Raw genomic sequence first — 57,671 nt, 5'->3', positions numbered from 1 at the left:
GAATGTAATGGTCAGATATTAGTTACTTCAGATGTTTTAGGGCTTTCTGAGAAACAACCACCATTTGCCAAAGTTTATACAGATTTACGGCAAGAGATTACCAAGGCTGTAGAAAAATATGCCTTAGAGGTTCGTAACCAGGATTTTTAGATTGGGCCCAACTCCCAATTTAGGTATTTAAATAGATTTAATAGATTTAAACCTAGGCCTAAAATCCTCCGAGAGTGGCAAAATGAGAGAAGCAAAAACATCAAGTCCAAAAAGTACAACTGCAATCCTGCTGTCCTGACAAACTAAAATTGGGCAGATGCGGTCAATAGCATCTGATTAGCAGCGGTTCAATACAAACTGTTAAAAATGGGAGAAAATCCATGAGTAGAATAGAAACCCGCACGGAACCGATGGTGCTAAATATGGGTCCTCATCACCCCTCAATGCACGGGGTGTTGAGATTAATAGTCACCCTAGATGGAGAGGATGTAGTTGACTGCGAACCCGTCATTGGTTATTTACACCGGGGGATGGAGAAAATTGCCGAGAACCGCTCAACTATTATGTATGTTCCCTATGTTAGTCGTTGGGACTATGCTGCGGGGATGTTCAACGAAGCGGTAACAGTCAATGCACCGGAAAAACTAGCAGGTATTAAAGTTCCCAAACGAGCTAGTTACATTCGTGTAATTATGCTAGAGTTAAATCGTATTGCCAACCACCTATTATGGTTTGGACCTTTCTTGGCGGACGTAGGTGCCCAAACGCCCTTCTTTTATCAATTCCGGGAAAGGGAAATGATTTATGACCTATGGGAAGCAGCGACAGGTTATCGCATGGTCAACAACAACTATTTCCGGGTTGGTGGGGTAGCAGTGGATTTACCTTATGGTTGGGTAGATAAATGTGAAGAATTTTGTGACTATTTCCTTCCTAAAGTAGATGAATACGAAAGGTTAGTTACCAACAATCCTATCTTCCGTCGTCGGATTGAGGGAATTGGGACAATTACCCGGGAAGAAGCCATTAACTGGAGTCTTTCAGGTCCAATGTTAAGGGGTTCGGGAGTGAAGTGGGATCTGCGGAAAGTGGATCATTATGAGTGTTATGACCATTTCGACTGGGAAGTACAGTGGGAAACCGCAGGTGACTGTCTTGCTCGATATATGGTAAGAATGCGAGAAATGCGCGAATCCGTAAAAATCATCAAGCAAGCTCTAAAAGGATTGCCAGGTGGTCCTTATGAGAATTTAGAAGCGAAACGCATGATGGCTGGACCTAAATCCGAATGGGATAGCTTTGATTATCAATATGTGGCCAAAAAAGTTGCTCCTACCTTTAAAATTCCTGCTGGGGAGATTTACTCCCGTGTGGAAAGTGGTAAGGGAGAACTAGGCATTTATTTAGTGGGTGATAATAATGTCTTCCCCTGGCGTTGGAAAATTCGTCCTGCTGACTTCAACAATCTGCAAATTCTGCCCGGTTTATTACGCGGTGTTAAGGTAGCGGATATTGTGGTTATTCTCGGTAGTATTGACGTGATTATGGGTTCGGTTGACAGATAGTTTTTGGATTGGGGAAATGGGGAAATTAACGCCATGACAAGCCTGTTTTTGATTGTCGAGGAACACATTGCTAAGGAATGGTCAAACCGACCAAATTAAACAAGCCTATTCATCGCAAAAACGGTTACAGTTATGCCTGAAAAAGTACCCAGACAGAAAGGAATGTCTAGCTATGTCCAGAAATTGTCGAACAGCAGCCAACCCCTTATATCAAATTATTGCCGATTATATTGACACTAGCGACCAGAGACGTATTACTTTTGCAGAGTATATGGATTTGGTTTTATATCATAGTGAATATGGGTATTATTCTAGCCATTCAGGGCAAATTGGTTTTGCAGGTGGTGATTTTTTCACCTCCCCCAGTTTAGGTGATGATTTTGGTGAATTACTTGCCAAACAGTTTTTGCAAATGTGGGAGAATTTAGATCAACCTAGACCTTTTCACCTAGTAGAAATGGGTGGAGGAACAGGTGTTTTGGCATTCCAGATTCTCAAGTTTTTAAAAAATCACCATCCAGACTTTTGGGAAATTATAGAATATATTATTATTGAAAAATCCCCCAAATTAAAATGGGAACAACAACAAAGATTGGAGGGATTTTCCGTCCAATGGTTAGATCTACCAGAAATTCTACCTGGTTCGATGGTAGGTTGTTTTTTTTCCAATGAACTAGTGGATGCTTTCCCCGTTCATGAGTTCATTTTAGAAAAAGGCAAATTACAAGAAATTTATGTGACCTATAGAGCAAGCAACCCCATAGAATTTATGGAGGTAGTAGGGGAACCATCCACACCCAAATTAGCAGAATATCTACAGTTGGTGGAAATTGACATCAGTCAAAATGCTTATCCAGAAAATTATCGCAGTGAAATCAACCTAGCTGCTTTAGACTGGTTAAGTATAGTGGCTAACTGCTTACAGCGCGGCTATGTGCTAACAATAGATTATGGCTACCCTGCAACTCGATATTATCATCCTCGAAGATCTCAAGGGACATTACAGTGCTACTACCAACACCGTTACCACCATAACCCCTATATCAAAGTGGGAGAACAAGACATTACCACCTATATAGATTTCACAGCTTTAGAAAACTGGGGTAAACGGTGTGGGTTAAATCCCGTGGGTTGGACACAACAAGGATTATTTTTGATGGCTTTGGGTTTAGGTGATAGAATATCCGCCCTCTCCTATCAACAACACCCCCTATCACAACTGCTAAAACGTCGGGAAGCTCTACATCAACTAATTTCCCCAGAAGGATTAGGCAATTTTGGGGTTTTAGTACAGAGCAAAGGACTCACAACCACCCAAAGTCAGTTACCCCTCCAGGGATTTATCACACCAGTGGTTTTTTGACAGGTTAATGGTTAACATAGCAGTGTTAATTGCTGTAGCTATAATCTACCTATAATCTAAACCTTGGTAAATAACTATGAGTACCCATGATTTGATTGTTTTAGTCACCCTACTTACCCCCGGACTTTTGCTTTCAGTTGTAATTATGGCAACTTTTGCAGCTGGAGGCTAATTTCTTGGAGTTTGATATCTAAAAATCAACAGTCAACAAACATTAACTACGCCTTAGAATTTAGCAAAGGAACACAAAACATGAAGGTGGCATTTCTGGGAACCGGATTGATGGGACTACCAATGGCTCAACGGTTATTAGCAGCTAATATTGAACTAATTGCTTATAATCGCACCCCAGAAAAATTAACACCTCTTCAAGCAGCAGGTGCAGAAATTGCCGTCAAACCCCGTCAAGCCATTCGTGCTGCTGACTGTATTATTCTTATGCTCTCTAATGCCGCTGCTATTTATCATCTACTGCTTACGGATACCTCTTGGCACGCCTTATCAGGACGCAGTGTAATCCAAATGGGCACCATTGCTCCCATAGAAAGTCAAGAAATCCGTAATGCTGTAGTTGCAGCAGGTGGTGAGTACATAGAAGCACCCGTGCTGGGTAGCATTCCCGAAGCTGAAACAGGTCAGCTGATTGTTATGGTGGGTGGTGAAAGGGAACAATATGAACGCCACGTTAATTTATTGTCTCATTTTGGACCTAATCCTGTTTATGTGGGGGAGGTGGGATCCGCATCTTCCCTCACCCTCGCACTCAATCAGCTCATTGCTTCCCTGACCACTAGTTTCGCTCTCAGTTTAGCATTTGTTCAGTTACAGAATATAGACACGGAATTATTTATGCGTGTCCTGCGGGAGAGTAAACTCTATGCACCCACTTTCGATCAAAATCTGAGTCGCATGTTACATGGTAATTATACTCAGGCTAATTTACCTACTAAACAGTTAATCAAAGAAATAGATCTGTTTATTAGCGAGGCTAAATCCCTAGGTTTGAATCTCAGCAGCATTGAGGGCGTAAAATATATCTTGCAGTCAGCTATGAAAATGTCTTATCCAGAAGATGATTATTCTTCTGTTTTTCCCGCTATTCGTGAGTGGGGAGAAGCTGGTGGAGATTAAATATATATTTATATACCTATGTCCTCAAATTTAGTTCTGGTCAAAATTAAGCTATTTGCCGCCTACCAAGAAGCCTACGGAGTGACAGAACTGGAGTGGGAATTTCCTCCACATACACCCGTTAAATCTATTTGCGATCGCATGATCTGGGAACATCCCCAACTGAGTCAATGGCGTGATCTTACCAGATTTGGCATTAACCTAATGTTTGTAGATCCGGACACCATCCTCAACCATGGAGATGAAGTCGTGCTCATCCCCCCAGTCAGTGGTGGTTAGCATATCCGACTCTTTTAGTCGGGTATGTTTGACGAGTAATTTGAGTCATGTTAGTATTTTTTTCATAGTCAACGGATATACGGGGAAAAGTAGTTATGACTCAGGCGATCGCAAATCTAAACACAGCCAATCCTAGCATATTAAAAGCTCTGAAATGTAAGGAATGTGGAGCGGAATATGAACTAAACGCTACACATGTTTGTGAGCTTTGTTTTGGTCCGCTAGAAGTGAAATACGACTATAATGTTTTGCGTCAGTCTGTAAGTCGAGCGACTATTGAAGCTGGTCCCAACTCCATTTGGAGGTATCGTCAGTTTTTACCCGTAGCCACAGAGAACTATATAGATGTGGGGACAGGGATGACCCCCCTGGTACGTTCTCACCGTTTAGCGCGACGCCTGGGTTTAAATAAACTTTATATTAAAAATGATGCAGTGAATATGCCCACCCTGAGCTTTAAAGATCGGGTGGTATCCGTGGCTTTGAGCAGAGCTAGGGAGCTAGGTTTTACAACCGTTTCCTGTGCTAGTACAGGCAACCTAGCCAATTCCACAGCAGCGATCGCGGCTCATGCTGGTTTAGACTGTTGTGTATTTATTCCTGCTGATTTAGAAGCTGGTAAAGTATTAGGGAGTTTAATTTATAGTCCCACATTAATGGCTGTGAAAGGGAACTACGATCAAGTGAACCGCCTGTGTTCAGAAGTAGCTAATACCCATGGTTGGGGGTTTGTGAATATTAACTTGCGTCCTTATTATTCCGAAGGGTCTAAAACCCTTGGGTTTGAGGTTGCGGAGCAACTGGGTTGGCAATTACCGGATCATATAGTAGCGCCCCTAGCTTCTGGATCCCTATTCACCAAGATTTATAAAGGCTTCCAAGAATTTACAGAAGTTGGCTTAGTAGAAGGTAAAAAAGTTCGCTTTAGTGGTGCGCAAGCGGAAGGTTGCTCACCAATTGCCACAGCATTTAAAGCAGGTAGGGACTTTATCCAGCCAGTAAAACCGAATACAATTGCCAAATCCATTGCCATTGGCAATCCTGCGGATGGGGTTTATGCAGTAGAAATAGCTCAAAAAACAGGTGGTAATATAGAGTCAGTCAATGATAACGAAATTATCGAAGGAATTAAACTACTAGCAGAAACCGAAGGTATCTTCACAGAAACAGCGGGTGGTACCACCATTGCGGTGTTGAAAAAATTAGTGGAAGCTGGTAAAATAGATCCAGATGAAACCACAGTGGTATATATCACTGGTAATGGTTTGAAAACCCAGGAAGCATTACAGGGTTACGTAGGTGAACCGCTGACGATTGAAGCTAAACTAGACAGTTTCGAGCGGGCATTAGAGAGGTCTCGCACTCTAGATCGTCTGGAATGGCAACAAGTACTTGTTTAATTGGATTTTCTATCAAATCGGAATGACGTGTTGGTTTTTGGATTAATGCCTAATTAATGCAACTAACCAACTAAAAACTAATTAAATTTATTAACGAACCAACTAAGCAACCAAAAATTAACTATGGCCATAAGAGTTTTAGTTCCCACAATGCTACAAAAAGAGACCAATAACCAAGCGGTGGTAGAATGTAGCGGTAGCAGTGTAAACGAATTATTAGACACCCTAGAAAAAACCTTTCCCGGGATTAAGGGTAGATTGCGTGATGAGACAGGAACTCCTCGCAGGTTTTTAAACTTGTATGTAAACAGCGAGGACATTCGTTTTTTAGACGGTACAGAAACAGTTCTTCAAGATGGAGACGAGATAAGTATTGTTACTGCAGTTGCTGGTGGTTAAACAGCAGTGGAGAAACCTTGGAGCAATTGCAGCAGTTGAGGAGTTTGCAATCTAGGACCGTAGACCGTGACGATTTGAGAAGCTGCGGTGGATGCCAACTTTCCTGCTAGGGGATAACTCATTCCGTGGGTAATACCATAAAGAAAAGCCCCCGCATACATATCTCCTGCACCAACAGTGTCCACAGCATGAACTGGGGGTGCAGGGATTTCAATTAACTGTTCGCCATCAAATACTATAGAACCCTGAGATCCGCGAGTAATAGCAAACCCCCGACTAAGGAGCTTCATTTTATCTATAGCCACCTGAAAATCCGTAGTTTGTGCCAAACCCAGAGCTTCAGTTTCATTAGCAAAAATAAAATCCAGACCAGGTCCAATCATATCTACTAGACCATCCCCAAAGAACCGTACCATATTATAGTCCGATAAAGACATGGTAGTTTTCACACCAGCAGCTATAGCAATATCTCTAGCTTGAATAGCTGCTGCTTTAGCGGTGGGGGAAGTAACTAAATAACCCTCGATATATAAATATTCAGCAGCTGTAATTGCTTCTGGAACCAATTCCTGGGTAGAAAACTCCGCACTGATTCCCAGAAACGTGTTGAGAGTGCGGTCAGCATCGGGGGTAACCAGGACTAAACATTTACCTGTAACTCCTGACTGTAAATCAGCATTTTGGAGATTAGTTTGCACGTGGGAATCAAGTAGATCTTGAATGTAGAACTTACCAAACTCATCCTTAGCCACCTTACAGGAATAAAAAGGATTACCTCCCAGTTGTCCAATAGCCACCATCGTATTTGCTGCTGAACCCCCACAACTTTTATGATGATCCAGGTGTTGGAGATTTTCCAAAATATGATGTTGAGTTTCTTCATCTAAGAGTGTCATTACACCCTTATCAATGTGTAACTTTTCCAATAAATCGGTAGATACCTCATATTCTATATCTACCAGAGCGTTACCCACACCATAAACATCATATTTCTTGCCCATTTTCAGCTCCCGCAAAAATTAGTAAAGCCAGGTCAATCATAGCAGATAGTTGACCGTTACTAATTTAGCGCTCAGGTTCGTTCTAGATCGGCAATTTCCTTAGGAACTCCCGCAGTTAAGACCTCATTTCCCTGGGGGGTAACCAACACATCATCTTCTATCCTAATACCAATTCCTACCCAACGGTCATCAATAGGGGGTTGGCCTTCAGCGGGTGGGGTATGTGGTACAATATAAAGACCTGGTTCTATGGTTAACACCTGTCCTGGTTGTAAAACTTGTGGAACTTCCCCATGTTGATAAACACCAACATCATGCACATCTAATCCTAACCAGTGGCTAGTACGGTGCATATAGAATTGTTTATATTTTCCTTCCTGTATGAGCTGATTAACCTCTCCTTTAAGTAAACCCACCTCTATTAAACCTTCTGTAAGAACCTGCACTGCTTTGTTATGAGGTGCATCAAATCCATTGCCTGGTTTGACTTCTTGAATTGCCTGTTTTTGTGCTTCCAATACTATTTCATATAAAGCCTTTTGTTCTGGTGTAAACTTACCATTTACAGGAAAGGTTCTAGTAATATCCGAATTGTAATATCTATAGGCACAACCAGCATCAATTAGTAACAATTCCTGTTCTTGCATTTGGTAATTGTTTTCTATATAGTGTAGAACACAAGCATTTTTACCAGCTGCGACAATAGAAGGATAAGCAGGACCCATACCACCCTGCAAGCGGAAAATGTGCTCTATTTCCGCTTGGATTTCATATTCATAACTGCCAGGTCTAGCAATACTCATCGCGTGGTTATGTGCTAATACAGCAATATCCGCCGCCTGGCGCATTAGATCTACTTCAAAATTGCTTTTATGTAATCTTAAACCATGTAGAATAGGACCCGTATCTTCAATAGCGATTGGTCCAGTACCCCTTCTAGGACGAGTAACAAGTAAATTTTGGTAATGTCTGATTATCCTATCATTAAAATGGCTATCCCTACCCAGGTGATAATATATCCGTTCAGCTTTTTGTAAATATTGTGGTAGCTTGTCATCCAATTCAGTAATAGGGTAGGCCATATCCGCGCCATAAATTTCCTTAGCACCCTCCACCCCACAACGATAACCACTCCACACCTCCTTTTCCCTGTCCTTAGGTTGTACAAATAAGATAAAGCGGTGTTCCCCATGGTGAGGTGCCAAAACTGCTACTGCTTCCGGTTCATTGAAACCAGTTAAATAATAGAAATCACTATCTTGTCTATAAACATATTCCACATCATTGTGCATGACAGCTGTGGGAGCGCTGCGGAATATTGCGGTCCCCCCACTGATTTTTGCCATTACCTGTTCACGACGTTGTCGGTATTCTGATTCCATAGTTAATTAACCTCATATAAGAGACCCAAACTCATGCTATCATATCCCTAAATCCATAACCGGACATTTTTCTCCGCACTTATACTTGAAATGTAAGGGTAAATATTATGGCATTAACTACTTATGAATGGACAACAGAAACTTACCATCAGGCGATCGATAGTGGAGTATTTGACGGTGAAGCAGTAGAACTACTAAGAGGGGAAATTATTGTCATGACTCCGGAAAGAGAAGCTCATGCTTACTACAATACTGAAGTAGGGGAATATTTGAGAAACCTATTAGGAAACCAGGTGAAAATAAGAGATGGCAAACCTATTACTCTTCCTAACAATTCGGAACCCCAACCAGATCTTGCCATTGTCAAACCATTAGGTAAAGAATATTTAATACATCATCCTTACCCAGAAGATATATTTTGGATTATTGAATTTGCCCAAACAACCCTTAGTAAAGATTTAGGAGAAAAAAAAGATATATATGCAGAATCTGGTATTAAAGAATATTGGGTGGTCGACTTGAACAACTTACAATTAAAGGTATTCAGAGATTTGGTTAATAATAATTACACGTCGGAATTAACCATAGAAACAGGTACAATTTTTCCCCTTTCCTTTCCTACAATCAACATAGAAATTGCAGAAATATTTAAAGGGAATTACCCGTAAACCGACTAGTTTTACCGTGGGTAATCGTAGGTTGGGTTGAGACACGAAACCCAACAAACCAACGGGATATATATAAATGCGGTTGCGAAGCAATACCTGTGGGAGCTCGCCAATTACCCCTTATTGTTAAATACTTAAAGGGAATTACCCGTAAACCGACTAGTTTTACCGTGGGTAATCGTAGGTTGGGTTGAGGCACGAAACCCAACAAACCAACGGGATATATATAAATGCGGTTGCGAAGCAATACCTGTGGGAGCTCGCCAATTACCCCTTATTGTTAAATACTTAAAGGGAATTACCCGTAAACCGACTAGTTTTACCGTGGGTAATCGTAGGTTGGGTTGAGGCACGAAACCCAACAAACCAACGGGACATATATAAATGCGATTGCGAAGCAATACCTGTGGGAGCTCGCCAATTACCCCTTATTGTTAAATACTTAAAGGGAATTACCCGTAAACCGACTAGTTTTACCGTGGGTAATCGTAGGTTGGGTTGAGACACGAAACCCAACAAACCAACGGGACATATATAAATGCGATTGCGAAGCAATACCTGTGGGAGCTCGCCAATTACCCCTTATTGTTAAATACTTAAAGGGAATTACCCGTAAACCGACTAGTTTTACCGTGGGTAATCGTAGGTTGGGTTGAGGCACGAAACCCAACAAACCAACGGGACATATATAAATGCGATTGCGAAGCAATACCTGTGGGAGCTCGCCAATTACCCCTTATTGTTAAATACTTAAAGGGAATTACCCGTAAACCGACTAGTTTTACCGTGGGTAATCGTAGGTTGGGTTGAGGCACGAAACCCAACAAACCAACGGGACATATATAAATGCGATTGTGAAGCACTCCTTACAGGAGATCGCAAAGCACTTACTATGGGATCTCACTACAGAACTAACCGTGATTAATAATCAAATTCGTAATGATTATATTCATGCTTTGTCCTATGGACAACGAAACCAAGATGATTTAAATCAGTTATTTGATTTGGTTTGTGATGCTACTATCAGTTCATTGGTGGAAAGTTTAAGGTTACTAGTAACTGCGAGTAGTAGTAGGGAAAAAGGGCGGGTTTTTTATCAGGAAATTACTGATTTTATTGATAATTTTTTGATAAATATCTCTTTTAGATAGGTATTGAGGCTGGGACTCGCTTTATAATATTGGTGACTGCTCTTGAGACAGAAAACCCCTGACACTCGACCCTGGTAGCTGTGGGTGTCGGGTTGGTACGAACTGAGATAATGTAGACCGTCAAAGCTCTGCACCTTATGGTTCGGCTTATATTTTATTTAGATTTGGGCAGCTATCTATTAATTATCTTACCAACATTCACTATATCAAATTTTTTTTATTAAGTCAAGGAAATATGGGGATTAATTTACACTTCTTTACAAAGTTGGCCGTAGGGGAGTGAATTCTCCAACATTTCCAAATAAATGTGTAAACTTAAAGAGTTCACCTATTACCAAAATCATCATGACTCGCTGGTTTAATATTGCAGGTCCATGTTCAAACGATATCCACTATGTCCTATCTCCCACAGTCAGATTACCAGACTTAGAGGCGTTAATTCAACAACGTAGTTATTTTGTCCTACACGCACCACGACAAACAGGGAAAACCACCGCCATGTTATCCCTGGCACAGCAACTTACTGATACCGGAAATTATGCCGCAGTCATGGTATCCGTAGAAGTAGGCAGTGCATTTAATCATGATCCTACCACCGCAGAATTAGCAATTTTAGGGGCATGGTATAATACAATAAATATCCGCTTACCCAAAGAATTACAACCACCTATTAAACAATGGCAACAGGAAGAACCAGGAAGCAGAATTAAGGCTTTTTTATCAGCTTGGGCAAAAGCTATAAATCGTCCCATAGTATTATTTATAGATGAAATTGATTCTTTACAAGACCAAACATTAATTTCAGTTTTACGACAATTAAGAGATGGTTTTCCTAACCGTCCAGAAAATTTTCCCTCATCAGTAGGATTAATTGGTTTACGAGATGTGCGAGATTATAAAGTAGCATCGGGAGGTAGTGACAGATTAAATACTTCTAGTCCTTTTAATATAAAAGTTGCTTCTTTGACTATGAGAAATTTTAATCTTGCAGAAGTAGGAGAATTATATCAACAACATACAGCAGCAACTGGGCAAATTTTCACACCTGAAGCTATAGAAACAGCCTATGATTTAACCCAAGGACAACCTTGGTTAGTGAATGCTTTAGCTAAGGAAATTGTAGAAAAAATGGTAAAAGATAGAAGTATTGCTATTACCAAAGAACATATTTTAACAGCTAAGGAAATATTAATAATTCGTCAAGATACTCATTTAGATAGTTTAGCAGAAAGGTTAAGAGAACCAAGAATAAAGGCAATTATTGAACCAATGTTAGCAGGTTTAGAATTAGGGGATATACCTAATGATGATATTCAATTTGTGATAGATTTAGGATTATGTAAAATGCACCCCTATGGAGGATTAACTATTGCTAATCCCATTTATCGGGAAGTGTTACCCAGAGTTTTAACAGTCACACCAATGGCTTCTTTACCGATGATTGCACCAACTTGGTTAACATCAGCAGGTGAATTAAATATTGATGCTTTATTAACTGCATTTCTCAAGTTTTGGCGACAACATGGAGAACCATTATTAGGTAGCACAGGATATCATGAAATTGCACCCCATATTGTATTAATGGCTTTTTTACATCGTGTAGTTAATGGTGGAGGGGTTTTAGAAAGGGAATATGCCATTGGTAGTGATAGAATGGATTTATGTTTGCAGTATAAAGATGTTATTTTAGGGATTGAATTAAAAGTGTGGCGGGATAAAAAACGCGATCCTCAAGGTGATGGAATTGAACAATTAGAATCGTATTTAGGGCGTTTGGGTTTAGATTTTGGTTGGTTATTTATCTTTGATAGGCGGAAAAATGCCTCACCAATGGAAGAAAGGTTATCAACTGATGTGGTGGTGACAGAAAATCAATATAGAATTACTGTGATTAGGGCATAAATGTTGATCTATTCCAACACCTTAACCCAAAAATGATCTAAACTTAAAGAGTTCACCTATTACCAAAATCATGATCAATCGCTGGTTTAATATTGCAGGTCCTTGTAACCCTAAAAAAAACTATACCATCTCAACCACCAGTCGTTTACCCGACTTATCAACGTTAATTGAACAAGAAAGTTATTTTGTCCTACACGCACCACGACAAACAGGGAAAACCACCGCTATGTTATCCCTGGCACAGCAACTTACTAATACCGGAAATTATGCCGCAGTCATGGTATCCGTAGAAGTAGGCAGTGCATTTAATCATGATCCTACCACCGCAGAATTAGCAATTTTAGGGGCATGGTATAATACAATAAATATCCGCTTACCCAAAGAATTACAACCACCTATTAAACAATGGCAACAGGAAGAACCAGGAAGCAGAATTAAGGCTTTTTTATCAGCTTGGGCAAAAGCTATAAATCGTCCCATAGTATTATTTATAGATGAAATTGATTCTTTACAAGACCAAACATTAATTTCAGTTTTACGACAATTAAGAGATGGTTTTCCTAACCGTCCAGAAAATTTTCCCTCATCAGTAGGATTAATTGGTTTACGAGATGTGCGAGATTATAAAGTAGCATCGGGAGGTAGTGACAGATTAAATACTTCTAGTCCTTTTAATATAAAAGTTGCTTCTTTGACTATGAGAAATTTTAATCTTGCAGAAGTAGGAGAATTATATCAACAACATACAGCAGCAACTGGGCAAATTTTCACACCTGAAGCTATAGAAACAGCCTATGATTTAACCCAAGGACAACCTTGGTTAGTGAATGCTTTAGCTAAGGAAATTGTAGAAAAAATGGTAAAAGATAGAAGTATTGCTATTACCAAAGAACATATTTTAACAGCTAAGGAAACATTGATTACTCGTCAAGATACTCATTTAGATAGTTTAGCCGAAAGACTTAGAGAAAACCGAGTTAAAAATATTATTGAACCCATTTTAGCAGGACAAACATTACCTGATACTTTAGCAGACGATCGCCAATATTTAATAGATTTAGGATTATTAAGACGTGATCCAATGGGGGGATTAGTTATTTCTAACCCCATATATAGGGAAGTAATTCCCCGTGTTTTAGTCCAAGGAACTCAGGATAGTTTACCCTTAATTAGTCCTAGTTGGTTGACTGCAAATGGTGAATTAAATATAGATAGTTTATTAACTGCATTTCTCAAATTTTGGCGACAACATGGAGAACCATTATTAAGTAGTGCTGCTTATCATGAAATTGCACCACATATAGTATTAATGGCTTTTTTACATCGTGTGGTTAATGGTGGAGGAATTTTAGAAAGGGAATATGCCATTGGTAGTGATAGAATGGATTTATGTTTGCAGTATAAAGATGTTATTTTAGGGATTGAATTAAAAGTGTGGCGGGATAAAAAACGCGATCCTCAAGGTGATGGAATTGAACAATTAGAATCGTATTTAGGGCGTTTGGGTTTAGATTTTGGTTGGTTATTTATCTTTGATAGGCGGAAAAATGCCTCACCAATGGAAGAAAGGTTATCAACTGATGTGGTGGTGACAGAAAATCAATATAGAATTACTGTGATTAGGGCATAAATGTTGATCTATTCCAACACCTTAACCCAAAAATGATCTAAACTTAAAGAGTTCACCTATTACCAAAATCATGATCAATCGCTGGTTTAATATTGCAGGTCCTTGTAACCCTAAAAAAAACTATACCATCTCAACCACCAGTCGTTTACCCGACTTATCAACGTTAATTGAACAAGAAAGTTATTTTGTCCTACACGCACCACGACAAACAGGGAAAACCACCGCTATGTTATCCCTGGCACAGCAACTTACTGATACCGGAAATTATGCCGCAGTCATGGTATCCGTAGAAGTAGGCAGTGCATTTAATCATGATCCTACCACCGCAGAATTAGCAATTTTAGGGGCATGGTATAATACAATAAATATCCGCTTACCCAAAGAATTACAACCACCTATTAAACAATGGCAACAGGAAGAACCAGGAAGCAGAATTAAGGCTTTTTTATCAGCTTGGGCAAAAGCTATAAATCGTCCCATAGTATTATTTATAGATGAAATTGATTCTTTACAAGACCAAACATTAATTTCAGTTTTACGACAATTAAGAGATGGTTTTCCTAACCGTCCAGAAAATTTTCCCTCATCAGTAGGATTAATTGGTTTACGAGATGTGCGAGATTATAAAGTAGCATCGGGAGGTAGTGACAGATTAAATACTTCTAGTCCTTTTAATATAAAAGTTGCTTCTTTGACTATGAGAAATTTTAATCTTGCAGAAGTAGGAGAATTATATCAACAACATACAGCAGCAACTGGGCAAATTTTCACACCTGAAGCTATAGAAACAGCCTATGATTTAACCCAAGGACAACCTTGGTTAGTGAATGCTTTAGCTAAGGAAATTGTAGAAAAAATGGTAAAAGATAGAAGTATTGCTATTACCAAAGAACATATTTTAACAGCTAAGGAAATATTAATAATTCGTCAAGATACTCATTTAGATAGTTTAGCAGAAAGGTTAAGAGAACCAAGAATAAAGGCAATTATTGAACCAATGTTAGCAGGTTTAGAATTAGGGGATATACCTAATGATGATATTCAATTTGTGATAGATTTAGGATTATGTAAAATGCACCCCTATGGAGGATTAACTATTGCTAATCCCATTTATCGGGAAGTGTTACCCAGAGTTTTAACAGTCACACCAATGGCTTCTTTACCGATGATTGCACCAACTTGGTTAACATCAGCAGGTGAATTAAATATTGATGCTTTATTAACTGCATTTCTCAAGTTTTGGCGACAACATGGAGAACCATTATTAGGTAGCACAGGATATCATGAAATTGCACCCCATATTGTATTAATGGCTTTTTTACATCGTGTAGTTAATGGTGGAGGGGTTTTAGAAAGGGAATATGCCATTGGTAGTGATAGAATGGATTTATGTTTGCAGTATAAAGATGTTATTTTAGGGATTGAATTAAAAGTGTGGCGGGATAAAAAACGCGATCCTCAAGGTGATGGAATTGAACAACTAGAATCGTATTTAGGGCGTTTGAGTTTAGATTTTGGTTGGTTATTTATCTTTGATAGGCGGAAAAATGCCTTACCAATGGAAGAAAGGTTATCAACTGAGGTGGTGGTGACGGAAAATCAATATAGAATTACTGTGATTAGGGCTTGAGTGTTTGCAAAATTCACTGTTTTTAGCAGGAATAAATGGTATGATAAAATTAATAAAAATGCCCTCATCACATCATGAATTACAGAGATTATATCACAATTGAACCCAATAAACGTGGTGGTAAGCCTCCATTGCTTTTTCAAAATCAGGATTACCAGCAGTTATAATAATACCTGTTGGTGTTTCAGTGACAAATACACTGTCTCCTTACTAGTGAACCTTTTTATAATGCCAGATCATAATTTTCTCAAATAAATGTGTAAACTTAAAGAGTTCACCTATTACCAAAATTCTATGACTCGCTGGTTTAATATTGCAGGTCCATGTTCAAACGATATCCACTATCTCTTATCTCCCACAGTTAGATTACCAGATTTAGAGGCGTTAATTCAACAACGTAGTTATTTTGTTCTTCACGCACCACGACAAACAGGGAAAACCACCGCCATGTTATCCCTGGCACAGCAACTTACTAATACCGGAAATTATGCCGCAGTCATGGTATCCGTAGAAGTAGGCAGTGCATTTAATCATGATCCTACCACCGCAGAATTAGCAATTTTAGGGGCATGGTATAATACAATAAATATCCGCTTACCCAAAGAATTACAACCACCTATTAAACAATGGCAACAGGAAGAACCAGGAAGCAGAATTAAGGCTTTTTTATCAGCTTGGGCAAAAGCTATAAATCGTCCCATAGTATTATTTATAGATGAAATTGATTCTTTACAAGACCAAACATTAATTTCAGTTTTACGACAATTAAGAGATGGTTTTCCTAACCGTCCAGAAAATTTTCCCTCATCAGTAGGATTAATTGGTTTACGAGATGTGCGAGATTATAAAGTAGCATCGGGAGGTAGTGACAGATTAAATACTTCTAGTCCTTTTAATATAAAAGTTGCTTCTTTGACTATGAGAAATTTTAATCTTGCAGAAGTAGGAGAATTATATCAACAACATACAGCAGCAACTGGGCAAATTTTCACACCTGAAGCTATAGAAACAGCCTATGATTTAACCCAAGGACAACCTTGGTTAGTGAATGCTTTAGCTAAGGAAATTGTAGAAAAAATGGTAAAAGATAGAAGTATTGCTATTACCAAAGAACATATTTTAACAGCTAAGGAAACATTGATTACTCGTCAAGATACTCATTTAGATAGTTTAGCCGAAAGACTTAGAGAAAACCGAGTTAAAAATATTATTGAACCCATTTTAGCAGGACAAACATTACCTGATACTTTAGCAGACGATCGCCAATATTTAATAGATTTAGGATTATTAAGACGTGATCCAATGGGGGGATTAGTTATTTCTAACCCCATATATAGGGAAGTAATTCCCCGTGTTTTAGTCCAAGGAACTCAGGATAGTTTACCCTTAATTAGTCCTAGTTGGTTGACTGCAAATGGTGAATTAAATATAGATAGTTTATTAACTGCATTTCTCAAATTTTGGCGACAACATGGAGAACCATTATTAAGTAGTGCTGCTTATCATGAAATTGCACCACATATAGTATTAATGGCTTTTTTACATCGTGTGGTTAATGGTGGAGGAATTTTAGAAAGGGAATATGCCATTGGTAGTGATAGAATGGATTTATGTTTGCAGTATAAAGATGTTATTTTAGGGATTGAATTAAAAGTATGGCGGGATAAAAAGCGCGATCCTCAAGGTGATGGAATTGAACAATTAGAATCGTATTTGGGGCGTTTGGGTTTAGATTTTGGTTGGTTATTTATCTTTGATAGGCGGAAAAATGCCTCACCAATGGAAGAAAGGTTATCAACTGATGTGGTGGTGACAGAAAATCAATATAGAATTACTGTGATTAGGGCATAAATGTTGATCTATTCCAACACCTTAACCCAAAAATGATCTAAACTTAAAGAGTTCACCTATTACCAAAATCATGATCAATCGCTGGTTTAATATTGCAGGTCCTTGTAACCCTAAAAAAAACTATACCATCTCAACCACCAGTCGTTTACCCGACTTATCAACGTTAATTGAACAAGAAAGTTATTTTGTCCTACACGCACCACGACAAACAGGGAAAACCACCGCCATGTTATCCCTGGCACAGCAACTTACGGACAGCGGAAATTATGCCGCAGTCATGGTATCCGTAGAAGTAGGCAGTGCATTTAATCATGATCCTACCACCGCAGAATTAGCAATTTTAGGGGCATGGTATAATACAATCCAAGATAGTTTACCACAAGAATTACACCCTCCTGCTAAACAATGGCAACAGGAAGAAGCAGGAAGCAGAATTAAAGCTTTTTTAAGAGGTTGGGCAAAAGCTATAAATCGTCCCATAGTATTATTTATAGATGAAATTGATTCTTTACAAGACCAAACATTAATTTCAGTTTTACGACAATTAAGAGATGGTTTTCCTAAACGTCCGGAAAATTTTCCTTCATCAGTAGGATTAATTGGTTTACGAGATGTGCGAGATTATAAAGTAGCATCGGGAGGTAGTGACAGATTAAATACTTCTAGTCCTTTTAATATAAAAGTTGCTTCTTTGACTATGAGAAATTTTAATCTTGCAGAAGTAGGAGAATTATATCAACAACATACAGCAGCAACTGGGCAAATTTTCACACCTGAAGCTATAGAAACAGCCTATGATTTAACCCAAGGACAACCTTGGTTAGTGAATGCTTTAGCTAAGGAAATTGTAGAAAAAATGGTAAAAGATAGAAGTATTGCTATTACCAAAGAACATATTTTAACAGCTAAGGAAATATTAATAATTCGTCAAGATACTCATTTAGATAGTTTAGCAGAAAGGTTAAGAGAACCAAGAATAAAGGCAATTATTGAACCAATGTTAGCAGGTTTAGAATTAGGGGATATACCTAATGATGATATTCAATTTGTGATAGATTTAGGATTATGTAAAATGCACCCCTATGGAGGATTAACTATTGCTAATCCCATTTATCGGGAAGTGTTACCCAGAGTTTTAACAGTCACACCAATGGCTTCTTTACCGATGATTGCACCAACTTGGTTAACATCAGCAGGTGAATTAAATATTGATGCTTTATTAACTGCATTTCTCAAGTTTTGGCGACAACATGGAGAACCATTATTAGGTAGCACAGGATATCATGAAATTGCACCCCATATTGTATTAATGGCTTTTTTACATCGTGTAGTTAATGGTGGAGGGGTTTTAGAAAGGGAATATGCCATTGGTAGTGATAGAATGGATTTATGTTTGCAGTATAAAGATGTTATTTTAGGGATTGAATTAAAAGTGTGGCGGGATAAAAAACGCGATCCTCAAGGTGATGGAATTGAACAATTAGAATCGTATTTAGGGCGTTTGGGTTTAGATTTTGGTTGGTTATTTATCTTTGATAGGCGGAAAAATGCCTTACCAATGGAAGAAAGATTATCAACTGAGATGGTGGTGACAGAAAATCAATATAGAATTACTGTGATTAGGGCTTGAGTGTTTGTAAAATTGACTGTTTTTAGCAGGAATAAATAAATGGTATGATAAAATTAATAAAAATTCCCTATTGGAAGCAGACAAATAGTTGGCGAGCAACTATTCGTGTTCAACGCACAGCTATTGCTAAACTTTTGAGGCAAAATACCGCTCTAACATCTCGTTTGCAGGAAGCGTTAAATGAAAGCTGGTCGGAAGCTAGGGATTTAGCGCGAGCCATTCTTAACCTCCCAGGATAAAAAGGAGCGGAAATTCTTTACATAATTTATTAGGATAACTGATGTCTGCTGGTGCGCCTTTTCCTTCTGAAAATATTGCTGCATATTCCGCTTCAAATTGTGACCATGGTATTATTTTAGCCAAGATGACCCAGCGGTTATCCGGTGCTATTTTTCCCTCAAGGGATAGTTCAAAGTCTTCCGGTGTTGTGTCTTGTTGCTTTTGTTTGCGATATATCTCAATATAGTTTGGTGCAAGGGTTTTGACCCATTTTACACCTTTTTCTTGCATTTTATTCCTTTTTTCTGGGACTGAAACTCCTTATTCACCGGGGTTTTAGATTTATTTAGCAACCCCTAAATAACCCCGATGATTAAATTAGAGATAAACTGGGATTAAGATAATAAGCACATATCCATTAGTATGAACCCCAAAAATCTTCCCCTGGGGATCAACACCCTAGATAAACTACGCGGGAGCAACTGCGTTTATGTGGACAAAACACAGCTTGCCTTCCAGTTGATAAAACAGCCTGGAGCTTTCTTTTTGTCTCGTCCCGGGCGTTTTGGCAAAAGTCTGTTTGTAGATACCCTCAAGGAGATTTTCGAGGGGAATCAGAAATTATTTGAGGGGCTTTATATCCATGACCAATGGGACTGGAGTAGAAAATTCCCAGTGATTAAAATAGACTTTGCTGGTGGGGTATTAAAAAACCGACAAGAGCTGGACCAAAAAATTAATGGTATTTTTTTAAAAACTGCCCAATCCCTGGGAGTGGACTATGAACTAGAGGATATTCAAGGTCGTTTCGGAGAAATCATTGCGGGTGCATGCCAGTTACCCTGCTGTTCCAATCAGGGTATTTGACCATTGAGCGCACCTTTACCCGTCACCGACGTTCCATGTTTGCCCTAAAAATACCTAACATGGAAGTTCGCCTGACATTAAACGACCAGTTCATCAACGTATACACAGGAATGGTGAATGAAAAGAGCGCTATTCAAGATATCCTTTATGAGTGTATGTGGAATGGGGATTTGGAATCAATAGTGAAGGCGATAAAGCGTCTATTTGCGGGTATTCCTTGGCGTAACTTTACCAACAATGACCTAGCTGATTTTGAAGGTTACTACGCTTCTGTACTATATGCTTTTTTGAGTTCCTTAAATGCGCGCATTATCCCGGAAGATATCACCAACTATGGTCAAGCGGACATAACTGCCATCCTGGGTGATCATATTTACGTGATGGAAATCAAGGTAGTAGATGGGGAGAATGTGAAAGAGAACCGAGCCTTAAAACAGATACGGGAATGTAACTATGCACAAAAGTATAGAGGAGAACCGGGGAAAACAGTCCATGAAGTGGGACTGGTTTTTAGTCGCAGCAAACGTAACCTCATTCAAGCGGATTGGAAATAAATTAAGATAAATGTAATCACCCGCGATAAAGCCAGTCGGTTAAGGGAGTTTATTCCCTATCTCCCCCACGGACAGTCTCCAGGTTTGGATTAATTCAACCAAATCACGGGTAATCCTTTGCAATCGCGTTTATATGTATCCCGTGGGTTTGTTGGGTTTCGTTCCTCAACCCAACCTACGAAACTCCCCCACGGACAGTCTCTAGGTATGGGTTAATTCAAACAATTATAGTTAATCCCATAAGTAGTGCTTCCCAATCGCCCTTTTAATTTAAAATAAATTCATATAAATAACCCTGGTGATTGAATTAGAGATAAACTAGAGCTAAGATAATGAGCATTAGTATGAACCCCAAAAATCTCCCCTTGGGAATCAACACCCTAAGTGTGCTGCGGGAAAACAATTGCGTCTATGTGGACAAAACCGAAATAGCTCACCGTCTGATACGCATTCCTGGACGCTTCTTTTTGTCTCGTCCCAGGCGTTTTGGCAAAAGTCTGTTTGTAGATACCCTCAAGGAGATTTTCGAGGGGAATCAGAAATTATTTGAGGGGCTTTATATCCATGACCAATGGGACTGGAGTAGAAAATTCCCAGTGATTAAAATAGACTTTGCTGGTGGGGTATTAAAAAACCGACAAGAGCTGGACCAAAAAATTAATGGTATTTTTTTAAAAACTGCCCAATCCCTGGGAGTGGACTATGAACTAGAGGATATTCAAGGTCGTTTCGGAGAAATCATTGCGGGTGCATGCCAACGATTTGGAGAACGAACCGTGGTGCTGGTGGATGAATACGACAAACCCATCCTGGACAATATAGACAATCCACCTATTGCTTCGGAAATGAGAGAGGGGCTCAAGAATTTATACTCAGTCCTCAAGGAACAGGATGCCAACATCCAGTTCATCTTCATGACTGGGGTCACCAAATTCTCTAAAGTCAGCCTTTTCAGTGGGTTAAATCAACTCACCGACATTACCATCAGTAGGGACTTTTCTACTATTTGTGGGTATACCCAGGAAGATTTGGAGCAAACCTTCGCCCAGCACTTGCAAGGGGTAGACTGGGATGAACTGCGTCTCTGGTATAATGGGTACTCATGGCGTGGTGAGTCAGTATATAACCCTTATGATATCTTACTTTTTATCCGTGAGGGAATGGAGTATGGCAACTACTGGTTTGAAACGGGGAACCCCACCTTTTTAATTAAGCTGTTTCAGACTAACTGCTACTTCCTCCCCAACCTGGAGCATCTAGAAGTAACTGAGGAGATTTTAAAGTCCTTTGAGATAGAACAAATCAATCCAGTTACCCTGCTGTTCCAATCAGGGTATTTGACCATTGAGCGCACCTTTACCCGTCACCGACGTTCCATGTTTGCCCTAAAAATACCTAACATGGAAGTTCGCCTGACATTAAACGACCAGTTCATCAACGTATACACAGGAATGGTGAATGAAAAGAGCGCTATTCAAGATATCCTTTATGAGTGTATGTGGAATGGGGATTTGGAATCAATAGTGAAGGCGATAAAGCGTCTATTTGCGGGTATTCCTTGGCGTAACTTTACCAACAATGACCTAGCTGATTTTGAAGGTTACTACGCTTCTGTACTATATGCTTTTTTGAGTTCCTTAAATGCGCGCATTATCCCGGAAGATATCACCAACTATGGTCAAGCGGACATAACTGCCATCCTGGGTGATCATATTTACGTGATGGAAATCAAGGTAGTAGATGGGGAGAATGTGAAAGAGAACCGAGCCTTAAAACAGATACGGGAATGTAACTATGCACAAAAGTATAGAGGAGAACCAGGAAAAACAGTCCATGAAGTGGGACTGGTTTTTAGTCGCAGCAAACGTAACCTCATTCAAGCGGATTGGAAATAAATTAAGATAAATGTAATCACCCGCGATAAAGCCAGTCGGTTAAGGGAGTTTATTCCCTGTCTCCCCCACGGACAGTCTCCAGGTTTGGGTTAATTCAACCAAATCACGGGTAATCCTTTGCAATCGCGTTTATATGTATCCCGTGGGTTTGTTGGGTTTCGTTCCTCAACCCAACCTACGAAACTCCCCCACGGACAGTCTCTAGGTATGGGTTAATTCAAACAATTATGGTTAATCCCATAAGTAGTGCTTCCCAATCGCCCTTTTAATTTAAAATAAATTCATATAAATAACCCTGGTGATTGAATTAGAGATAAACTAGAGCTAAGATAATGAGCATTAGTATGAACCCCAAAAATCTCCCCTTGGGAATCAACACCCTAAGTGTGCTGCGGGAAAACAATTGCGTCTATGTGGACAAAACCGAAATAGCTCACCGTCTGATACGCATTCCTGGACGCTTCTTTTTGTCTCGTCCCAGGCGTTTTGGCAAAAGTCTGTTTGTAGATACCCTCAAGGAGATTTTCGAGGGGAATCAGAAATTATTTGAGGGGCTTTATATCCATGACCAGTGGGACTGGAGTAGAAAATTCCCAGTGATTAAAATAGACTTTGCTGGTGGGGTATTAAAAAACCGACAAGAGCTGGATATGCGCATACTGGATATCTTGCACGAAAATGCAGAGCATCTGGGTGTATCCTATGAGTCAACTGATATACCGGGAAAATTAGGAACTTTGATTCGTAAAGCCATGGCAAAATATGGACAACGTGCTGTGGTGCTGGTGGATGAATACGACAAACCCATCCTGGACAATATAGACAATCCACCTATTGCTTCGGAAATGAGGGAAGGACTCAAGAATCTATACTCAGTCCTCAAGCAACAGGATGCCAACATCCAGTTCATCTTCATGACTGGGGTCACCAAATTCTCTAAAGTCAGCCTTTTCAGTGGGTTAAATCAACTCACCGACATTACCATCAGTAGGGACTTTTCTACTATTTGTGGGTATACCCAGGAAGATTTGGAGCAAACCTTCGCCCAGCACTTGCAAGGGGTGGACTGGGATGAACTGCGTCTCTGGTATAATGGATACTCATGGCGTGGTGAGTCAGTATATAACCCTTATGATATCTTACTTTTTATCCGTGAGGGAATGGAGTATGGTAACTACTGGTTTGAAACGGGGAACCCCACCTTTTTAATTAGGCTGTTTCAGACTAACCGCTACTTCCTCCCCAACTTGGAGCATCTAGAAGTAACTGAGGAGATTTTAAAGTCCTTTGAGATAGAACAAATCAATCCAGTTACCCTGCTGTTCCAATCAGGGTATTTGACCATTGAGCGCACCTTTACCCGTCACCGACGTTCCATGTTTGCCCTAAAAATACCTAACATGGAAGTTCGCCTGACATTAAACGACCAGTTCATCAACGTATACACAGGAATGGTGAATGAAAAGAGCGCTATTCAAGATATCCTTTATGAGTGTATGTGGAATGGGGATTTGGAATCAATAGTGAAGGCGATAAAGCGTCTATTTGCGGGTATTCCTTGGCGTAACTTTACCAACAATGACCTAGCTGATTTTGAAGGTTACTACGCTTCTGTACTATATGCTTTTTTGAGTTCCTTAAATGCGCGCATTATCCCGGAAGATATCACCAACTATGGTCAAGCGGACATAACTGCCATCCTGGGTGATCATATTTACGTGATGGAAATCAAGGTAGTAGATGGGGAGAATGTGAAAGAGAACCGAGCCTTAAAACAGATACGGGAATGTAACTATGCACAAAAGTATAGAGGAGAACCAGGAAAAACAGTCCATGAAGTGGGACTGGTTTTTAGTCGCAGCAAACGTAACCTCATTCAAGCGGATTGGAAATAAATTAAGATAAATGTAATCACCCGCGATAAAGCCAGTCGGTTAAGGGAGTTTATTCCCTGTCTCCCCCACGGACAGTCTCTAGGTTTGGGTTAATTCAACCAAATCACGGGTAATCCTTTGCAATCGCCCTTTTAATTTAAAATAAATTCACATAAATAAACCCGGTGATTGAATTAGAGATAAACTGGGATTAAGATAATAAGCACATATCCATTAGTATGAACCCCAAAAATCTTCCCCTGGGGATCAACACCCTAGATAAACTACGCGGGAGCAACTGCGTTTATGTGGACAAAACACAGCTTGCCTTCCAGTTGATAAAACAGCCTGGAGCTTTCTTTTTGTCTCGTCCCAGGCGTTTTGGCAAAAGTCTGTTTGTAGATACCCTCAAGGAGATTTTCGAGGGGAATCAGAAATTATTTGAGGGGCTTTATATCCATGACCAGTGGGACTGGAGTAGAAAATTCCCAGTGATTAAAATAGACTTTGCTGGTGGGGTATTAAAAAACCGACAAGAGCTGGATATGCGCATACTGGATATCTTGCACGAAAATGCAGAGCATCTGGGTGTATCCTATGAGTCAACTGATATACCGGGAAAATTAGGAACTTTGATTCGTAAAGCCATGGCAAAATATGGACAACGTGCTGTGGTGCTGGTGGATGAATACGACAAACCCATCCTGGACAATATAGACAATCCACCTATTGCTTCGGAAATGAGGGAAGGACTCAAGAATCTATACTCAGTCCTCAAGCAACAGGATGCCAACATCCAGTTCATCTTCATGACTGGGGTCACCAAATTCTCTAAAGTCAGCCTTTTCAGTGGGTTAAATCAACTCACCGACATTACCATCAGTAGGGACTTTTCTACTATTTGTGGGTATACCCAGGAAGATTTGGAGCAAACCTTCGCCCAGCACTTGCAAGGGGTGGACTGGGATGAACTGCGTCTCTGGTATAATGGATACTCATGGCGTGGTGAGTCAGTATATAACCCTTATGATATCTTACTTTTTATCCGTGAGGGAATGGAGTATGGTAACTACTGGTTTGAAACGGGGAACCCCACCTTTTTAATTAGGCTGTTTCAGACTAACCGCTACTTCCTCCCCAACTTGGAGCATCTAGAAGTAACTGAGGAGATTTTAAAGTCCTTTGAGATAGAACAAATCAATCCAGTTACCCTGCTGTTCCAATCAGGGTATTTGACCATTGAGCGCACCTTTACCCGTCACCGACGTTCCATGTTTGCCCTAAAAATACCTAACATGGAAGTTCGCCTGACATTAAACGACCAGTTCATCAACGTATACACAGGAATGGTGAATGAAAAGAGCGCTATTCAAGATATCCTTTATGAGTGTATGTGGAATGGGGATTTGGAATCAATAGTGAAGGCGATAAAGCGTCTATTTGCGGGTATTCCTTGGCGTAACTTTACCAACAATGACCTAGCTGATTTTGAAGGTTACTACGCTTCTGTACTATATGCTTTCTTGAGTTCCTTAAATGCGCGCATCATCCCGGAAGATATCACCAACTATGGTCAAGCGGACATAACTGCCATCCTGGGTGATCATATTTACGTGATGGAAATCAAGGTAGTAGATGGGGAGAATGTGAAAGAGAACCGAGCCTTAAAACAGATACGGGAATGTAACTATGCACAAAAGTATAGAGGAGAACCGGGGAAAACAGTCCATGAAGTGGGACTGGTTTTTAGTCGCAGCAAACGTAACCTCATTCAAGCGGATTGGGAATAAATTAAGATAAATGTAATCACCCGCGACAGAGCCAGTCGGTTAAGGCAGTTTATTCCCTGTCTATGAGGTTATCAAAAATTCTTTGCACTAACCCCTTGGTCTTGCTCTCTAAATATTGCCAATCTACCTCCCCAAACTCATCTAATAAATTAGTATCAATGTCAACTGGGACATTTTCAGGACTATAGTCCACAAAACAAACCTGATAACATAAATCCCATAAATCCATATTCACCACCTGTTCTTGATATTGCAAGCGCAAATGATATCCCGGATGGGGGATGGGTAAAAGAGCCAGTTTTTGCTTAATAGCTAGCAAATCTTCCGCTGTGGCGTTTTTTGAATCCTCCAATAACTGGATCACAATAGATTTAGTTTCATCCGTTGTACCCGCTGGCCAAATCAGTACGTCGTGGTAACTTCCTCTCCACTTGGATATATCCAGATGTTTACGAATATTATCAATAATGCGGATAAAAGCTGGTTGCATGAGAATTTCTGCTTGTTGCCATATGGTAGAATTGGGGATATTAGGTGGCATTTTTTTTAAAAATAATTAAAAAAACTAGGACTTACTCATTGACAATTTTTCAGGTTAATCAAAAAAACTGCCACTTTAGTCTAAATCTTTTCTCAACATAGCGGATATTAGGACAGAAAATTTGGAGATATTGACTAGGCAAAATTACAAGATTAAGTATGGAACCGGGGAACAAATCATGATAGGCAAACTACTAGACCATAGATATAAAGTTGTGCGTGTTTTAGCAACTGGGGGATTTAGTCAAACCTACATCGCTCAAGATACTCGGCGACCTGGTAATCCTATTTGTGTTGTTAAACATCTAAAACTGGTTAGTAATGACAAGCATATTTTTACAACTGCTAAACGTCTGTTTAATAATGAAGCTGAAACTTTGGAAAAATTGGGTAATCATGATCAAATACCTCGGTTACTAGCCTATTTTGATGAAAATCAGGAATTTTTCCTGGTTCAGGAATACATTGATGGTCATACCCTGACAATGGAACTTATACCCGGACAACCATGGGGTGAAAACCAAGTTATACAATTGCTCTTGGAAATCTTAGAGGTTTTGGAGTTTGTCCATCAACAGGGGGTGATTCACCGAGATATAAAACCTGATAATCTGATTCGTCGTGTGGATGATTACAAACTGGTGCTTGTGGATTTTGGAGCTGTTAAACAAGTACGTTGTCCTTCTGCTCTTTCAGAACATCATTTAAATCCCACTATAGCTGTTGGCACTCCTGGTTATATGCCTACTGAGCAAGGACAGGGTAAACCTCGCCCAAGTAGTGATATTTATGCTTTGGGTATCATTGCTATTCAAGCTTTAACAGGAATAGCTGCTAATCAGTTCCCAGAGGATCCCGATACTGGTGAAATTCTCTGGCAACATTTTCGACCTGTCAATTCCCATTTGGGAGAAATTCTCACTAAGATGGTGCGTTATCACTTCAAGGAACGTTATCAAACGGCAACAGAAGCATTAGAAGTTTGTCGAGAGTTTATAAAAGAATATGCTAAATCCTGCGGTTACTCCCTATCTCCCACACCCACTACACCCAGTGGAAAAAAATCACCCATAAAAACCTATGATCAATCTGTTTCATTGTTCCCACAACCTACCTTAGCTTTGGCACCTGTTCATACTCCTCCCCTAGTATCTGCTCCTAAGCAGGAACAAAAACCAGATCCCTTACCACTGGTAATTGGTTTATTTTTGGTCGGTGGTGCAGCAGCTTTAGTAACCAATTTATATCCCAACATTCAAACTTTGACTGCTAATTGGAAGGATAAGAATGGCACAGAAAATTGCTTGGCTATGGTAGCACCCAATTCTAATGTGCGCTCCCAACCTAGCGCCATTGGTTCTGATAATATTTTAAAGAGTATTGGTGATCCTAGTGAGTTTATAGTTACTGGAAAAAGAACTAAGCGTGGTTGGATAGAAGTTAAACTTAAATCTGGTCGTTTGGCTTGGGCTCATTCGGATGTGATTACTAACAATGACCAATGGGTCTCTTGTCTGCGAGACCAGGGTATTTCTCTTCAAATCGTTGATGATTTACCTCTAATCACATCTCGATTGGTGCCTAAACCTCAGTTATCTACTACTACCTCTCCATCCCCATTCTTGTCTCAATCTGCTGATACAGAGTCTCAAGATCCAATCGTTCTACAAGCTCGACAAAAATTCCAGTCAGGGGATGTGAATGGAGCAATAGCTCAACTGAAATCCGCTCCCCAAAAAACTACTTCTAATAGTCAACAAGTGAAGATAATTGACCAATGGCAACAAGACTGGGCCAAAGCTGAGACTTTGGCTAATGAAATTAATCGCGCTATTGATAGTGGACAATGGGAAAAGGTCTTGGCCTATCGCAACCAACCAGAAAAGTTACCTAATATTAAATACTGGCAAGATAAACTGGAACCATTGTTTAAACAAGCAGCTCAAAAGGTTGCTCAACAGGTTTTACCAAGTCAAAACTCACAACCGGACACTAACTCTAAAACCAAACCATAGTAGATACCCTGTGTTACACCTTAGTGTAATTCGTCGTATTCCGCTGTTTCTACCCTTCTGCTTTCAGCGTGAGAGGGTGGTAAAAACTCCGCCCGTCGCATGGTTCCCAGGGGTGCTGTTACTCCGTGATAAGGGTGAATTACCTGCACGGTGCGAGAGGGACGTTGTCTAGGCGAAAACAAGGACAACACACCAGCTACTACAATACCACCTCCTACTGTTAAAGTCGCCCCACCTACTGCCCAAATTATGGGTGAATTCCACCATTTTTCCGCTTCAGAAGGCAGTGTGGGCATCATTCTGGTTGGCTGCTGTTGTAGTGAATTCATTTGGTTTTGGCTCAAACTGAAGGCATTAATTTGACCCTGTAGCTGTTGATTTTGTAAGCGTAACTGCTCGTTGTCGCCTCTTAAACTGTCTACTTGAATTTTTAACTTTTCTAAGTCCAATCGCTGGTCTAAAGGTGCTACCGGTTGGGGGTTACCATATCCCCCCTGTCCAGATGGGTACTGTTGCATCCCCTGGGAGGGCACAATATTGTTGGGTAATTGTGAAATACTAAAGTTGGGTTGTTGTATGGGAGTGCTATTTCCTTTCAGCAATAGCAAAGCTGCTAAACCAGCAACAGCTACCCCACCCACAAATGCCATACTCTCACTCATATAGTACACCTCTTAACTAATAAAACTAAGTAGTACCAGGACCATAGTTGTATTGTAACTGACATAGTTTTGGGACACACTCACAGTCAATAAATTCATCGTCTAATTTTAATTCAGATTCATCTAAATTGCCATTAAATTACCAATTAATAAGATCAATTTTTGACCGCCTCCTTTAAATTTCGACAAAATTCGGCGATCGCTTTTAGTCCTTGATCGGGTGTACCCTCTGCCAATCGCTTGACTACCGCACTACCGACAATTGCTGCATCAGCTCCCCAGTCTTTTACTTGACGTGCTTGTTCTATGTCAGAAATACCGAATCCCACACCTATCGGTTTATCTGTAACACTGCGGATTTTGTCTAGTAGTTCAGAAGCTCGGTTTTCCATTTGTGACCGCATACCAGTGACACCAGTAACACTTACCAAATAAATAAAACCTTGAGAAGCATGGGCGATCGCCTCTATTCTTGCCATGGAACTGGTGGGAGCTATGAGAAGGGTCAGGTCAATTTCTTGCTCACTTGCTGGTTTCAAGAGGGTTGCAGACTCTTCCAAAGGTAAATCTGGAACTACCAAACCCGACACACCAGCGGATTTAATATCGTCTAAAAATCTTGCAATTCCTCGATGTAAAATGGGATTATAATATGTAAATAAAATTACAGGTGCTTTCAATTTAGGTGTAGTAGCCTTGAGCATTGTCAACACCTGTTCTAGAGTAGTACCTTTTTGCAGTGCACGGGTAGCAGCAGCTTGAATTACTGGACCATCTGCCAAGGGATCGGAGTAGGGAACACCTAACTCAATAATATCCGCACCAGCACAATCTAGCACTTTTAAAGCTTGAGCTGTAGTATGTAAATCCGGGTCACCAGCAGTAATAAACGGAATCAGGGCACACTCTTGATTCCGTCTTAAATTTTCAAAACAACGAGAAATTGCTGTCATCAGTTAGTCATTGGTTAGGGTTGATCATTGGAATCAATCTTAGCTTGTATTCTGGCCAACTCTTCCGGGGAGAGTTCATCCAGACGCTTTTGGAGAAAAGCCTTTTCATACTCTTCCCGCTGTTGGTGGTAGGTCATTTTTTTACTCCCTGCACGGAATAGATAGGTTCCCAACCAACCCATTAAACCTAACACCAGTAGAACTTGACTCCAAATTCCCGCGTCTTGACTATTTAAACCAACCAACTGTAGCACCCCATAAGCTAGTCCGCCTATGAGGAAGATCCCTAAGGTAATAGTAATTGCGTCAATACGTCGCATGAGAGTTGTGACCTACCAAGTTACTAGTTAAATTAAGTTAAACAATTTGTCTGGGTCTGGGTCGAAAATTGGCAATGGGGGAGAGCAATAATAAACCTGGGAAGAAGAAAAAGACCAAGAAGTACATAAATCCACGTTCCACAGAAGTTGCTGAATACCAGCGCCAGTTGAGATAAAACATAACGATCAGTGGTATGGCTAACAGATAAGCTCCAGCCAAAGCTAAATACAGTAGTGCTAAAAGCATAATTTTGGGATGGATGAGAGAATACTATTTAGTGCATATACCATTATATAGCTTATAGCCCCCACACTACCTCACCTAATCCATGGGAAAAAATTTTCCCCAACCTCTTGACAAAGTCTAGGAAAAGCAGCATGATGTTATGATGATGTTTTGGCATCCAACAAATCCTACGGGGGTGTGGCGGAATGGTAGACGCTGCGGACTTAGAAAAGTGAGCCTTGATAGAGAAATCCTTCAAGTGTAAGCTCTCAAACTCAGGGAAACCTAAATCTGATAAGATTTAATCAAACAGACAAGGCAATCCTGAGCCAAGCCCAGTAGACTTTTATGTTTCTGGGAAGGTGCAGAGACTCGACGGGAGCTACCCTAACGTGAAGGCGAGGGTAAAGGGAGAGTCCAATTCTTAAAACCCCAAAGGTAGTAGCGAAAGCTGCAGGAGAATGAAAATCCGTTGACTGTAGAAAGTCGTGGGGGTTCAAGTCCCCCCACCCCCATAAAAATTAATAGCCCCTACTTCTTGTAAAAGTAGGGGTTTGTTATCAGGTATCAGTCTAAAATCCTGGTAGTTCCAGACCACCAGTTAACTCTTCCATGCGTTCCCGCATAGTCTGAGTAGACTTGAGATAAGCATCCTTCATTGCTGCTGTCACTAGATCAGAAAGCACGTCCGATCCCTCGTTTAGTGCATTTGGGGAAATTTCTACCCTTTTAGGTTCCTGGTTACCACTAATAATCACCTTAACTAGTCCACCACCAGACTCGCCCACAATTTCCATCTGTTCCAATTCTTCTTGTAGACGTTTGGCACCTTGTTGCACTTCCTGAGCTTTCTTAAAAGCGTCCGCTATTTCTTTTACTCTTCCCACCAAACCAAATCCTGTCATAGTAAATTTTCCAGTTGTGCTGCGAATAAAAAATCAAATTCAATTATAGTTGTGACTGACCTAGGTCTCCACCAATTCAAGAATAACCATCCAAAACAGGAAACTGACCAATCATTTTTACCTCTGGTTCCAATAAAATTGACCATTGATCCTGAATTTGATGTTGAATATGGCGAATGAGACGGAAAATATCATTGGCCCTAGCACCTCCACGATTAACAATAAAGTTAGCATGAAGTTGTGCGACTTGGGCCCCACCAATTTGATAGCCTTTCAATCCAGTTTGTTCAATTAACCATCCCGCAGTCCGGGGTAAGGGGTTGCGAAACACACTCCCACAACTGGGAAAATTGTAAGGTTGAGTGGAAAGACGGTGCTGCTTGTGTTCTTTAGTTCTAGCTGTGACTTTAGCTGGATCTGCACCTGGTTGAAGTTGAAAAGTAGCTTGAGTAACTATACGCTCATTTCCTTGTAACAGGGAGCTGCGATATGTGTAACCCAACTGTGACCTATTCACAGTTTCTAAAGTACCATCGGGAGATAGTAACTCCGCACTAACCAACATTTCCCCCATACATTTATTGTGTGCTCCTGCATTCATCACAACAGCACCACCCACAGTACCTGGAATGCCAACTGACCACTCTAGTCCTTCCCATCCTAAACTTGCTGCTTCCCATGCTAAACTAGGAATGGGTTCTCCCGCAGCTACTGTTAACTGACCTGTTTGGTTATCAAAGTATTTGTAACGGAAGTGACGGGTAGCAATTACCATTCCTGGTATACCTTCATCACTTACTAGTAAGTTGGAACCTGCTCCCAATATTGTAATGGGTAAATCCAGAGCTTGGGCATACTCCACAGTTGCTCTTATGGCCATTAAATCGCGAGGTGCACTGTACCACTGGGCTTCCCCTCCCACTTTGTAGGAGGTAAACCCAGATAGGGAAATGTTGGACTTAATTACACAATTAGTTCCAGGTAAGTAAATAATTTGATTATCATCTGAATTAACTGTTTTTTGTTTATTTTCCGTCAAAGTAGGGACTGTGCGGGGACTAGCAGAAGACTCAGAAATTATCATTGTTAATGTAAATGGGTAGCTTTATTAACATTTAAACGGAATATCTAGGCTAAAATACGGGTAGCCATCCCTAAAGTGTGACTGTGACTGGTTGACGCAGTGCACTGATAATTTCTGGAATTGTCTGATTTAAATTGCCAGCTCCAAGAAAGACGGCTAAATCCCCCGGACGTAGGGTGGATAATAAAACCGGAGGAATGAGGGCTAAACTAGGTTGATAAATTACTTGTGGGTGTCGCTTGGCAATTTCTGCTGCCAATTTTTCACCGGTAACTTGCTCACAACTAGGTTCACCAGCACTGTAAATATCAGTCAATACAACTAAATCCGCATGAGTGAAACAATTGGCAAACTCGTCCAAGAAAGTCCGCACACGACTGTAACGGTGAGGTTGAAAAATCCCTACTACCCTTTGTCCTGGTTTCGCTTGTAAACGCGCCGCTGCTAGAGTGGCACGGATTTCACTAGGATGATGAGCATAATCATCAATGAAGGTAATGCCATCTACTTCACCCTTAAATTCAAATCGTCTCCTGGCTCCTTCAAAGGTGGCAAGACCTTTGGCAATTTGCCCGAACTCCAAATTTAACAACCTTCCTACCGCCACAGCTGCTAGGGCATTACTGAGATTGTGGCGACCTAAAAGTTGTAAGTTTAATACTCCTAGAGACTTACCTTTTTCCCAAACTAAGGCTGTTGTTCCGTCTGGGCGATAGTCAATGTTGGTTACTGTATAATCAGCACCTTGATCTGGATCTAAACTATAACTGATCCCCGGTTTTAGGCGATCGCGTACTATGTTACAATCAATACTGCCCACTACAACTTGACAACCTCGGGCAAAGGTTTGGAAAGTCTCCACGACTTGTTCCAATGTTGCATAATGATCAGGATGATCTAGTTCAATATTAGTAATTATACCAATTGCTGGGGTATGTTTTACCAAGGAACCATCGGACTCATCAGCTTCTGCTACTAAATACTTACTTTCTCCTAATCTAGCATTTCCTTCCCAGGCATTGACTTCTCCTCCTACCACAATGGTTGGGTCAAGACCTGCTTCTAATAGCATGTAACCTATCATGCTACTAGTTGTAGTTTTACCATGGGTTCCAGCTACAGCAATGCTATGATAGTCAGCGATTAAAGCTGCCAAGACATCAGAACGATGTAGAATGGGGCAGCCCAATTCTAGCGCCGCCCTATATTCTAAATTATTATTGTTAATAGCTGTAGAACAAATGACCTGGGGTAAACTTTTTTGTTGGGTGGATAATTGCTCTGATGGGTTTGATAATATATGGCTAGAAAATGCTCCGGGACGGAAGAATTCTAGATTACTGGCCTCTTGTTGGTTAAAAATATGAGCCCCCAGGGACTCTAATTTGCGGGTAATCTGGTTAGGGCGCAGGTCTGAACCGGAAACGGGCAATTGTCGTTTTGTCAGTATGTAGGCTAGGGCGGACATTCCTATGCCCCCAATACCAATAAAATGAAATGGTCTACCACTAAAATCTATATAGCTATTCATCTTTTATTCCTCTGGCACCACACCAACAAATCTTTGCGACACGGGTATCATAACAGGATTTTGATTTTTGGAGATATAGCTTTCGTAATATTTCTATATCCAATCTGTATCCAAAAACTTACAGGTCAATTTTTGACTGAGTTTTTGTTTACTGGACAATATCCGGAGCAATCGATTCTCCAACCTTTTCTATCCTTATGATGATTATTCTGAAAAATCGGGAACTGTCGGGAAAAAAATCTGTCATATATCTTTCATCCTCAAGTGCGTGATTTTTTGACTTTGTACACCTTACAGCAATTTTCATGTAGTTAAACTACAAAATAAGATAAGCTATAATAAGGGTAATAAACTAAAATAGAGTAGAAGTACTGTCAAATTATATGCCAAAACCTTATTCAATAGATTTGCGTAATCGCGTGATTGTAGCATGGGTTGCTCAAGAGGGATCTCAACGCCAGTTGGCAGAAAGATTCAAGGTCAGCTTATCATTTGTGAGAAATTTAGTACGTCGTTATCGTGAAACTGGGCAAGTTGAGCCAAAGCAATGTGGAGGATATGAAAAGCCTGTAATTGCAGGCCAATATTTAAACATGATCAAGTCTTGGCTGGATGAGAAAAATGATTTACTACTTTCAGAATTGTGCGATCGCCTGAGAGAAACGACGGGCACTAGTGTTAGTATCACAACCATGCATCGAGCCTTAGAAAAGTTGGGTCTACGTCATAAAAAAAAGTCTAAATGCCAGTGAACAGGAGACTCCACGTGTTCAAGAATTAAGGCATGATTATCGTCGTTGGGTAGATACAGTTGATATTAGAAATTTAGTGTTTTTAGATGAATCGGGGATAAATTTAGGGATGTCAAGGTTGTTTGCCAGAAGCCAAGATGGACAAAGAGCAATTGGTAGCGTACCAGGAAACAAGGGCAAAAATATTTCTCTGATTGGGGCTTTAAATATGGATGGAATTCTGGCAGCAATGACTGTAGAGGGAAGCACAAATACAGAAGTATTTCTCACTTATGTAAATCAGGTTTTAGTACCTCAATTATGGAAAGGGGCTATTGTTGTTATGGATAATTTAAAGGTTCATTATGCCGAGCGCGTGAGATTGTCAATTGAATCAGTCGGTGCAAAAGTTAAGTTTTTACCCCCCTATTCTCCAGACTTATCTCCGATAGAATTGTGTTGGTCAAAATTAAAGCAATTTCTCCGTAGTCGGGAGGCACGAACATTAGAAGCCCTAAATGAGGCCATGACAAGTGCAGTAAATTATATTACAGCAGAGGATGCGCTTAATTGGTTCAATCATTGTGGTTTATTTACATGAAAACTGCTGTAATAGGAGTTTCGTCAAGTGTGATCATCAGGATGAGGATATTGCTTAGTGATACTACAATTAGTTAAATTACATGTAAATAAAGTTAAACTATACTAGACTAGGTAAATTTATAAAAAACAAAAAGAAACTGTACTAAATAAATTGAATTCAATAAAATATGTATTTTTTTTTCGATCTAAGATTCCACAGTTATAAACAGTCCCCCCCTTTGCGATATGATCGGGGTCAACGATATCAATTTATAGGCATAAATACAGAGGGGAAGACACTGTGGTTAGAGTTGCAATCAATGGTTTCGGGCGCATTGGCAGAAACTTTGCCCGCTGCTGGATAGGTAGAGAGAATAGCAAGGTTGAGCTTGTTGCTATTAACGACACTTCCGATCCCAGAACTAATGCTCACCTGCTTAGATACGATTCTATGCTAGGTAGACTACAAAATGCCAATATCAGTGCTGACGATAATTCCATTACTATCAACGGTAAGACTATTAAGTGCGTATCTGATCGCAATCCAGAAAACTTACCTTGGAAAGAGTGGCAAATTGACCTGATTATTGAAGCAACGGGTGTGTTTATCAGTAAAGAAGGTGCCTCAAAGCATGTAAATGCTGGTGCTAAAAAAGTTCTAATTACTGCACCTGGTAAGAATGAAGATGGTACATTTGTTATGGGTGTGAATCATTATGATTATAATCATGACGAACACCATATCATTAGTAATGCCAGCTGTACAACTAACTGTCTAGCACCTATTGCTAAAGTTTTGCACGAAAAATTTGGCATTATCAAAGGGACAATGACTACTACCCATAGCTACACAGGTGACCAGAGAATTTTAGATGCTTCTCACCGTGATTTGCGTAGAGCTAGAGCAGCGGGGATTAATATTGTTCCCACTTCTACTGGTGCTGCTAAGGCTGTAGCTCTGGTAATACCAGCGCTAAAGGGTAAGTTAAATGGTGTAGCTTTGCGTGTACCCACTCCTAACGTGTCCATGGTAGATTTTGTGGTGCAGGTAGAGAAACCAACAATTACTGAGGAAGTTAATCAAGCTCTTAAAGAGGCTTCTGAAAATTCACTCAAAGGCATTTTGGGTTACAGCGAATTACCCTTAGTATCCTCTGATTATCAGGGTACTAATGAATCTTCCATTGTGGATTCTAACTTAACTATGGTGATGGGTAATGACATGGTTAAGGTCATGGCTTGGTATGACAATGAATGGGGTTATAGCCAACGAGTTTTAGATTTGGCTGAGTTAGTGGCGGAGAAATGGGTATAAAATAATTCCCATTCATCCGGGAATCCCACACTCACCACCAAAATGTTGAAATCCCTGACTGAGTGTTAAAACTTGGTTGGGGATTTCTTGGGTGTTTGATTGTAGAATAACTTGGTCACCGGATGTAATTTCTCCGATAATTGCTGCACCTGATCCTAATTTAAGAACTAAGGCTTTGGCAATAGTTGGTGGTAAACAGAGTACCAGTTCAAAATCTTCACCACCATATAAGGCATAATCCAGCCATCGTAGTGGTGTTAACCAGTTGTTAGATATGGGTACTAGGGGAATTTTGTCTTGATGTAAAACTGCCCCGACTTGACTAGCACGACAAATTTGTAAAATAGCATCCGCTAATCCATCACTACTATCCATACCGCTCAAAGTAACTGGAGAGGAATCTCCACGGGGTTTTAAACCTGATATGAGGATTTCGTGTAGTATATATATTACATCTAAACGCGGGTTAGGACGTTGGTGAAATCTAATTAAAGCCTGCTTTTCCTCTTCCTTGAGGTTTTCACCCGTTTGAGGGTGCAAGAGCAATTCTAACCCAGCACGAGAAGCTCCATGCATACCAGTTATAACTATAGCATTCCCCACTTGAGCTGTACACCGCCGAATAATCAAATCTGGACTGACCTCACCAAAAGCTGTAATTCCTATAGTTGTAACAGGGGATCGCACTATGTCACCGCCAACGATGGGAGTATGATACTTCTGTAAGCAGTCACTCATGCCCTGATACAGTTGTTCTACCCAATTGACAGCCAGATCTCCTGGTAAACCGAGGGCGACGGTAATTCCTAGGGGAGAGGCGCCCATAGCAGCCAAGTCGGATAAATTAGCGGTAGCAGCGCGCCAACCTGCATCCTTGGGAGAGGTAGTAAGATTGCTAAAATGTACACCATCTACTAACATGTCTGTGGTTACAACCAAATGGTGTGCGGGTTTAGTCGGCAAAACTGCACCATCATCCCCTATAATATGGGGAGGACAAAAGCTCTGTAATTTCTGCAAAAGACCCTGTTCCCCCAGGTCACGAACTCTGAGGTATTCTCCCCCTAAATCAGCCATCTTGTTTTCTCTTCCATATATTACCATATATTAATAATCATAATATTCAGATTACTAAATACAATGCGAACTATTGCCGAAATTAATCAAAAGATCATTGAAAAGCGTGCCGTAGTCTGGACCGTGGAAGAGGTAAAAAAACGAGTTGCCCAAAATGGTATACTAAAAACGGCCCAACAGGTTGATGTGATTACCACAGGAACCTTTGAACCTATGGAATCAAGCGGGGCGATTATTAACTTAGGACACACTGACCCACCAATTAAAATTCGTCGTTGTTGGTTAGATGGGGTTCCCGCATATTCTGGGTTTGGGGCGGTGGACCTATATTTGGGCGCCAGTTGCGCAGTGGAAACCATGGAAGGGGAAGAACTAAGAGAACGCGGTGGTGGTCACGTGATTCAAGATTTAATTGCTGGTAAATCCGTACAAGTCAGAGCATTAGGACAAATTACCGATTGTTACCCTAGAGCTACCCTGGAAGCTAAAGTTACCCGAGAGACGATTAATCAGTTCTACCTATTTAATCCGCGCAATCTTTATCAAAACTTCATTGTTGGTGTTAATGGATCCGAGGAACCGTTATATACTTACCTAGGACCATTACAACCGCGTTTAGGAAATGCAGTGTACTCCAATCCAGGAGCATTGTCTCCCCTAATGAACGATCCCGATTTACAACTGGTGGGAATTGGGACCAAAATCTTTTTAGGTGGGGGAATAGGCTATGTGGTTTGGGAAGGTACACAACACTTTCCCCTACAAAAGCGGTTAGAGAATCGAACCCCCATTGGACCATCTGCCACTTTAGCACTAATTGGTGATGCCAAACAAATGGATGCGCGTTGGGTAAGAGGGTGTTACTTTAAAAGTTATGGACCTTCATTAATGCTAGGGGTAGGAGTACCACTTCCAGTATTAAACGAAGAAGTGGTTAAACGTTGTGCAGTAACTGATCAAGACTTAGTAGCGCCCATTGTGGATTTTTCCATTCCCCGTCGTGTAAGACCTACCTTTGGATTAGTAAGTTACGCCCAATTAAAGTCTGGGAGGATCCCCATCGAGGGTAAACCTGTACGAGCTGCTCCCCTAGCTAGCATGTTACTATCCCGACAAGTAGCTCTAGAGTTGAAACAGTGGATACAGTCGGGTCAATTTACCCTGACGGAACCCGTAGCTCCTATTCCCATGGACAGAGCTTTTTTACCTTTTACAGTAAACTAACCCAACTTTAATGGTTGTCTTGGGGTTTTAGCTTTTTCACTGGTTTAGTGATAGATGGTTTTGGTAAGGGTTTCGAGGAGTAAGAACCATCTCCATCCATTCTTGTAATGGGTCGAGCATTTTCTCCGGGATTTTTAACAAATGGTTTCCTGGTAACACCAGGACGGGGTCCACCTCTAAAAGTTGGTTTGCGTTTTTTGGGCAAATCAGCAACTGCTTCCGCAGTTTCCACCACTAACCCATCAGTTTCACGCTTGACTTTAAAGTCCCAAAATTTACCTATTGCTTTCATGGCCAGCACACCGTGAAGTTTCAACTTAAAATATTTGGGTTTTTCCGTTGGTTTCCGTGGAGCTTGTTTGATTTTTACTACCAAACTCCTGGTCTCGAAAGATTGGTAAACTACCTCTCCACGAACGGAAAATTCACCATCAGGAATTTGATCTGAGGTTTTTAAAGCTGATGTACTTTCCGTAGTGTTTTGACGAGAGGATTTTCTATTAGTTGCAACTGGTTCTGATGTTTCCCCAGACAAGGAAGGTCCATCTGTGGACTGTTTAGCAAGATTTTCCGGTTCCCAAACCCCTACAATTTGAATATGTAGAGATTCATTTTCTTGTCTGGTACGGGGATAAACTACCCACAGGTGTTCTTTTTGTAAATCCAGATGCTTTTTGACTAAGCTCATAACTCGACCCAGCAGAACAGCATTTAACTGCACACCATCAGTTGTAATCAGGGTGCCCTGGGTGAACTGTTCGCTGCTAGGGGAGTAGCTACCCCGAATCAAACCAATCGCCCTGTATTGCATTAGTTCGCTAGCAGGAGGAATTGGTTGTTGACGGTTCCTAAGCTTCTCAAGACTTTCCCCATCTTGGACTTTGACGGATAAATTATCAGGTTTGGTTTGTGGTGATTTAACAGGTAATTTGCCTGTTAAGTCAATTTTGGCTGAAGCCTGACTAGAGGCGGTAATACTGGCAGATTCGAAAGACGGTATCAGGTCGGAATTCATAAAAACTCCTTAGATCGGAGATAGGTCCCATGGTGGGACTGAACAAAAGTGTGTGGAAGTTGCACGGCTAATAAAAGAAAGGTATACTTGCTTTGAATTTAGCCATTGCAGGTTAGGCTTTGAAATGTATCATTTGCAGAATGAATGGGTCAAATTAATTCCTAGCTGATTCTTGATAATTCTCAATCTCAATTAGGGAAGATTTTGACTGGTACTAATTTCTTAGTTCCAATTCGCAAATGCTAAATTCCTGATTTAACTAGGTTATAACTCACATTCTGGGGTGAGTGAGGAATTATCCACCAATCATTAGTTTGCTCAGTTATCACTCCATGGCTACAATTATGCTGATGATCCTACAACTGTCACCTAATTTATGGACAAAGCTATAACCGTCTACTTTAAAAGTTTAGATACTCCTGATGGTCTTTGGTCATAAAATTCACAGTTAAATCACCTATTCCGCTAAGTTTTACAAAGTATTAACTTTATTCCCTTCTAAGGGGCTTATTTATTCAAGTACAACACAGGTAAAGTAGTGTCAAAACAAGGTAATCGCTGGCTAATTCAGATAGTCTTGCTGCTGGCAGTTGCAGCGTTTATTGGTGTGTCCATCATACCTATTTTGGGAACTCTCAATGCTCCACGTCCCCAAAATTCCCCAGAAAATCCCCGGTTAGCAGACCAAATTCGTGGCTATGAACTGGTTTTACAGCGGGAACCGGAAAATCAAACTGTTCTCAAGCAGTTATTACAGGTTAGGTTGCAAATTCTCAGTCAAAAGCCCAATAGTGAGGTTCAACCTGCTGATATTCAAGGGGTGATTGAAACTCTACAAAAGTTGAGTCGATTAAATCCAGATAATTTGGAATATAAGGTTTTACTAGCACAGGCAACCCAACAAATAGGAAATACACAGGAAGCAAGCCAAATTTATCGCTCTATTCTCCAGACCCAGCCTGGTAACATCCAGTCACTACAAGGTCTAGTTAAATTAGAACTAGACCAGAAACGTCCAGAAGTAGCTATTCAGTTTCTTAAAGAAACCATATCCAATGCTGAAAAGTCTAATTCTGTTCAACCAGGAAGTTTTGACATTATAGCTATACAATTACTTTTAGGTAGGGTATATTCTTCTCAAAAAAACCCTGATCAAGCAATATCTTTATATGAGGAGGTGATGAAACAATATCCCCAGGATTTTCGCCCCGTTTTAGCAAAGGCAATTCTCTTGAAAGAGCAGGGTAAAATTAATGAGGCAAAACCCTTGTTTGACAGTGCTCTGACTCTGGCTCCCGCTCAATACAAGGATGAGATTAAAAACTTAACCTCCGGTTTTTAGCTCTATGGCGGCTATAATACCAAAAATAATGAATAAAATGCCGCCTATCAGGGTAATCTGTTTTTCCGAAATTCTCCCCGCTATTACTCCCCCACCTATAACCGCTATGAGGGCGCATATTGCATGTCCCAATATTGCTCCCCCCGTTACACCTATAGCATTATTACCTGCTGCTAACGCTATCGTGGCTATTTGTGTGCGATCGCCCCATTCAGCTATAAAAGTTAATACAAAGGACTTGAGTAAAACTGCCCATGGACTTGTTGACTGATTAGTAACTTGGGACTTTTTCACTTCTTCTCTAGCTTCTTCCATTACCTCCTGATTTTCCGTAGGTTTCATTTTGCCAGCATCATAGAGTAGTTTCAAACCAAAGGCGATGAATAAGACTATTTCCCCATAACGTACATATATTTGGGAATCTTGCGTTATACTGGACAAGACTTGGCCAAATAGCACAGATAAGATTGTCATTGCCATTAAGGCTAAGGTCACACCTGCAAACACCAGTTTTTTTGAGTGCTGCATAGACAGAATAACGGCAATAAAGAAGGTTTTATCGCCCAGTTCAGAAATTGTAATTAGTATTAAGCTGGTGGTAAAGGCGGTTAGCATTCTTCCATAGTCCCATTCACCACACCTCGGTCATCAAAGACAAAACACTCTCCTTCCCATAAACTTTCCTCCCCGGTTACCTCCTCTAGATACTTCAATATCCCTCCCTTGAGGTGGTAAACCTCTTGAAAGCCTTGTGATAGCAGATAGGATGATGCTTTTTCACAGCGAATACCACCTGTACAAAATAAAGCGATTTTCTGATTCTTATCTGGGTGCAAGTTCTTGCTTACATAATCGGGGAATTCTCTAAAGATACGGGTATGGGGATTACATGATCTCTTAAAAGTGCCAATGCTGACCTCATAATCATTACGAGTATCAACCACCGTAACATTGGGGTTCAGAAGTAAAGCATTCCATTCTTGAGGACTGACGTACTTTCCCACCCGTTGATTAGGATCCACCTCTGGTATTCCCAGGGTAACAATTTCTCGCTTCAGACGGACCTTCATCCTCCGGAAAGGGGGGGTATGAGTGTATGATTCCTTATGCTCCAGATCCATCAACCTCCCATCATGACGAAGAAATGCTAAAACCCGGTCAATTCCACCACGAGAACCAGCTATTGTGCCATTAATTCCTTCAGTTGCCAATAGAATTGTTCCTTTGACAGCATGCTCCTGGCAAAAAGACAATAGAGGTGCTTGTAGTTGTTGATAATCCGGTAAACTGACAAATTTATAGAGAGTTGCTACAACCGTACTATTTTCTTGATTCATTCCCCGAGAGATGATATTGATAACAGCGTATTATTCTTCCAAGTCGGAACCTGGTTCATCATCATTATCATAGACTAAATCATCCAGATCAATAATTTCAGCAATTTCTTCTTCCACCTCACTGGTCAGGTCAGTCTCCACATTATCGCGTGCCATCAAACGCCCTGTAGACTTTAACCATTCCAAGAGAATAAATTCATTGCTTGTACGAATTACGGTAGCTCGTTGATTACGTGGTTGTTCGTGTAAAGGACTTTTAATCATAAGAAGAGTTAAGCAAAGTGTGCGACACCAAATTATAATCTATATTTGTATTTGTGTCATGAGACCATAATTATGGCAAGATAGAGACAAACTCATGGAACAGGAAGTTCACATAATCAGCCAAAAAAAATTCTGGTCGAGGGATATTTATTATCATCGGAATGATTGTGTGAGACCCGAAAAAAGAATATATACTCCCAAATTTGACGATTATTAAATGAATCCAGAGCACTCAGAAACCTACATCAATCATCCCACATGGGGTTTACTCTATAAGATCTCCACCCTTGATGATAACCAAGAGCTATTTACTACACTATATGCCCAACGCCTATTTTTTTTGGTAACCAGTGACGTTAAGGGGATGAAATTTCAGTCCATTGGTAGGACTGAAGCCAGAATGATGCTAGAAAATCGTTTACGTAGTTTACGTCGCAGTGGTAAACCACAGGAGTATGATCAGCTTCAAGGAGTTTTCCAGCGTACATTCCAATGACAAGTTCAATTGCTGAACGCGTAACAATCATTCGCGCCCAACTACCCCCATCAGTAAGGTTAATAGCTGTTAGTAAGCAGGTATCAACTCAATTGATGCGGGAAGCCTATGGGGCTGGTATTCGTGATTTTGGTGAAAGTCGCATTCAAGAGGCGGCGAGTAAACAAATTGAGTTGCAAGATCTACCGGACATTACTTGGCACTTTATTGGTCACTTACAAAGTAACAAAGCTAAAAAGGCTGTGGAGTTATTTTCCTGGATTCATTCGGTAGATAATCTACACATTGCTGAGCGTCTCCACACTATAGCTCAAACAATGGGAACTAATCTATACAGTTGCCTACAGGTCAAAATTCTCCCAGACCCCCAAAAATCCGGTTGGACAGTGCCCCAATTGTTAGCGGAATTACCATTCCTAAGTCAATACCAAAGTTTACAAATTCAAGGTTTGATGACAATTCCTCCCTGGGGCTTAAAGGAAGAGCAAATATTGCATGTATTTAATCATACTTACAATCTAGCTCAAGAAATTGCCTCCCAAAAATGGGCAAATATAGAAATGAGGGAACTATCTATGGGTATGTCTGGGGACTATGAGTTGGCGGTAAAAGCTGGTGCTACCATGGTGAGACTGGGGACAATTTTATTTGGGAATCGCCCTTAGAGTTGATTTCAGGTTTGAGATCTTTTTCCCTGTTAAAGATGTAAAATAGAAAACCAACTACTGGTAATTAAGTAAGTATTTATTAGAATATGTGGTATCCTAACCCCCTTGACAAATTCGATCATTGGGACAGAATTGGGATGAAATAACTTTTTATTGTAAGGATGTATAGGATACTATCTTTTTTCATCGTTATTTCTAACAAGTTTTTTGAAGAGCAGTTGTTTAGTATAATCCGTCAGGTAAATACTAACAACAGTAAGGAACGAAGCCCACAGCAGCTAGATTTACATCGGATCAATTAAGGTAATTTCCAGGAGCATGAAAAATGAACAACATATTTTCTAAACTCAGAGATTTTGTGGGCTTGAATGAGCCAGTAGAATATGAGTACTACGAGGAGGAGCAGGATAATGATAACTATCAACCGGGTTATCAACCAGAAAATCCTCAGCCAGCTCCACAGGAAACCACCACTAGCAATAGAAGGTGGCGAGAAACCCCCCCAACAGTAAACCAAGAAGAAGTAGCAGGATCAAAACATATGACTAATGTGATTGGTATGCCAGGTGCGATTAATGGAATTTCAGAGGTTTTGGTTTTAGAACCCCGCACTTTTGAGGAAATGCCTCAAGCGATTCAAGCATTGCGAGAGCGCAAGTCTTTAGTGTTGAACCTAACAATTATGGATCCAGATCAAGCTCAAAGGGCTGTGGACTTTATTGCTGGTGGTACTTACGCTTTAGATGGTCATCAAGAAAGAATAGGTGAAAGTATATTCTTATTTACTCCTAGTTGTGTACAAGTTAGTACCCAAGGGGGATTTTTGCATGAAGTTCCCCAACCTCCAGTACGCCCGGTTCGGAACACCGGTAATTGGGGAAGTGAGCCCAATCGTATGGTACAATAAAGACTAAACCAATGGACGACTAATCACTAAATGACTATTAAATTGGGTTTAATTGGGGGCGGGGTGATGGGAGAAGCCATTTTATCCCGTCTCCTGGCCAGGGAAATTTACCAAGTATCAGAAGTAATCGTTAGTGAACCTCAGGAAGCTCGAAGGAGTTTTTTGCACCAAAGGTATGGGGTGTCTGTAACCAATGACAATGGTCAGATGTGGTCTCAAGTGAAAGAAGCAGTGATTTTGGCTGTCAAACCTCAAATCCTTTCTGCTGTGGTTGAGGAAGTGGTTGATATGTTGCCCATAGAACCTTCTCCATTAATGATTTCTATTCTAGCTGGGGTGTCCTTAAAACAATTGGAGAACTCCTTTCCTGGAGTGTCTATAGTTCGTGCCATGCCAAATACACCAGCGACGGTGGGTGCGGGGATGACTGCTATTTGTTGTGGAGGGCACATCCAACCTACTCATCACCACATAGCTACAAGAATTTTTCAAGCTGTGGGGGAGGTGGTAGAAGTGTCTGAAAGCCTCATGGACGCTGTGACTGGTTTATCTGGGAGTGGTCCTGCCTATGTAGCATTAATGATAGAAGCATTGGCTGATGGAGGAGTAGCATCCGGTTTACCTAGAGCAGTGGCTAAACAATTAGCTCTACATACGGTGTTGGGGACAGCAAAACTAATTGCAGAAACTAATATACATCCAGCAGAATTGAAAGACCAGGTAACCAGTCCAGGGGGAACAACCATTGCTGGGGTGAGGGAATTAGAGAGGGCTGGTTTTCGTTCTGCTTTAATGGAAGCTGTTAAAACTGCGGCTGAACGCTCGCGGGAACTGGGTGTTTATTAGGGCGAAAAAAGATGAAGCAACTAGGTTTATTATTGTCGTTGACAATCATCCTCTGGTGTATAACATTGCCAGCAGTAGCAGTGGATTGGACTCATCCCCTATCATTTAGCAACGCTGAGTTAGGAAGACATAATTTTTCTGGACAAAATTTACAAGCTGCTGAATTCTCTAATGCTAATTTAGAGATGGCTAATTTTGCTAATGCTGACTTGCGAGGAGCAGTTTTCAGTGCTTCTGTGATGACCCAAGCAAATTTACATGGGGCGGACTTAACCAATGCTATGCTGGATCAGGTAAAATTAACAGATGCTGATTTAAGTGATGCCATTTTTATAGAGGCAATTTTGCTGCGTTCTAACTTTGCGAAGACCAACATTGATGGAGCAGATTTCAGCGAAGCTATCTTAGACAGGGGACAAATAAGGGATTTGTGTAAGAGTGCTAGGGGAATAAATTCTCGAACCCATGTTCAAACTCGTGATTCTTTGGGGTGTGGATGAAGCGCATAGGTATAATTGGTGGTGGACAACTAGCTTTGATGATGGGGGAACCAGCTAAAACCCTAGGTCTGGAATTGATAGTACAGACTCCTGCTATAACTGATCCAGCTGTAGCTATTGCTCAGGATGTGGTTTTAGCATCGGTTGGAGATGCGGTAGCAACGAGTATATTAGCTAATAAATCGGATCTAATCACCTTCGAAAATGAGTTTGTTGATTTAGATGCTTTGTCTGATTTAGAGAAGCAAGGTGTGTGTTTTCGTCCCCATTTAGGCGCTTTATCTCCTTTATTGGATAAATACCATCAAAGATGCTATTTGAGAGATTTAAATTTACCTGTGCCGCAATTTTTCCCTTGGGTAAATTGCCCAGATTTGGCATCAAAAATAGAATATTTGGGGTTTCCCCTAGTGGTTAAATCTAGAAGACATGGTTATGATGGTCAGGGCACTTTTATTGTAGACAATCATGCTAGTTTCTCTACTTTAGTCAATCAAGTTGATAAGAAACCTGTTGAATTCCTCATTGAAGAATTTGTTCCTTTTACTAAAGAGTTGGCAATTGTTGCTGCTCGTTCAGTGAAGGGAGAGATTGTGACCTACCCAGTAGTAGAAACCCAACAGGAAAAACAGGTTTGTCGCAGGGTCATTGTCCCAGCGGATATTACCCCTGACCAGGAAGACCAAATTGTGGCGATCGCCCGCAAGATATTAACCAGTTTAGGAGTAGTGGGGGTATTTGGGATTGAGTTATTTATTACTGCTGGGGGGAAGATTTTAATCAACGAAATTGCACCGAGGACTCATAACTCTGGGCATTTTTCCCTAGATGCTTGTAAAACATCCCAATTTGAGCAACAGCTCAGAGCTGTAGTGGGAATGGATTTAGGGGACACAAGTTTAACCGTTCCAGCTGCGGTCATGGTCAACCTATTAGGGTATGAAGAATCACATAATGAGTATTTCCAGACTAGGGAAAAATTAGCAACTATTCCCCACTCTCATCTACACTGGTATGGCAAAAGGGAATCCCGTCTGGGACGTAAATTAGGACATATCACAATATTAATAGAAGAGCTAAATCGGGAGTTGATAGAGAAAATTATCTACGAAGTGGAATCTATATGGTATACTAGGAATAGTGCAGATAGATAGGGGAAAATTTTTTTCTTCCCCCCCTATACAAATAATAGTTAATGGTTATAATATAGGGGTTGAACTACGACGTTGGTGACTGCCCTCAAGTTTTTTGATCTATGTCTTTAACGAAAAGGGAACCAATTAGTTCTTGTGGCAGTAAACCGGGCTTGTACTCGGAAACTTTAAACAAGCAACAGCCATTCCCACCTGGTTTAACCAGGTCATAAACTTAGGTAAAACGGCGTTGTGGTCAACTAATCATGGGTTTTTAGTTTTTAAAAACTAAAAAGCAACTTTTTGTGCTATTCTCAACTTGGCTGAGCGGGAGCGGGGATTGTGTTGAATTTCGGACTCTGTGGCTGTAATTGGTTTCTTAGTCATCACCGTTAATAGGTCAGAGTTCCGTAACCCGTGTTTGACAATTCTATCCTCCAAGCTATGAAAACTAATAAGAGCTATTTTTCCTCCAGGAACTAGGGAGGGTGGTGCTTTGTGAAGCAAAGTTTCCAGGACTTGTAACTCATCATTCACTGCTAGACGTAGAGCTTGAAACACACGGGTTGCTGGGTGGATTCTACCATAGCGATATTTAGGTGGAACACAGGAGCTGATGGATTCTGCTAGTTCTGTGGTGGTAGAAAAAGGGCGGTTCTCGATGATGCGCCTAGCTATTTTTCGAGAAAGTCTTTCTTCACCGTAGTGAAAGAAAATATGGGTCAGTTCTTGTTCATCCCACCCATTAACTATATCAGCAGCGGTGAGAGATTGTTGCTGATTCATGCGCATATCCAGATTAGCAGTATTTCTAAAACTAAACCCCCTTACTGGATTATCCAAATGATAGGAACTAACTCCCAAATCTGCCAAAATTCCATCATAAGTATTGGGAGGGAAGGGAAAATTAGCAAAATTAGTGTGTAGAAAATCAACACGATCTCCAAACTCAGATAAATTGATTTTTGCTGCTTTCAGAGCGTCTAAATCCTGGTCAACCGCCATCACCTTAGTGTTGTCAGCAGCTTGTAATATTAACCGAGAGTGTCCACCACCACCCACGGTTAAATCCAAATAATTGCCACCCGCTTGGATAGTTAAACCCCTAATTAATTCCTCGCCCAGAACGGGAATATGAGAAAAAGCAAATTGATTTAATGGTGTTAATGGCGGGTTATTGATAACCATCAACTCATTTCTCCTGTATTAAAACATAAGGTTCTATAATTAACGCATTAAATCTTTTAGTGGGATTCCCATTCCAATCTCCTAACTGTATGGGAGAAGGCTTGCTAATTAATTGTTCATCAATCCACACCCCAACAGACTGGGTATTATCACTGGCGATCGCCTCTCCCACATCTAATAGGTCTAATCCCGATGCTACCACAATGATAGCATCTCTTTGCGCATGGGGGACTAACCATTCCCATTCTGCTTCATCTAGGTTCTCTGTTAGCTTTTCTTTTAAATCTGACATAATTTGCCTACCTACCCAAGTCATGTAACCTATTTATAGCTTCCGCACATTGACGAGTAACTGCTTCCAATTCCTCCTTACTTGTGGAACTAGGAGTTGCAATCAATTTACCAATTCTAATAGTTAAGGGAACCTTGCGGGGAATAGGTGTACCCGGTTGGACGATTTTTTCACTTCCCCACAAACTCACCGGTAATAGGGGAACCTTGGCTTTAGCAGCTAGTAGTGCGGCGCCTCGTTTAGGGTCATGAATACGCCCATCACTGGTTCTAGTTCCTTCTAAAAATACTCCCACTGCCCAATCATTTTCTAAATATTCCAGAGCGTATCTAATTGCTCCTCTATCTGCTGTACCGCGACTCACTGGATAGGCACCATATAATTTAATAGCCTGGGCTAAAACAGGAATTTTGAATAATTCCTCTTTGGCCATGTATGCTACAGGACGACATACACAATTAGAAACTATGGGAGGGTCAAAGTAACTGGCGTGGTTACTGACGATCACCAACCCACCGGTTTGGGGAACATTTTCCACCCCATAGATTTTGCCCCCAAAGTAAGCGTGTAACATGGGGCTAACCACCGACCATTTGAAAGCGTGGTAAAGTGCTAAACTAATTAAGGGTTCCCGTTCTCTGGTCACGAAAATAATTTAAAAGCGACTATATATTAGAATAGTTCATGGCGATCGCCTTTTGCCATCCTGCAGGACTAATTACCTTTTATTTCCCATGTCTAGAGAATTTTTTATTGGCAGTAGAGTTCGTTTAGTTACCCTACCCCCCTATATCAAAACTGCTGATCCCATGCCCATGTTACGTCCTCCGGATGTAGTTAGCATGCAGGAAGAAGGTACAGTTATTGACCTGCGACCGGGGGGATATTGGGTAGTGCATTTTAGCCAGGGTACCTTTCTAGTAGAAGGTCAATATATGGAAAGAGCAGATTATTGATTGTTAAGAATTAAGATGTTTTGAAAGTTCAATCGAATTTAGAGTGCGAATTCAATGTAGCATTGTTTCCTGTTAACCGCCATCTGTTTTTCTCCCCCAAACTATGCCCTTTCCAAGATCCAGTGGAATTTTACTTCATCCCAGTTGTTTTCCCAGTCGCTTCGGGATTGGTGACCTGGGGTTGGAAGCCTATCGTTTTATTGATTTTCTGAAAGAGAGCTATCAGCAGTATTGGCAAGTTTTACCCCTAGGTCCCACGGGCTATGGTAGTTCTCCTTACATGTGCTATTCTGCCATGGCGGGGAATCACTTACTAATTAGTCCAGACAAGCTAGTAAATGAGGGTTTGTTATGTGAGGCTGACTTTGCTGATTTACCCCAATTTACTGCTGATAAAGTAGATTTTGCACAAGTGATCCCCCAAAAAATCAATTTGCTTCAGCGGGCATGCGATAATTTTCAAAGAAGTGCTAATAGTCACCAAAGGACGGCATTTGATCAATTTTGCCAGAGCAAAGGTTATTGGTTAAACAATTATGCCTTGTTTATGTCTATCAAAGATGCTCAAGAGGGAGAAGGCTGGTACAATTGGCCATTAGAACTAGCTAAGCGGGAGCCAGAAGCAATAAGCAAGATTGAGCAAGATTTAGCAGAACAAATATTCTATTACAAATTTATTCAATATGAGTTTTTTCGTCAGTGGTCAGAACTCAAAGAGTACGCCAACGAACGGGGAATAGGTATTATTGGGGATATACCCATTTATGTAGCTCATGATAGTGCTGACGTGTGGGCAAATCCCGAGTTTTTTGCCTTAGATACAAAGACGGGAGCGGTGGATCTAATGGCCGGGGTGCCACCAGACTATTTTAGCGCCACTGGTCAATTGTGGGGAAATCCGGTGTACAACTGGGAGGAATTAGAAAAGCAGGATTTTGCATGGTGGGTACAACGTTTTGAAGCCATACTAGATTATGTGGATATAATCCGCATTGACCACTTTCGGGGTTTTGAAGCCTATTGGGCTGTTCCCCAAGGAGAAGAAACTGCCATTAATGGGGAGTGGATAAAAGCACCTGGAAAAGAGTTTTTTGCCCTAGTTAAACAAAGACTTGGCAAATTGCCAATTCTAGCTGAAGATCTGGGAATTATCACCCCAGAGGTAGAGGCGCTAAGAGATGAATTTGAGTTTCCTGGAATGAAGGTATTACAATTTGCCTTCGGTTCCGATCCTGGCAATCCATTTCTACCCTTTAACTATCCCAGAAATGCTGTGGTCTATACTGGTACCCATGATAATGACACGACTGTTGGCTGGTTTAACACTGCCAACGACTACGAAAAGCAAAACCTGTTATTATACTTAGGTGGTGTTAGTAGTGATGGAATTAACTGGGACTTGATCCGACTAGCTTTGATATCCGTTGCTAATCAGGCAATCATTCCCCTACAGGATATTTTGGGGTTGGGAACGGAGTCCAGAATGAACTACCCGGGTACAACAGAAGGTAACTGGGAATGGCGTTATGAAGAAAGTGTGCTAAGTCAAGAACTGAGCAATCGTCTCAAGACCATCACTCAACTTTGTGGTCGATCTCCCAAAACTTCCTGATTTGGCTCCTGGGGGTGAGAGTTGATTAGGGTGGTAGGTGTGCACCCCCCAATAACCATCAAAATTGAAGGTTTTTAGATGCAATTCTAATTTCACCAGATCTCCCTGGTTTTCCCATTTGTTTAGGTTCTTCCTGATTGACCTTCATTACCACACCTCCAGCATTATTTGTTTTGACTATGAGTTCCCCAGTAGCTTCCCAATCCCTTTGGGATCCCTTGGTCAAAACTCCTTCAAATTTCGTTTTGCTATCGGACACAACACGGATCCAAGCCTGCGAATTGACAAAAATACGAACCTGGACAAGATTATTCTTGGCATCAGTCCTGTCACTAACCAAAGTGACCATTGGACGCACTGTTACCATTTTAGTAGGGGATTTTTTATCAGACATATCGGTACTAGCTTGTAGGCGAGGTTCATTGTCGTTTCCTTTAGCTTCTATATTTTGAGTTAGGGATTGAGATAGACCAGTTACCGAACAAACTATGACAAATATGTAAAGCAAATAAAGATGGAAAGGACGCAATTCTAAGAAAACCCGATTTCTATATCCATATCTAGGTTTAAAAACTAATTTTGGTGACCCCGTGGGGAAACTACTGGCTAACTCCACTCCATTTAAACTCAGTGCATTAGCAAATTGTCTGATTAAACCCTGAATATAAACAGGTTCGGGGAGACTTGACAAGTCTCCTGCCTCAATTGCAGTGAGCAAACGACCGGGAATTCTCGTAGTCAAAACCACTTCATTTATAGACAACCCCTTTTCCTGACGTAAAGCTGCTAACTGACTCCCCAACTCCAAAAGTTTTTGTAACTGTTGCTCTTCTATTGAGAGGTTTTTTGGTTTGTCGGCCCTTTTAGGCAACCTTAACCATTTCGTAATTTTCAACATACTCCCCGTTCCTTAATCACTCCCTACCCGATTCCAATTACAAGTTAACTCAATTTCGTATCCGGTGGATCAGATGCTGTAATAAAATAATCTCGCTGGTTATAAGATGACGATACTTACCAGTATCAATAAATTTACCCTGTGAATTTTGCAGTTGGATTGTCCCTATTGCTCTGCGATCAAGGTGCACAACTGGATATCCCAACTGTTGAGCCACACGACGAATCTGACGGTTTCTTCCCTCCTGTAAAATAATCTCCAGTTTACTTTGGGTGACCCCCTGTTCGATTAATTTAACTTGGGCAGTTCGTGTTTTCCTCCCGTCTAACATTACTCCCTGACTCCACATCCTCAGAACGTTTGTTGGCGGATGTCCTTCCACTACAACATGATAGGTTTTGGGAATATCATGACTAGGATGAGTAAGAGCAAATGTTAGATCTCCATCATTGGTTAAGATTAATGCCCCAGTAGAATCAGCGTCTAACCTTCCGACAGGATGAATACCAGTACCCTGGCGTAATTTTGCCGGTAACAGATCTAAAACTGTTGTTCTACCTTGAGGATCATTACAGGTGGAAACCACTCCTGTGGGTTTGTTTAATAGTAAATACACTAAAGCTGGACGATTACCCTGTATTAAGGGTTTACCATCAATGGAGATTATATCCACTCTAGGATCGACCTTTTGACCCAAGCGCGCCAAAATTCCATTGATCCGCACTCGTGATTGTCCAATCATCTCTTCAGCTTCGCGACGGGAGGCTATACCCCATTGAGAAATAATTTTTTGTACCCTTGTTTCCATGGAACAATTTAAATTTAGTGTGCCTCCTAATTGATAAGATAAGTATGTACAGTGGAAAATAAGGTTGTCGAGATGACAAAACGAACCTTTCAGGGAGAAAAAAGTAGTAAGACCCGAATAATAACTAAGATTCTTAATGCAGCAATTAAGCTTTGGTTAAGATCTCAGTTAAGTGAGGTTTCCGAGCTAGAGATTAAGGTTGATACAGACGATCAGCAGTTGCTTTCTGGGCGTATCCCCAAAGTCTCCATTTTGGCGACTAAGGCAGTTTACCAGGGTATTCATATTACCCGTGTTCAACTTACAGCTCAGGAAATACATGTTAACCTTGGCTCTGTGATCCGAGGCCAACCATTACGACTGTTGTCAGTAGTGCCCGTGTTTGGTGAACTACTTATCAACGAGGTGGAACTAAATAGTTCCCTCCCTTCTCCGCTACTTTCTCATGCTATCAAAGAGACGGTACTTAAAACAATACCAGAACTTGGCAAAAAATACCAGTCTATTTTCTGGAATGAAATTGCACTCCATACCCAGGGTTTTATACTCCAAGGTGTGGCTCAAAGTGCTGGAAAGTCTGAGTCTTTAGGGGTTCGCGTCAAATTACAACTGGTGAGTGGGCAAGAAATAAAATTAACACTGTATAAAGACATCTATAGTCCATGTCAAGCTGCAGAAGGTGAGATTGATCATATTGAAGAACTTTTACATCTGGGTTCAGATGTAGATTTAGAGGAATTGAGTCTGGAATCGGGACAGATTTCCTGTCGAGGAAAGATTAATGTCAATCCATGAAACCATACTGACACTTGTGTTAATCAATTAGGGGTAATATTAGGGTGATAAAATAATAAACCAGGGGAGCGGTAAAAATATAACTGTCAGTGCGGTCTAATATTCCACCATGCCCGGGGATCAACTGTCCAGAATCTTTTACCCCTGCATCTCTTTTAAGTAAAGATTCGGTCAAATCTCCTAACAAACTGGCAATCCCAATTAATAAACCCAATGTTAGACCAGTCAGGAAGAAATAAGGCAAATTGAGAAAATATGACCCCCACAAAGCTAAGACCAGACTACCCACCATACCAAAAATCGCCCCTTCCACGGTTTTTTTGGGACTGATACTGGAAAGAGGAGTTCTGCCAAAATATTTACCAAATATATAAGCACCAATATCAGCAGCCCAAATACACAAAAAAGTTAGTATGGTAAAGGTGAAACCCCGGGGTAAATCGTCTAGTTTAATTTGTGCAAGTTGGGTATTAAATAAGTAGTCATATAAGTAATTACCCAAGTTAACATACCCATCCTGAATATTTCGCAGTCTCACCCAATAACTGGGTAAATAACCAACATAAAACAAACCCATAATAGAAGCAGAAATATCCGCAATTGTAGCAAGTTGCGGTTGAAAAAGTAGGTAAAAACAAATAAGAGTTCCTGCTATGGGCATAATTGCATCCGCTAAACTAGGTTGGAAATTACAAATGCCTAATAAAATTAAACTGACAGAGATGGTAGTTTTAGCAGCGGGCCTCATTCCTCTAGAACGAACTAAATTAAAATATTCCAGTTGACCAAAAAACACAATTATACCAATAGCTATCGTGAAATACCAACCTCCCAACAACGTGCAAGATACAGCAAGAACAATAGCAATAATTCCACTAATAATTCTGGACCAAGGCATGGCAAAAATAATATTTGAGATTTTCGACTTTGGATTCAATCAAGTTTTTCACCACTAAGGATAAAAATAGGATCCGTAGACACAAGGGTTTGAGAAAAACCTCTGGTTTCCAATCGGTTGACAGCAGACTGCATAACTTCTATATTTCTAGCTGTCAACTCTGATAGGGTTTGAGATATGGCATATAGACTCTCTAGATTAGCAGCTGTAGCAACTACACGACCAGATAGGGGTAAATAATTCCAGATGGCTTGTAAAGTTTCTTTGATAGCTCTCCCCCCTTCTATACAAACACGATCAGGAATCGTTTGTATACTATTTAGGCAATCTGGAGCAGTCCCCTCTACCACTCTAATATTTTTTACTTGAAAGCGATCGCAATTACGCTTGATTAAATTGGCGACTTCCTCATCTCTTTCCACAGCTATCACCTGTCCCTGGGGACATAATAAACCTACTTCTATGGCAATTGTCCCCGTACCAGCTCCCACATCCCACAATACAGAATCCGGTTTAAGACGCAGTTGGGAAATCAACAACAATCGCAATTCTCTTTGACTAAAAGGTATACCCGGTAAATTTTCAAATAGGTCATCGGGTATACCAGGGCTAATATAGGGCCAAAGTTGGCAAGGCATAGGTTACTAAAGGTAAAATTTTAACCTGGAAGCATTTCAGGGATAGATGATCTACCCCTGGTCAACTTATAGCCATAGCGAGGGCGATCCAGAACGCCTACCTGACTAAGTATTTATCACGTCCCCGATTGCCAGGAATTTATATACTCGATTTGAGCTACTGTTAAAGTATCAATTGCAATACCCAAGGCTTGCAATTTCAACTGGGCAATTTCTTGATCTACTTCTTTGGGTATGGAATATAGACCTGGTGATAATTTACCTTGGTTTTTTACTAGGTATTCACACGCTAAGGCCTGGTTGGCAAAACTCATATCCATTACTGCACTGGGATGTCCTTCCGCAGCAGCTAGGTTAACTAAACGACCTTCACCTAGTACAATAACTGATTTGCCACTCTGGAGTACATATTGTTCTGTAAAGGGTCTAACTACTTTGATTTCCTTGGCTTGGGAAGCTAGATATTTTAGATCTAATTCTATATCAAAGTGTCCAGAGTTACACACTATTGCCCCGTCTTTCATGGTGTCGAAGTGTTCACCTCTGACCACATGTTTATTACCCGTTACAGTAATAAACAGATCGCCTTGGGATGCTGCTTCGGACATGGGTAACACACGAAAACCATCCATTACTGCTTCAATTGCTTTAATGGGGTCAATTTCTGTGACAATAACGTTTGCACCTAGACCACGGGCACGCAGGGCGGTTCCTTTACCACACCACCCATAACCTGCTACCACAATGGTCTTCCCTGCTAGTAATATATTAGTAGCACGAATAATACCATCTAAGGTAGATTGACCTGTACCATAGCGGTTATCAAAGAAATGCTTGGTATCAGCATCATTGACGTTCATTGCTGGAAAGGTCAATACACCATCATTCAACATTGCTCGTAACCGAACAATACCTGTTGTGGTTTCTTCCGTTGTTCCAATGAGATCTGCTATTTGGTGTTGGCGTTCTTGAACTAAGGTAGCAACTACATCACTACCATCATCAATAATAATATTTGGACGGTGGTCTAAGGCAATTTGTACGTGACGACTATAGGTTTCAGCGTCTTCCCCTTTGATGGCAAATACTGGAATGCCATAATCACTCACTAAGCAAGCAGCTACATCATCTTGAGTTGATAGGGGATTACTAGCAATTAGAACCGCATCAGCGCCACCTGCTTTGAGGGCAATCGCTAAATGTGCTGTTTCGGTAGTTACGTGGGCGCAGGCGACCAATCTCAAACCAGCAAAGGGCTTTTCTTTTTCAAAGCGATCGCGGATTTGTTTGAGTACGGGCATTTCTCTACCGGCCCAGTCAATACGTTGTCTTCCCAAGGGAGCTAGAGCAAGGTCTTTAACCTCGTGCTTTAATCGGGGAGCAGTTACAGTCATGAAAAGTTATCCTCTATAAAAAAATCCTATTTGTCTGGAGCTATTGGTCTGGGGAGGGATTTTAAACTTCCGCCTTTTGACCGATCACCCTGGACAAGGGGTTAAGAAACCTTTACGTACTTTAACAAGATTTTCCCCAACTGGCAAACTTTTGGTTAAATTACATCAACCTTGTAAGAATCGACTGCTGAATTTTTTGGTTAATAACATTCAGATCAAATTTTTGTTGGCTAAGCTGTTGTGCATAACTAGCAATATTTTGGATTTGTTGTTGTTGGTCAAAACAATATTTAATTATACTTGCCAACTCATGAGGTTGATTAGGTGTAACTAAAAAACCATTTGTG

The 57,671-nt window shown here is 40.7% G+C and carries 59 protein-coding genes, 1 other RNA gene and 1 pseudogene (2 of these 61 running past the window's edge); 36 read left to right on the top strand and 25 right to left on the bottom strand.

Going from position 1 to position 57,671, the window contains the following annotated elements; translation table 11 throughout:
• The 7 genes from panB to C6N34_RS16640 all read left to right on the top strand — a co-directional run.
• Window positions 1-150 carry the 3' portion of a 3-methyl-2-oxobutanoate hydroxymethyltransferase gene (panB, locus tag C6N34_RS16670; protein ID WP_057177376.1) on the top strand. Its footprint begins 618 nt before the window's first position, so 150 of the gene's 768 nt are visible here — the last part of the coding sequence; the start codon falls outside the window, past its left edge; its stop codon occupies window positions 148-150.
• Between the two features lie 221 nt (window positions 151-371).
• Window positions 372-1,556, top strand: coding sequence for an NAD(P)H-quinone oxidoreductase subunit H (locus C6N34_RS16665; RefSeq protein ID WP_115538082.1), 1,185 nt, complete (start codon window positions 372-374; stop codon window positions 1,554-1,556).
• Between the two features lie 172 nt (window positions 1,557-1,728).
• Complete coding sequence (locus tag C6N34_RS16660) at window positions 1,729-2,919, top strand: class I SAM-dependent methyltransferase (RefSeq protein WP_115538081.1); 1,191 nt, start codon at window positions 1,729-1,731, stop codon at window positions 2,917-2,919.
• 183 nt (window positions 2,920-3,102) lie between these two features.
• Window positions 3,103-4,050: an NAD(P)-dependent oxidoreductase gene (locus C6N34_RS16655; RefSeq protein WP_329606419.1), complete on the top strand. Its 948-nt coding sequence runs from the start codon at window positions 3,103-3,105 to the stop codon at window positions 4,048-4,050.
• 18 nt (window positions 4,051-4,068) lie between these two features.
• On the top strand, window positions 4,069-4,329 hold the full coding sequence (locus C6N34_RS16650) for a MoaD/ThiS family protein (RefSeq protein WP_115538080.1): 261 nt from the start codon (window positions 4,069-4,071) through the stop codon (window positions 4,327-4,329).
• 95 nt (window positions 4,330-4,424) lie between these two features.
• A complete protein-coding gene (thrC, locus tag C6N34_RS16645; protein ID WP_115538079.1) occupies window positions 4,425-5,729 on the top strand; it encodes a threonine synthase in 1,305 nt (434 codons plus the stop codon).
• Between the two features lie 123 nt (window positions 5,730-5,852).
• Window positions 5,853-6,128, top strand: coding sequence for a MoaD/ThiS family protein (locus C6N34_RS16640; protein WP_115538078.1), 276 nt, complete (start codon window positions 5,853-5,855; stop codon window positions 6,126-6,128).
• Here the strand turns inward: C6N34_RS16640 and C6N34_RS16635 are convergent.
• Both C6N34_RS16635 and C6N34_RS16630 read right to left on the bottom strand, forming a co-directional pair.
• Window positions 6,125-7,129: an adenosine kinase gene (locus tag C6N34_RS16635; RefSeq protein WP_115538077.1), complete on the bottom strand. Its 1,005-nt coding sequence runs from the start codon at window positions 7,127-7,129 to the stop codon at window positions 6,125-6,127. The two genes, C6N34_RS16640 and C6N34_RS16635, sit on opposite strands and share 4 nt — an antisense overlap.
• A 71-nt stretch (window positions 7,130-7,200) precedes the next feature.
• The gene (locus C6N34_RS16630; protein WP_115538076.1) at window positions 7,201-8,511 is read right to left on the bottom strand and encodes an aminopeptidase P N-terminal domain-containing protein; all 1,311 of its coding nucleotides are present in this window, start codon (window positions 8,509-8,511) and stop codon (window positions 7,201-7,203) included.
• Between the two features lie 107 nt (window positions 8,512-8,618).
• Between C6N34_RS16630 and C6N34_RS16625 the strand changes: the two genes are divergently transcribed.
• The 8 genes from C6N34_RS16625 to C6N34_RS16590 all read left to right on the top strand — a co-directional run bounded on the left by C6N34_RS16625 (window position 8,619) and on the right by C6N34_RS16590 (window position 19,212).
• Window positions 8,619-9,179: a Uma2 family endonuclease gene (locus tag C6N34_RS16625; protein WP_115538075.1), complete on the top strand. Its 561-nt coding sequence runs from the start codon at window positions 8,619-8,621 to the stop codon at window positions 9,177-9,179.
• Between the two features lie 854 nt (window positions 9,180-10,033).
• On the top strand, window positions 10,034-10,330 hold the full coding sequence (locus C6N34_RS16620) for a hypothetical protein (RefSeq protein ID WP_236107260.1): 297 nt from the start codon (window positions 10,034-10,036) through the stop codon (window positions 10,328-10,330).
• Window positions 10,331-10,675: 345 nt separating this feature from the next.
• Window positions 10,676-12,232: an AAA-like domain-containing protein gene (locus tag C6N34_RS16615; protein WP_236107258.1), complete on the top strand. Its 1,557-nt coding sequence runs from the start codon at window positions 10,676-10,678 to the stop codon at window positions 12,230-12,232.
• 70 nt (window positions 12,233-12,302) lie between these two features.
• Window positions 12,303-13,862: an AAA-like domain-containing protein gene (locus tag C6N34_RS16610; RefSeq protein WP_407928742.1), complete on the top strand. Its 1,560-nt coding sequence runs from the start codon at window positions 12,303-12,305 to the stop codon at window positions 13,860-13,862.
• A 70-nt stretch (window positions 13,863-13,932) separates the two neighbouring features.
• Window positions 13,933-15,492, top strand: a complete 1,560-nt coding sequence (locus C6N34_RS16605) for an AAA-like domain-containing protein (RefSeq protein ID WP_236107256.1) — start codon at window positions 13,933-13,935, stop codon at window positions 15,490-15,492.
• A 294-nt stretch (window positions 15,493-15,786) separates the two neighbouring features.
• A complete protein-coding gene (locus tag C6N34_RS16600; protein WP_236107254.1) occupies window positions 15,787-17,343 on the top strand; it encodes an AAA-like domain-containing protein in 1,557 nt (518 codons plus the stop codon).
• A gap of 70 nt (window positions 17,344-17,413) precedes the next feature.
• A complete protein-coding gene (locus C6N34_RS16595) occupies window positions 17,414-18,973 on the top strand; it encodes an AAA-like domain-containing protein (protein ID WP_236107252.1) in 1,560 nt (519 codons plus the stop codon).
• A 44-nt stretch (window positions 18,974-19,017) separates the two neighbouring features.
• Window positions 19,018-19,212, top strand: a complete 195-nt coding sequence (locus C6N34_RS16590) for a DUF29 family protein (protein WP_115539180.1) — start codon at window positions 19,018-19,020, stop codon at window positions 19,210-19,212.
• 46 nt (window positions 19,213-19,258) lie between these two features.
• On the opposite strand, the pseudogene C6N34_RS16585 reads toward C6N34_RS16590, so the two are convergent.
• Window positions 19,259-19,429, bottom strand: a pseudogene (locus tag C6N34_RS16585) (IS5/IS1182 family transposase); the annotation flags it as partial.
• A 186-nt stretch (window positions 19,430-19,615) separates the two neighbouring features.
• Between C6N34_RS16585 and C6N34_RS16580 the strand changes: the two are divergent.
• From C6N34_RS16580 to C6N34_RS16560, 5 genes are all read left to right on the top strand, one after another.
• Window positions 19,616-20,059, top strand: coding sequence for an AAA family ATPase (locus C6N34_RS16580; protein WP_236107250.1), 444 nt, complete (start codon window positions 19,616-19,618; stop codon window positions 20,057-20,059).
• Window positions 20,023-20,613, top strand: a complete 591-nt coding sequence (locus tag C6N34_RS16575; protein ID WP_236107248.1) for a PD-(D/E)XK nuclease domain-containing protein — start codon at window positions 20,023-20,025, stop codon at window positions 20,611-20,613. Before C6N34_RS16580 ends, C6N34_RS16575 begins: the two co-directional genes overlap by 37 nt.
• Window positions 20,614-20,957: 344 nt before the next feature.
• Window positions 20,958-22,508: an ATP-binding protein gene (locus C6N34_RS16570; RefSeq protein ID WP_211941725.1), complete on the top strand. Its 1,551-nt coding sequence runs from the start codon at window positions 20,958-20,960 to the stop codon at window positions 22,506-22,508.
• Between the two features lie 344 nt (window positions 22,509-22,852).
• A complete protein-coding gene (locus C6N34_RS16565) occupies window positions 22,853-24,403 on the top strand; it encodes an ATP-binding protein (protein WP_141303837.1) in 1,551 nt (516 codons plus the stop codon).
• 218 nt (window positions 24,404-24,621) lie between these two features.
• Window positions 24,622-26,172 carry an ATP-binding protein gene (locus C6N34_RS16560; protein WP_141303836.1) on the top strand — a complete coding sequence of 517 codons (1,551 nt, stop codon included), beginning with the start codon at window positions 24,622-24,624 and terminating at the stop codon, window positions 26,170-26,172.
• Between the two features lie 49 nt (window positions 26,173-26,221).
• On the opposite strand, the gene C6N34_RS16555 is transcribed toward C6N34_RS16560, so the two are convergent.
• Window positions 26,222-26,713, bottom strand: a complete 492-nt coding sequence (locus C6N34_RS16555; RefSeq protein ID WP_115538734.1) for a hypothetical protein — start codon at window positions 26,711-26,713, stop codon at window positions 26,222-26,224.
• A gap of 178 nt (window positions 26,714-26,891) precedes the next feature.
• Between C6N34_RS16555 and C6N34_RS16550 the strand changes: the two genes are divergently transcribed.
• Complete coding sequence (locus C6N34_RS16550; protein ID WP_115538746.1) at window positions 26,892-28,727, top strand: serine/threonine-protein kinase; 1,836 nt, start codon at window positions 26,892-26,894, stop codon at window positions 28,725-28,727.
• A 20-nt stretch (window positions 28,728-28,747) separates the two neighbouring features.
• On the opposite strand, the gene C6N34_RS16545 is transcribed toward C6N34_RS16550, so the two are convergent.
• From C6N34_RS16545 to murC, 7 genes are all read right to left on the bottom strand, one after another.
• The gene (locus C6N34_RS16545; protein WP_006279117.1) at window positions 28,748-29,389 is read right to left on the bottom strand and encodes a hypothetical protein; all 642 of its coding nucleotides are present in this window, start codon (window positions 29,387-29,389) and stop codon (window positions 28,748-28,750) included.
• Window positions 29,390-29,544: 155 nt separating this feature from the next.
• Complete coding sequence (trpA, locus tag C6N34_RS16540; RefSeq protein ID WP_057178920.1) at window positions 29,545-30,342, bottom strand: tryptophan synthase subunit alpha; 798 nt, start codon at window positions 30,340-30,342, stop codon at window positions 29,545-29,547.
• Between the two features lie 14 nt (window positions 30,343-30,356).
• The gene (locus tag C6N34_RS16535) at window positions 30,357-30,662 is read right to left on the bottom strand and encodes a DUF3007 family protein (protein WP_006279115.1); all 306 of its coding nucleotides are present in this window, start codon (window positions 30,660-30,662) and stop codon (window positions 30,357-30,359) included.
• A 37-nt stretch (window positions 30,663-30,699) separates the two neighbouring features.
• The gene (ndhL, locus tag C6N34_RS16530; RefSeq protein ID WP_057178921.1) at window positions 30,700-30,909 is read right to left on the bottom strand and encodes an NAD(P)H-quinone oxidoreductase subunit L; all 210 of its coding nucleotides are present in this window, start codon (window positions 30,907-30,909) and stop codon (window positions 30,700-30,702) included.
• Between the two features lie 551 nt (window positions 30,910-31,460).
• Window positions 31,461-31,793, bottom strand: coding sequence for a YbaB/EbfC family nucleoid-associated protein (locus C6N34_RS16525; RefSeq protein WP_115538735.1), 333 nt, complete (start codon window positions 31,791-31,793; stop codon window positions 31,461-31,463).
• 76 nt (window positions 31,794-31,869) lie between these two features.
• The gene (gene murB / locus C6N34_RS16520; protein ID WP_115538736.1) at window positions 31,870-32,877 is read right to left on the bottom strand and encodes a UDP-N-acetylmuramate dehydrogenase; all 1,008 of its coding nucleotides are present in this window, start codon (window positions 32,875-32,877) and stop codon (window positions 31,870-31,872) included.
• A 70-nt stretch (window positions 32,878-32,947) separates the two neighbouring features.
• Window positions 32,948-34,408: a UDP-N-acetylmuramate--L-alanine ligase gene (gene murC, locus C6N34_RS16515; protein ID WP_115538737.1), complete on the bottom strand. Its 1,461-nt coding sequence runs from the start codon at window positions 34,406-34,408 to the stop codon at window positions 32,948-32,950.
• Window positions 34,409-34,791: 383 nt separating this feature from the next.
• Here murC and C6N34_RS16510 point away from each other — a divergent pair, with 383 nt between their 5' ends.
• The 3 genes from C6N34_RS16510 to C6N34_RS16500 all read left to right on the top strand — a co-directional run bounded on the left by C6N34_RS16510 (window position 34,792) and on the right by C6N34_RS16500 (window position 37,036).
• Complete coding sequence (locus tag C6N34_RS16510) at window positions 34,792-35,160, top strand: helix-turn-helix domain-containing protein (protein WP_102981708.1); 369 nt, start codon at window positions 34,792-34,794, stop codon at window positions 35,158-35,160.
• Window positions 35,135-35,740, top strand: coding sequence for an IS630 family transposase (locus C6N34_RS16505; RefSeq protein WP_083383444.1), 606 nt, complete (start codon window positions 35,135-35,137; stop codon window positions 35,738-35,740). Before C6N34_RS16510 ends, C6N34_RS16505 begins: the two co-directional genes overlap by 26 nt.
• A gap of 282 nt (window positions 35,741-36,022) precedes the next feature.
• Entirely contained in the window at window positions 36,023-37,036 is a 1,014-nt protein-coding gene (locus C6N34_RS16500) for a type I glyceraldehyde-3-phosphate dehydrogenase (RefSeq protein WP_057178925.1), read from the top strand.
• A 12-nt stretch (window positions 37,037-37,048) separates the two neighbouring features.
• On the opposite strand, the gene thiL is transcribed toward C6N34_RS16500, so the two are convergent.
• Window positions 37,049-38,113 (bottom strand): thiamine-phosphate kinase, encoded by a 1,065-nt coding sequence (gene thiL, locus C6N34_RS16495; RefSeq protein WP_057178926.1) that lies wholly within the window; start codon window positions 38,111-38,113, stop codon window positions 37,049-37,051.
• A 63-nt stretch (window positions 38,114-38,176) separates the two neighbouring features.
• Between thiL and C6N34_RS16490 the strand changes: the two genes are divergently transcribed.
• Window positions 38,177-39,337 (top strand): homocysteine biosynthesis protein, encoded by a 1,161-nt coding sequence (locus tag C6N34_RS16490; protein ID WP_006279108.1) that lies wholly within the window; start codon window positions 38,177-38,179, stop codon window positions 39,335-39,337.
• Between the two features lie 7 nt (window positions 39,338-39,344).
• Here the strand turns inward: C6N34_RS16490 and C6N34_RS16485 are convergent, their stop codons facing one another.
• Window positions 39,345-40,352: a hypothetical protein gene (locus C6N34_RS16485; RefSeq protein ID WP_115538616.1), complete on the bottom strand. Its 1,008-nt coding sequence runs from the start codon at window positions 40,350-40,352 to the stop codon at window positions 39,345-39,347.
• Between the two features lie 538 nt (window positions 40,353-40,890).
• On the opposite strand from C6N34_RS16485, the gene C6N34_RS16480 reads away from it, so the two are divergent.
• Window positions 40,891-41,694, top strand: coding sequence for a tetratricopeptide repeat protein (locus C6N34_RS16480; protein WP_006279106.1), 804 nt, complete (start codon window positions 40,891-40,893; stop codon window positions 41,692-41,694).
• Here the strand turns inward: C6N34_RS16480 and C6N34_RS16475 are convergent.
• Genes C6N34_RS16475 through C6N34_RS16465 form a run of 3 tightly spaced genes read right to left on the bottom strand, consistent with a single transcriptional unit; the run spans window position 41,677 to window position 43,295 of the window.
• Window positions 41,677-42,309, bottom strand: coding sequence for a TMEM165/GDT1 family protein (locus C6N34_RS16475; protein WP_057178929.1), 633 nt, complete (start codon window positions 42,307-42,309; stop codon window positions 41,677-41,679). The genes C6N34_RS16480 and C6N34_RS16475 overlap by 18 nt on opposite strands.
• Window positions 42,303-43,031: an oxygen-dependent tRNA uridine(34) hydroxylase TrhO gene (gene trhO, locus C6N34_RS16470; RefSeq protein ID WP_006279104.1), complete on the bottom strand. Its 729-nt coding sequence runs from the start codon at window positions 43,029-43,031 to the stop codon at window positions 42,303-42,305. Before trhO ends, C6N34_RS16475 begins: the two co-directional genes overlap by 7 nt.
• A 30-nt stretch (window positions 43,032-43,061) precedes the next feature.
• Entirely contained in the window at window positions 43,062-43,295 is a 234-nt protein-coding gene (locus tag C6N34_RS16465) for a DUF3134 domain-containing protein (RefSeq protein WP_006279103.1), read from the bottom strand.
• 217 nt (window positions 43,296-43,512) lie between these two features.
• Between C6N34_RS16465 and pipX the strand changes: the two genes are divergently transcribed.
• The 7 genes from pipX to ssrS all read left to right on the top strand — a co-directional run bounded on the left by pipX (window position 43,513) and on the right by ssrS (window position 48,108).
• Complete coding sequence (gene pipX, locus C6N34_RS16460; protein ID WP_006279102.1) at window positions 43,513-43,791, top strand: transcriptional coactivator PipX; 279 nt, start codon at window positions 43,513-43,515, stop codon at window positions 43,789-43,791.
• Entirely contained in the window at window positions 43,788-44,456 is a 669-nt protein-coding gene (locus tag C6N34_RS16455; protein ID WP_006279101.1) for a YggS family pyridoxal phosphate-dependent enzyme, read from the top strand. The genes pipX and C6N34_RS16455 overlap by 4 nt, the downstream gene beginning before the upstream one ends.
• Before the next feature lie 328 nt (window positions 44,457-44,784).
• Window positions 44,785-45,366 (top strand): cell division protein SepF, encoded by a 582-nt coding sequence (locus C6N34_RS16450; protein WP_057178931.1) that lies wholly within the window; start codon window positions 44,785-44,787, stop codon window positions 45,364-45,366.
• 30 nt (window positions 45,367-45,396) lie between these two features.
• Complete coding sequence (proC, locus tag C6N34_RS16445; protein ID WP_057178932.1) at window positions 45,397-46,212, top strand: pyrroline-5-carboxylate reductase; 816 nt, start codon at window positions 45,397-45,399, stop codon at window positions 46,210-46,212.
• An 11-nt stretch (window positions 46,213-46,223) separates the two neighbouring features.
• Window positions 46,224-46,712, top strand: coding sequence for a pentapeptide repeat-containing protein (locus tag C6N34_RS16440; protein ID WP_057178933.1), 489 nt, complete (start codon window positions 46,224-46,226; stop codon window positions 46,710-46,712).
• On the top strand, window positions 46,709-47,866 hold the full coding sequence (locus C6N34_RS16435; protein ID WP_115538617.1) for a 5-(carboxyamino)imidazole ribonucleotide synthase: 1,158 nt from the start codon (window positions 46,709-46,711) through the stop codon (window positions 47,864-47,866). The genes C6N34_RS16440 and C6N34_RS16435 overlap by 4 nt, the downstream gene beginning before the upstream one ends.
• Before the next feature lie 58 nt (window positions 47,867-47,924).
• Window positions 47,925-48,108, top strand: a non-coding RNA gene (ssrS, locus tag C6N34_RS16430) — 6S RNA.
• A 25-nt stretch (window positions 48,109-48,133) separates the two neighbouring features.
• Here the strand turns inward: ssrS and rsmH are convergent.
• From rsmH to C6N34_RS16415, 3 genes are read right to left on the bottom strand one after another with little or no spacing between them, the layout of a single operon-like run.
• On the bottom strand, window positions 48,134-49,033 hold the full coding sequence (gene rsmH, locus C6N34_RS16425; protein ID WP_115538618.1) for a 16S rRNA (cytosine(1402)-N(4))-methyltransferase RsmH: 900 nt from the start codon (window positions 49,031-49,033) through the stop codon (window positions 48,134-48,136).
• Between the two features lie 4 nt (window positions 49,034-49,037).
• The gene (locus tag C6N34_RS16420) at window positions 49,038-49,325 is read right to left on the bottom strand and encodes a DUF2288 domain-containing protein (RefSeq protein ID WP_006279095.1); all 288 of its coding nucleotides are present in this window, start codon (window positions 49,323-49,325) and stop codon (window positions 49,038-49,040) included.
• A 7-nt stretch (window positions 49,326-49,332) separates the two neighbouring features.
• A complete protein-coding gene (locus C6N34_RS16415; RefSeq protein ID WP_115538619.1) occupies window positions 49,333-49,971 on the bottom strand; it encodes a lysophospholipid acyltransferase family protein in 639 nt (212 codons plus the stop codon).
• An 88-nt stretch (window positions 49,972-50,059) separates the two neighbouring features.
• Between C6N34_RS16415 and sipA the strand changes: the two genes are divergently transcribed.
• On the top strand, window positions 50,060-50,281 hold the full coding sequence (gene sipA / locus C6N34_RS16410; protein ID WP_115538620.1) for a regulatory protein SipA: 222 nt from the start codon (window positions 50,060-50,062) through the stop codon (window positions 50,279-50,281).
• A gap of 103 nt (window positions 50,282-50,384) precedes the next feature.
• Window positions 50,385-51,893, top strand: a complete 1,509-nt coding sequence (gene malQ / locus C6N34_RS16405) for a 4-alpha-glucanotransferase (protein ID WP_115538621.1) — start codon at window positions 50,385-50,387, stop codon at window positions 51,891-51,893.
• Window positions 51,894-51,951: 58 nt separating this feature from the next.
• On the opposite strand, the gene C6N34_RS16400 is transcribed toward malQ, so the two are convergent.
• Together C6N34_RS16400 and C6N34_RS16395 are read right to left on the bottom strand one after the other, a co-directional pair.
• A complete protein-coding gene (locus C6N34_RS16400) occupies window positions 51,952-52,791 on the bottom strand; it encodes a helix-turn-helix domain-containing protein (RefSeq protein ID WP_115538622.1) in 840 nt (279 codons plus the stop codon).
• 49 nt (window positions 52,792-52,840) lie between these two features.
• Window positions 52,841-53,599 carry a pseudouridine synthase gene (locus C6N34_RS16395; RefSeq protein WP_115538623.1) on the bottom strand — a complete coding sequence of 253 codons (759 nt, stop codon included), beginning with the start codon at window positions 53,597-53,599 and terminating at the stop codon, window positions 52,841-52,843.
• Window positions 53,600-53,671: 72 nt separating this feature from the next.
• On the opposite strand from C6N34_RS16395, the gene C6N34_RS16390 reads away from it, so the two are divergent.
• Window positions 53,672-54,394 (top strand): LmeA family phospholipid-binding protein, encoded by a 723-nt coding sequence (locus tag C6N34_RS16390; RefSeq protein ID WP_006279089.1) that lies wholly within the window; start codon window positions 53,672-53,674, stop codon window positions 54,392-54,394.
• Window positions 54,395-54,413: 19 nt separating this feature from the next.
• Here the strand turns inward: C6N34_RS16390 and C6N34_RS16385 are convergent, their stop codons facing one another.
• The 4 genes from C6N34_RS16385 to C6N34_RS16370 all read right to left on the bottom strand — a co-directional run.
• The gene (locus tag C6N34_RS16385) at window positions 54,414-55,292 is read right to left on the bottom strand and encodes a phosphatidate cytidylyltransferase (protein ID WP_057178941.1); all 879 of its coding nucleotides are present in this window, start codon (window positions 55,290-55,292) and stop codon (window positions 54,414-54,416) included.
• 35 nt (window positions 55,293-55,327) lie between these two features.
• Complete coding sequence (gene cbiT / locus C6N34_RS16380; RefSeq protein WP_006279087.1) at window positions 55,328-55,930, bottom strand: precorrin-6Y C5,15-methyltransferase subunit CbiT; 603 nt, start codon at window positions 55,928-55,930, stop codon at window positions 55,328-55,330.
• A 116-nt stretch (window positions 55,931-56,046) separates the two neighbouring features.
• Window positions 56,047-57,324 carry an adenosylhomocysteinase gene (gene ahcY / locus C6N34_RS16375; RefSeq protein WP_057178942.1) on the bottom strand — a complete coding sequence of 426 codons (1,278 nt, stop codon included), beginning with the start codon at window positions 57,322-57,324 and terminating at the stop codon, window positions 56,047-56,049.
• Between the two features lie 160 nt (window positions 57,325-57,484).
• Window positions 57,485-57,671, bottom strand: partial view of a glycosyltransferase family 4 protein gene (locus C6N34_RS16370; protein ID WP_115538624.1) — the 3' portion only. The gene runs 956 nt beyond the window's last position; 187 of the gene's 1,143 nt are visible here — the last part of the coding sequence; its start codon lies beyond the right edge, outside the window; it ends in the stop codon at window positions 57,485-57,487.

Origin of the sequence: Cylindrospermopsis raciborskii Cr2010 (assembly GCF_003367075.2) — a bacterium.
GTDB classification, from domain to species: domain Bacteria; phylum Cyanobacteriota; class Cyanobacteriia; order Cyanobacteriales; family Nostocaceae; genus Raphidiopsis; species Raphidiopsis raciborskii.
Note: the sequence above shows the minus strand (reverse complement) of the source record. Positions and strands in the feature narration are given on the sequence as shown.

Excerpts from the sequence above, each read along its gene's own strand:
- C6N34_RS16610 (WP_407928742.1), top strand. The coding sequence starts at position 12,303 with ATGATCAATCGCTGGTTTAATATTGCAGGTCCTTGTAACCCTAAAAAA.
- rsmH (WP_115538618.1), bottom strand. The coding sequence starts at position 49,033 with ATGGTTATCAATAACCCGCCATTAACACCATTAAATCAATTTGCTTTT.
- malQ (WP_115538621.1), top strand. The coding sequence starts at position 50,385 with ATGCCCTTTCCAAGATCCAGTGGAATTTTACTTCATCCCAGTTGTTTT.
- murB (WP_115538736.1), bottom strand. The coding sequence starts at position 32,877 with ATGATAATTTCTGAGTCTTCTGCTAGTCCCCGCACAGTCCCTACTTTG.
- C6N34_RS16575 (WP_236107248.1), top strand. The coding sequence starts at position 20,023 with ATGCCAGTTACCCTGCTGTTCCAATCAGGGTATTTGACCATTGAGCGC.
- C6N34_RS16400 (WP_115538622.1), bottom strand. The coding sequence starts at position 52,791 with ATGTTGAAAATTACGAAATGGTTAAGGTTGCCTAAAAGGGCCGACAAA.
- C6N34_RS16440 (WP_057178933.1), top strand. The coding sequence starts at position 46,224 with ATGAAGCAACTAGGTTTATTATTGTCGTTGACAATCATCCTCTGGTGT.
- C6N34_RS16660 (WP_115538081.1), top strand. The coding sequence starts at position 1,729 with ATGTCCAGAAATTGTCGAACAGCAGCCAACCCCTTATATCAAATTATT.
- C6N34_RS16390 (WP_006279089.1), top strand. The coding sequence starts at position 53,672 with ATGACAAAACGAACCTTTCAGGGAGAAAAAAGTAGTAAGACCCGAATA.
- C6N34_RS16605 (WP_236107256.1), top strand. The coding sequence starts at position 13,933 with ATGATCAATCGCTGGTTTAATATTGCAGGTCCTTGTAACCCTAAAAAA.
- trhO (WP_006279104.1), bottom strand. The coding sequence starts at position 43,031 with ATGAATCAAGAAAATAGTACGGTTGTAGCAACTCTCTATAAATTTGTC.
- C6N34_RS16560 (WP_141303836.1), top strand. The coding sequence starts at position 24,622 with ATGAACCCCAAAAATCTTCCCCTGGGGATCAACACCCTAGATAAACTA.
- cbiT (WP_006279087.1), bottom strand. The coding sequence starts at position 55,930 with ATGCCTTGCCAACTTTGGCCCTATATTAGCCCTGGTATACCCGATGAC.
- ahcY (WP_057178942.1), bottom strand. The coding sequence starts at position 57,324 with ATGACTGTAACTGCTCCCCGATTAAAGCACGAGGTTAAAGACCTTGCT.
- C6N34_RS16630 (WP_115538076.1), bottom strand. The coding sequence starts at position 8,511 with ATGGAATCAGAATACCGACAACGTCGTGAACAGGTAATGGCAAAAATC.
- C6N34_RS16435 (WP_115538617.1), top strand. The coding sequence starts at position 46,709 with ATGAAGCGCATAGGTATAATTGGTGGTGGACAACTAGCTTTGATGATG.
- thiL (WP_057178926.1), bottom strand. The coding sequence starts at position 38,113 with ATGGCTGATTTAGGGGGAGAATACCTCAGAGTTCGTGACCTGGGGGAA.
- C6N34_RS16600 (WP_236107254.1), top strand. The coding sequence starts at position 15,787 with ATGACTCGCTGGTTTAATATTGCAGGTCCATGTTCAAACGATATCCAC.
- thrC (WP_115538079.1), top strand. The coding sequence starts at position 4,425 with ATGACTCAGGCGATCGCAAATCTAAACACAGCCAATCCTAGCATATTA.
- C6N34_RS16455 (WP_006279101.1), top strand. The coding sequence starts at position 43,788 with ATGACAAGTTCAATTGCTGAACGCGTAACAATCATTCGCGCCCAACTA.
- C6N34_RS16595 (WP_236107252.1), top strand. The coding sequence starts at position 17,414 with ATGATCAATCGCTGGTTTAATATTGCAGGTCCTTGTAACCCTAAAAAA.
- C6N34_RS16665 (WP_115538082.1), top strand. The coding sequence starts at position 372 with ATGAGTAGAATAGAAACCCGCACGGAACCGATGGTGCTAAATATGGGT.
- C6N34_RS16640 (WP_115538078.1), top strand. The coding sequence starts at position 5,853 with ATGGCCATAAGAGTTTTAGTTCCCACAATGCTACAAAAAGAGACCAAT.
- C6N34_RS16570 (WP_211941725.1), top strand. The coding sequence starts at position 20,958 with ATGAACCCCAAAAATCTCCCCTTGGGAATCAACACCCTAAGTGTGCTG.
- C6N34_RS16535 (WP_006279115.1), bottom strand. The coding sequence starts at position 30,662 with ATGCGACGTATTGACGCAATTACTATTACCTTAGGGATCTTCCTCATA.
- C6N34_RS16420 (WP_006279095.1), bottom strand. The coding sequence starts at position 49,325 with ATGTCAGATTTAAAAGAAAAGCTAACAGAGAACCTAGATGAAGCAGAA.
- pipX (WP_006279102.1), top strand. The coding sequence starts at position 43,513 with ATGAATCCAGAGCACTCAGAAACCTACATCAATCATCCCACATGGGGT.
- C6N34_RS16565 (WP_141303837.1), top strand. The coding sequence starts at position 22,853 with ATGAACCCCAAAAATCTCCCCTTGGGAATCAACACCCTAAGTGTGCTG.
- C6N34_RS16615 (WP_236107258.1), top strand. The coding sequence starts at position 10,676 with ATGACTCGCTGGTTTAATATTGCAGGTCCATGTTCAAACGATATCCAC.
- proC (WP_057178932.1), top strand. The coding sequence starts at position 45,397 with ATGACTATTAAATTGGGTTTAATTGGGGGCGGGGTGATGGGAGAAGCC.
- trpA (WP_057178920.1), bottom strand. The coding sequence starts at position 30,342 with ATGACAGCAATTTCTCGTTGTTTTGAAAATTTAAGACGGAATCAAGAG.
- C6N34_RS16590 (WP_115539180.1), top strand. The coding sequence starts at position 19,018 with ATGATAAAATTAATAAAAATTCCCTATTGGAAGCAGACAAATAGTTGG.
- murC (WP_115538737.1), bottom strand. The coding sequence starts at position 34,408 with ATGAATAGCTATATAGATTTTAGTGGTAGACCATTTCATTTTATTGGT.
- C6N34_RS16625 (WP_115538075.1), top strand. The coding sequence starts at position 8,619 with ATGGCATTAACTACTTATGAATGGACAACAGAAACTTACCATCAGGCG.
- C6N34_RS16555 (WP_115538734.1), bottom strand. The coding sequence starts at position 26,713 with ATGCCACCTAATATCCCCAATTCTACCATATGGCAACAAGCAGAAATT.
- sipA (WP_115538620.1), top strand. The coding sequence starts at position 50,060 with ATGTCTAGAGAATTTTTTATTGGCAGTAGAGTTCGTTTAGTTACCCTA.
- C6N34_RS16580 (WP_236107250.1), top strand. The coding sequence starts at position 19,616 with ATGAACCCCAAAAATCTTCCCCTGGGGATCAACACCCTAGATAAACTA.
- C6N34_RS16490 (WP_006279108.1), top strand. The coding sequence starts at position 38,177 with ATGCGAACTATTGCCGAAATTAATCAAAAGATCATTGAAAAGCGTGCC.
- C6N34_RS16650 (WP_115538080.1), top strand. The coding sequence starts at position 4,069 with ATGTCCTCAAATTTAGTTCTGGTCAAAATTAAGCTATTTGCCGCCTAC.
- C6N34_RS16525 (WP_115538735.1), bottom strand. The coding sequence starts at position 31,793 with ATGACAGGATTTGGTTTGGTGGGAAGAGTAAAAGAAATAGCGGACGCT.
- C6N34_RS16475 (WP_057178929.1), bottom strand. The coding sequence starts at position 42,309 with ATGCTAACCGCCTTTACCACCAGCTTAATACTAATTACAATTTCTGAA.
- ndhL (WP_057178921.1), bottom strand. The coding sequence starts at position 30,909 with ATGCTTTTAGCACTACTGTATTTAGCTTTGGCTGGAGCTTATCTGTTA.
- C6N34_RS16635 (WP_115538077.1), bottom strand. The coding sequence starts at position 7,129 with ATGGGCAAGAAATATGATGTTTATGGTGTGGGTAACGCTCTGGTAGAT.
- C6N34_RS16550 (WP_115538746.1), top strand. The coding sequence starts at position 26,892 with ATGATAGGCAAACTACTAGACCATAGATATAAAGTTGTGCGTGTTTTA.
- C6N34_RS16450 (WP_057178931.1), top strand. The coding sequence starts at position 44,785 with ATGAACAACATATTTTCTAAACTCAGAGATTTTGTGGGCTTGAATGAG.
- C6N34_RS16545 (WP_006279117.1), bottom strand. The coding sequence starts at position 29,389 with ATGAGTGAGAGTATGGCATTTGTGGGTGGGGTAGCTGTTGCTGGTTTA.
- C6N34_RS16465 (WP_006279103.1), bottom strand. The coding sequence starts at position 43,295 with ATGATTAAAAGTCCTTTACACGAACAACCACGTAATCAACGAGCTACC.
- C6N34_RS16395 (WP_115538623.1), bottom strand. The coding sequence starts at position 53,599 with ATGGAAACAAGGGTACAAAAAATTATTTCTCAATGGGGTATAGCCTCC.
- C6N34_RS16485 (WP_115538616.1), bottom strand. The coding sequence starts at position 40,352 with ATGAATTCCGACCTGATACCGTCTTTCGAATCTGCCAGTATTACCGCC.
- C6N34_RS16510 (WP_102981708.1), top strand. The coding sequence starts at position 34,792 with ATGCCAAAACCTTATTCAATAGATTTGCGTAATCGCGTGATTGTAGCA.
- C6N34_RS16385 (WP_057178941.1), bottom strand. The coding sequence starts at position 55,292 with ATGCCTTGGTCCAGAATTATTAGTGGAATTATTGCTATTGTTCTTGCT.